The following is a 56,945-nucleotide window of genomic DNA, read 5'->3' as shown; positions in this document are numbered from 1 at the left end:
TCGGCTACGCCATCGGGCAATTCTCCATTGCAACCCGGCCACGGCCGGGGCGGAACGGGAGCCGCCAAGAATAAAAACCATCAGACCAGCAATCGGGGCATGCGCATGCAACTCAACGACAAAGTAATCATTATCACTGGCGGTTGCCAGGGTTTGGGCCGCTCCATGGCCGAGTATCTCGCCGGCAAAGGCGCGAAGCTCGCGCTGGTCGATCTCAATCAGGAAAAGCTCGACGACGCCGTCGCGGCGTGCAAAGCCAGGGGCGTCGAGGCGCGCAGCTATCTGTGCAACGTCGCCAATGAAGAACAGGTCGAGCACATGGTCGCCCAGGTTGCCGCTGATTTCGGCGCAATTCACGGGCTGATCAACAATGCCGGGATCCTGCGTGACGGCCTGCTGCTGAAGGTCAAGGACGGCGAAATGAGCAAAATGAGCCTGGCGCAGTGGCAGGCAGTGATCGATGTCAACCTGACCGGCGTGTTCCTCTGCACCCGTGAGGTGGCGGCGAAAATGGTCGAGCTGAAGAACAGCGGCGCGATCATCAACATCTCGTCGATCTCCCGCGCCGGCAATGTCGGCCAGACCAACTATTCCGCGGCCAAGGCCGGTGTTGCGGCAGCGACGGTGACCTGGGCCAGGGAACTGGCGCGCTACGGCATTCGCGTGGCCGGCATTGCACCGGGCTTCATCGAAACCGAAATGACCTTGGGCATGAAACCCGAAGCGCTGGAGAAAATGACCTCGGGCATCCCGCTCAAGCGCATGGGCAAACCAGAAGAGATCGCCCATTCGGCAGCGTATATCTTCGAAAACGACTACTACACCGGGCGGATTCTGGAGATGGATGGCGGCTTGCGTATCTGATTGCACACCCAAAACCAGATGTAGGAGTGAGCCTGCTCGCGATAGCGGTAATCAATTCACCACCGCTGGTGAATGTTAAACCGCGATCGCGAGCAGGCTCACTCCTACAAGGGATCTCAGCGTTGCTGATAGATCAATCGTCGCTGATGGTGATATTCGGCATCGCCGGCGTCGCCGCTTCCTGCAACACGATCCGCGCGCCGACGTGGCGGGCCAGTTCCTGGTAGACCATGGCGATCTGGCTGTCCGGCTCGGCGCTCACAGTGGGCTTGCCGCCATCGGCCTGTTCACGAATCAGCATCGACAGCGGCAGCGAGGCCAGCAATTCCACCCCGTACTGGGTGGCAAGCTTCTCGCCACCGCCCTCACCGAACAGATGCTCGGCATGCCCGCAGTTCGAGCAGATGTGCACGGCCATGTTTTCCACCACGCCCAACACCGGAATGTTGACCTTGCGGAACATTTCCACGCCTTTGCGCGCATCGAGCAGGGCCAGATCCTGTGGCGTGGTGACGATCACTGCGCCCGCCACCGGGACTTTCTGCGCCAGGGTCAGTTGAATGTCGCCGGTGCCTGGCGGCATGTCGATGACCAGATAATCCAGATCGCCCCACGCGGTTTGCGTGACCAGTTGCAGCAGCGCGCCGGAGACCATCGGCCCGCGCCAGACCATCGGTGTGTTGTCGTCGGTGAGAAATGCCATCGACATGACTTCGACACCGTGGGCCTTGAGCGGCACGAACCACTTCTGATCCTTGACCTCCGGGCGGGTGCGCTCGGGAATGCCGAACATGATGCCTTGGCTCGGGCCGTAGATATCGGCGTCGAGAATTCCCACTTTGGCGCCTTCGCGAGCCAGCGCGAGAGCGAGGTTGGCGGCCGTGGTCGACTTGCCCACGCCGCCCTTGCCCGAGGCCACGGCAACCACGTTCTTGACGTTGGCCAGCCCCGGAATCTGCGCCTGGGCCTTGTGCGCGGCGATCACGCTGTTGACCTCGACGCGGGCGATGACCACGCCCTCGATGTTTTCGATGGCCAGTTGCAGCAATTGCGCCCAACCACTCTTGAACAGACCGGCGGCGTAGCCGATTTCCAGCTGCACATTGACGCGGTCACCGATGATCTCGATGTTTTTCACGCAACCGGCGCTGACCGGGTCCTGGTTCAGGTAAGGGTCGGTGTATTGGCTGAGGACGGCTTCCACCGCTGCGCGAGTGACGGCGCTCATGGGCAACTCCGATAACAAGACTGGAAAAGATGGCGGCTATCCTACCCCTTCTATCCTCCGGACGGCATGCCCGGCAACGATTTGCAGGGGTGAAATATCTTGTCCGGCGCTTTATAGTGGCCGACCTCCGTTTCATCAAGTAGCGAAGCCCTACATGTCCGAGCCACGCAAGATCCTCGTCACCAGCGCCCTGCCCTACGCCAATGGTTCGATCCACCTTGGCCACATGCTGGAATACATCCAGACCGATATGTGGGTGCGCTTCCAGAAGCATCGCGGCAACCAATGCATCTATGTCTGCGCCGACGACGCCCACGGTTCGGCGATCATGCTGCGCGCAGAAAAGGAAGGCATCACTCCGGAACAACTGATCGCCAACGTGCAGGCTGAACACAGCGCCGACTTTGCCGACTTCCTCGTTGATTTCGACAATTTCCACTCCACTCACGCCGAAGAAAACCGTGAGCTGTCGAGCCAGATCTACCTCAAGCTGCGTGACGCCGGGCATATCGCCCAACGCTCGATCACCCAGTATTTCGACCCGGAAAAGAAAATGTTCCTGGCCGATCGCTTCATCAAGGGCACCTGCCCGAAATGCGGCACCGAAGACCAGTACGGCGACAACTGCGAAAAATGCGGCGCGACCTACGCCCCGACCGACCTGAAGGATCCGAAGTCGGCGATCTCCGGTGCTACCCCGGTGCTCAAGGATTCCCAGCACTTCTTCTTCAAGCTGCCGGACTTCCAGGACATGCTGCAGGCCTGGACCCGCAGCGGCACCCTGCAGGACGCCGTCGCCAACAAGCTTTCCGAATGGCTCGACGCCGGCCTGCAACAGTGGGACATCTCCCGCGATGCGCCGTACTTCGGCTTCGAGATTCCGGGCGAGCCGGGCAAGTATTTCTACGTGTGGCTGGATGCGCCGATCGGCTACATGGCCAGCTTCAAGAACCTCTGCAACCGCACGCCGGAGCTGGACTTCGACGCGTTCTGGGGCAAGGATTCCACCGCCGAGCTGTACCACTTCATCGGCAAGGACATCGTCAACTTCCACGCGCTGTTCTGGCCAGCGATGCTCGAAGGTGCGGGTTTCCGCAAGCCGACCGCGATCAACGTGCACGGCTACCTGACTGTCAACGGCCAGAAGATGTCCAAGTCACGCGGCACTTTCATCAAGGCCCGTACGTATCTGGACCACTTGTCGCCGGAATACCTGCGTTACTACTACGCGGCGAAACTGGGCCGTGGCGTCGATGACCTCGACCTGAACCTCGAAGACTTCGTGCAGAAGGTCAATTCCGATCTGGTCGGCAAAGTGGTCAACATCGCCAGCCGTTGCGCCGGGTTCATCCACAAGGGCAACGCCGGTCTGCTGGTCGACAACAACGCCGCACCGGAGCTGACCGAGGCCTTCCTCGCCGCCGCGCCGAGCATTGCCGACGCCTATGAAGCACGCGACTTTGCCCGCGCCATGCGCGAAACCATGGCCCTGGCCGACCGCGCCAACGCGTGGATCGCCGACAAGGCACCGTGGTCGCTGAACAAGCAGGAAGGCAAGCAGGATGAAGTCCAGGCGATCTGCGCCACCGGCATCAACCTGTTCCGCCAACTGGTGATCTTCCTCAAACCGGTGCTGCCACTGCTGGCCGCCGATGCCGAGGCGTTCCTCAATGTTGCGCCGCTGACCTGGAACGACCACACCACGCTACTGGCCAACCATCAGCTCAACGAATTCAAGCCGTTGATGACCCGCATCGACCCGGTAAAGGTGCAAGCCATGACCGACGCCTCGAAAGAAGACCTCAGCGCCAGCCAGACCGACACCGGCGCAGCCGCACCGGCCGGCAATGGCGAACTGGCCAAGGACCCGCTGTCGCCGGAAATCGATTTCGATGCGTTCGCCGCCATCGACCTGCGCGTGGCGCTGATCGTCAAGGCTGAGCACGTTGAAGGCGCCGACAAGCTGCTGCGCCTGACCCTCGATATCGGTGACGAGCAACGCAACGTGTTCTCCGGCATCAAGAGCGCTTACCCGGATCCGTCGAAACTCGACGGTCGCCTGACGATGATGATTGCCAACCTCAAGCCCCGGAAAATGAAGTTCGGCATCTCCGAAGGCATGGTGATGGCGGCCGGGCCTGGCGGTGAAGAGATCTACCTGCTGAGCCCGGACAGCGGTGCCAAGCCAGGGCAACGTATCAAGTAAGAAGCTGCGGTAAATCGATCCCACCGGCGTGCCCCGCATGCCGGTGGGATTTTTCATAGGCGGCTGGATAAGGCCTAACCTTGAGAGACACCCGCCCGTTTCGCTGGCAGAACCATGACCGAATTCGTCCTAACGCTGATCAGTGCCGCGCTGCTCAACAACTTCGTGTTGCATTGGCCGCTGGGCGTCGATCCGCTGTTGGCGGGCAGCCGGCGCCAGGTGCATGCGTTGGGACTGGCGACCTTGTGTCTGATGGTTGTCGTCGGCGTGCTCGGCTACGCGATCTGGCACTGGCTGCTGGCGCCGCTGCAACTGCAAGCCCTGCGCCTGTTCGTGTTTCTGCCGTTGAGCGTTTTGCTGATCGCGCCGTTGTTGAAATGCCTGGCGCGCGGGTTGCCGAACCTGCCCTTCGACGGGTTGTGGCCGCTGTTGCTGTGCAATGCGGGCGTACTTGGCCTGACATTGATCAATGCGCTAAACGACCAAGGTCTGCTTTACACAATGGCGCTGAGCCTGGGTGCCGGGTTGGGGTTCTGGTTGGTACTGAGCCTGTTCAGCGACTTGCGTGAACGCACGGCGGGTAACGATATCCCTCTGCCCTTTCGCGGCTTGCCGATTGATCTGCTCGGCGCCGGATTGATAGCAGTGATTTTTCTCGGATTCACTGGACTGATCAAAACATGAGTCTGATCCAACGCATCGATGCCCTCCTGCCGCAGACCCAGTGCGGCAAGTGCGGCCATCCCGGATGCAAGCCCTATGCGCAAGGCATCGCCGCCGGCGAGCCGATAAACAAGTGTCCGCCCGGTGGCGAGGAAACCATCGCCGCGCTGGCTGAACTGTTGAAACTACCGGTGCTGGAACTGGACATCAGCCGCGGTTCGGCACCGGCCCAGGTGGCGTTCATTCGCGAGGCCGAGTGCATCGGCTGCACCAAATGCATTCAAGCTTGCCCGGTCGACGCGATTGTCGGCGCGGCGAAACTGATGCACACCGTCCTGATCGACGAATGCACCGGTTGCGACCTCTGCGTGGCGCCATGCCCGGTGGACTGCATTGAAATGCACCCGCTGCCACCCGAGACCTTACCGGTGGTGGGCGGACTGGCGCTGAGCCTCGACGAGCAACGCGCACGCGCGGCCAAACGTGATCACGCACGGCAACGTTTCGAGCGGCGCAAAGAGCGCCTGCACCGCGAAGAGCAGGAGAAACAGGCTGAGCGTGAAGCGCGGGCGAAAAGGCCGGCGCAAGCGCAAGTGAGCACCACCGACCCGGTGCAGGCGGCACTCGAACGGGTGCGCACGCAAAAAGCGGCGAACGCGGACGCGGCCGTGAAGAAAGCCAAAGTCGATGTCGCGATGAGCCGCGCGCAACTGCACAAATCGCTGAAAGCCTTCGGCCATCCACCGACTTTCGAGCAGCAGGCGCAACTGATCGTCCTGCAACGCCAGTTCGAAGCGGCCGAAGCGGCGCTGGCGCAACTGGAAAAAACCGCCGCACCCACAGCTCCAGCACCGCCGCCCGCCGAAGACGCCGACTTGAAGCGCGCCAAGATCCAGCTGGCGATGTGTCGCGCAGAATACGGCAAGCTCGAACGTAACGCCGATACTCCCTCCGAGATTCTTGAAGAGGCCCGCGCGCGACTGCAAGCCGCCGAGCGTCAGGTAAGCGAACATGCCGCCCTTTGAGGCAGCGGACGATCGCCTGCAACAGGCGATGAAAACCTTGCTGCTGGCCGCGATGCCAGGATTGCTGACGCTGTTGTGGTTTTACGGTTGGGGCGTGTTGATCAACCTGATGCTGGCGGTCGTCACTGCGCTGATTGTCGAAGCGGGCGTTGCGCAACTGCGTCGGCGGCCTCTGCAGCCAGCGCTGCGCGACGGCAGCGCGCTGGTCAGTGCGACCTTGCTGGCGGTGGCGCTGCCCGCCTATTGCCCCTGGTGGCTGACGGTGACGGCAACCGCCGGGGGCCTGCTGTTTGGCAAGCACGTGTACGGCGGCACGGGGGAAAATCCGTTCAATCCGGCGATGCTCGGTTTTGCGTTGGTGATGATCATGTTCCCGCGCGCGATGACGCAGTGGCCGGCGCACGCTCTGGATATTGCAGCAGCCCTGCAGCAGATATTCGGCTCAGGTCAGGCGCCAGACGCTTGGGCACAGGCGACCGCGCTGGACACTCTGCGCGTCAACGCCAGCCTGACCATCGACGAACTGTTCGTCAGCCATCCGGCATTCGGGCATTTTGGTGGACGCGCTGCCGAGTGGGTGAATCTGGCCTTTTTGGCCGGTGGCGTGTTTTTGCTGCAACGTCGAGTGTTCAGCTGGCACGCTCCGCTGGGCATGCTCGCCAGTCTGTTGGTGATCAGCCTGCTGTGCTGGAACGGCTCGGGGTCGGATTCGCATGGCTCGCCGCTGTTTCATCTACTCAGCGGCGCGACCATGCTCGGCGCGTTCTTCATTGTCACTGAACCTGTATCCGGCGCGAAAACCGCACGGACACGCCTGCTTTTTGGCGTTGGGGTCGGGTTGCTGACATACGTGATTCGCACGTGGGGCGGCTACCCGGACGGGCTGACGTTTGCGGTGTTGCTGATGAATCTCTGCGTGCCGGCACTGGAGCGATTCGCCGCGAATCGCCAGATCAAGGTGAACCCATGAAGCGCCGGGCCAGCACCGTGATGGTGCTGCTGGTGGCCATCAGCGGGATCACCGCGACTTACCTTGTACAGCGTGGGAGCGCGCCACAAATCGCCGCCGCGCAGCACTTGCTCGACAGCCGTAAATGGCTCGACATGCTGGCGCCGGAGAGCTACGACAACCAGCCGCTGCAACAACCACTGAGCTTGACCGACACTCGACTGGACCACAGCCAATTGAGCGCAGGCTATCGCGCGACCCTGAACGGCAAGCCCGTCGCAATACTGTTGCGCAGTCAGACTCAGGGCTATGTGGGCGCCATCGAATTGTTGATCGCCATCGAACCGAATGGCAGGTTGCTCGCGGTGAAAACGTTAGAACAGCACGAAACACCAGCGCTTGGCGGGCACCTGGCGAACCGACCGAATGCCTGGCTGCAGGCGTTTACCGGAAAGTCGAGCGATGCGCCGACGGCAGCAGGTTGGGCACTGAAGAAGGATGACGGACAATTCGATCAGATCGCCGGAGCCACCATCACTTCTCGCGCAGTCATCAATGCGGTGCATGACGCCCTGCGTTATTTTGATGACCATCGCGCCGCACTGCTGGGGAGCGGAACATGAAGCCGTCGCCGGGTCTGGCCCATTGCATGATGCTGCCGTTGCTGCTGGGCAGCAGTGGTTCACTGGTCAGCGCAATCGGCACGTTATTGATATTCAGCGTTGTCGTGGGCCTGTACGGTCTGTTCATGCCCGCGTTACGCCCGCGATTGACGGAAACAGGCCGATTACTGGTCAGCGTCTTGCTCGCCGCCACGCTCAGCAGTTGCACTGATGTGTTGGCGCAACGCTGGTTTCTGCCCTGGCAGCAAGCCTTCGGCTTGTATGCCAGCTTGATCGCCTTGCAATGCGTGGTGCTGGAATACAATGGCTTCTGGCGCCAGACACTGACTGAGCGCGGCAAACTCTGCGCTCTGTTCGGCGCATTGCTGTTGCTGCTGGGGACGTTGCGCGAGGTCGCAGGGAGCGGCAGCCTTGGCCGTGGCCCTTTCGACAGCTGGCAAGGCATCGTCCTGTTCAGCGACGCACTGCCACTGATCAGTCTGATCCCCGGCGCTTTTATTGTGTTGGCGCTGCTGCTGGCTGCGCGTCAGGCGCTGGTTCGCCCGAAATTGAATTCAAAGGAAATGCATCGCCCATGAATGCCGCAAAACGTCTGGAGATTTTCCGCCGTCTGCACGAAGACAATCCGGAGCCGAAAACCGAACTGGCGTATTCATCGCCATTCGAGCTGTTGATCGCGGTAATTCTATCGGCGCAGTCGACGGATGTGGGCGTCAACAAGGCCACGGCCAAGCTGTTTCCCGTAGCGAATACACCGGCCGCGATCCATGCCTTGGGCGTTGAAGGGTTGTCCGGATACATCAAGACCATCGGCCTCTACAACAGCAAGGCGAAAAACGTCATCGAAACCTGTCGTCTGCTGGTCGAACGCCACGGCGGCGAAGTGCCGCAAACCCGTGAAGAACTCGAAGCCCTGCCCGGCGTGGGCCGCAAAACCGCCAACGTGGTGCTCAATACCGCTTTTCGGCAACTGACCATGGCCGTCGACACGCATATCTTTCGGGTCAGCAACCGCACCGGCATCGCACCGGGCAAAAACGTGGTTGAAGTGGAAAAGAAACTGATGAAATTTGTACCAAAGGAATTCCTGCTCGATTCCCACCACTGGCTGATTCTGCACGGGCGTTATGTGTGTCTGGCGCGCAAGCCACGCTGCGGCAGTTGTCGGATAGAAGACCTGTGCGAGTACAAAGCGAAAACTTCGGACGATTGAGCGCTTATTGCCATTATTGATACGTCGATTGAAAAAATCTTTTTTACCCGCCATCCGAATGTCGATATAAGGAGCGCCAAAGGCAATCTTGGCCGGGAGTTAACCTTATGAGTACCGACAAAGAGCAATTGGACGTAGAAGACGATTTTGTCGCCGTTGAGCCCGACGAGGTAGAGCCCGTCGTCGAAGTTGCAAAGACCAACCTGAGCAAGCGCCGCACCATCGATAACCTGCTTGAGGAGCGCCGACTGCAAAGGCAATTGGCTGATTACGATTTTGATCTTTGATACCTGAAAGCCTCCCGAACCGGAGGCTTTTCACTTTCTGCAACTCGCTGAAATCCGCCCCTGCCCATGACCCGTCAGCTTTCGGGATATTCAGACCAGGCCGTTTCGCTGCGCCAGCTCGATCAGGTCTACCAGCGAACGCGCATTGAGTTTCAATAACAAGCGCGTTTTGTAGGTACTTACGGTCTTGTTGCTCAAGAACATGCCGTCGGCAATTTCCTTGTTGGTCTTGCCTCGCGCCAACTGCTGCAACACCATCATTTCCCGACCGGACAGACGATCTACCATGTCCGCTTCGCTGGCATTGCCCAGACTGGTGCGCACGGTATGCAAGGCCTGATTGGGAAAATAGCTGTAGCCAGACAACACGGCCTTGATTGCACTGAGCAATTCGGTGAGGTCCTGCTGTTTGCACACATAGCCAGCGGCCCCCGATTGCATGCAACGCATTGAAAAGTGCCCGGGCGCCTGCGAAGTCAACACCAATACTTTTATGGGCATAGCGGTCGAGCTCAGGCGCGCGATAACTTCCAGACCGTCAAGTTTCGGAATACCAATATCCAGAATGACAATATCCGGCATTTGTTCTCGAGCAAGTTGTAACGCATCCACACCGTTGTCCGTCTCTGCGATGACTTCGTAGCCATGACGCTCCATCAGCATACGCACCGCAAGACGAATGACAGGATGATCATCCACGATCAGCACTTTATTCATGGGCAAGTCCAGTTTCGCTGTTCGAATTTTTAGAGCACGCACAATATCCCACTCACTTGCTCCATGGCATGCCAGGGTTGACATGCACTTGCATCGAGAGACATGCCCTACAGCGATCGCGGATTATTCCTACAAAAAAACGATAACTTCCTAATCACCCATCACTTTTACTGTTTGGCCTACGAAGAAGTTTCACCTTTAATTTTGTTTCAGGGTACGTCGTACAGAACTGACAGCAGGACTCATCGCGATCTGTTTCTGCGCTCAAACGACGATTCAAGCCGCAGAATCCGCCCCCTGAAACATATGCTTTAACGATTGGACATATGCAGAACCCAGTGTTTCTCCGGCATACAAAACCCTCAAGAATATAAACACTTGAAACAAGATATTTGTACCCAACACAATATTTTTTCTATAAACATGAGCTCTTGGAACCCAACTAAAAATTCAACCAACACATAAAGAGTACACACATGATAAAACTCAAAAACAAGATCGCAAACCCAATGACGGTAATCGCCATATTTGCAGCCATCTCGGAAACATCCGCGGCGGTTTCCCTGCCATTTCTGGACAACGAAGACAGGGAGATATACGTGTGGTTCCTGATAAGCTTTCCTTTTTATTTACTGTTTCTTTTCTTTATCACTTTGAACTTCAATTACCGCTCCCTCTATTCACCTTCAGACTTTGATAAAGACAAGAGTTTTCTTAAAGTGATAGATAACAATGAACGCGACAACAAGCGCAGCGCATCATCCACGGAGCCCTGCGTTCAAGGTACATTCGGGCTATCCAGTTGTATCGTCTCAAGCGAGTCTGGCAGTGTAGAGCGCAAAGATTCGTGCAAAGTCCACAATGCGGCCGACCCGCCGACGGACAGCAATGCAAAATCCAGTCAGATCGTTCAGCACAACATACAACTGCCGGCGTTTGTCAGTCATTTGCATCTGATCGATGCACGGAATGTCGATGCAGCGAAGGAACTGGCGACGATTCTGAATAACATCCGCAACCTCGATCGCAAGACATCACGAGTGATCGTATTTCTTTCCAGTCACGTATCGGATGTCTTGCTTACCCAACATGCGCTGCTGCAAGCCAGGCAGATCAAGAAAGGCTCCGGCAAAACGCTCTGTATCGTCTACAACCTCTGCTCACACGCGGTGACGCGTCTGGGAAGAGTTTGAAAACGAACCACTGCCACGCACCGGTGCCTGGAAAAATGCTCAGTCGGAGCCATCACCCATTGATGCAAAAAGGGCGACCCTGTCTCGAAGACAAGGCCGCCCTTTTTGTTGTGCGTCCGCCTGTGATGCCTAGAACAGCTTGCGGCCCTTGTTGGCAGCAATGCGCATGCGCAGTGCGTTGAGCTTGATGAAGCCCGCCGCGTCGGCCTGGTTGTAAGCGCCACCGTCTTCTTCAAAGGTCGCGATGTTGGAATCGAACAGCGAATCGTCGGACTTGCGGCCAGTGACGATCACGTTGCCTTTGTACAACTTCAGGCGCACAACGCCGTTCACGTTGACCTGCGAAGCGTCGATCATCTGTTGCAGCATCAGACGCTCAGGGCTCCACCAGTAGCCGGTGTAGATCAGGCTGGCGTATTTCGGCATCAGCTCGTCTTTCAAGTGAGCAACTTCGCGGTCCAGCGTGATCGATTCGATGGCGCGGTGCGCGCGCAGCATGATGGTGCCGCCCGGGGTTTCGTAGCAGCCACGGGACTTCATGCCGACATAGCGGTTTTCGACGATGTCGAGACGGCCGATACCGTGAGCACCACCGATCTTGTTCAGCGTCGCCAGCACGGTGGCCGGAGTCATTTCAACGCCGTCCAGCGCAACGATGTCGCCGTTACGGTAGGTCAGTTCCAGGTATTGCGCTTTGTCAGGAGCGTTCTCCGGGGAGACCGTCCATTTCCACATGTCTTCTTCGTGCTCGGTCCAGGTATCTTCCAGCACACCGCCTTCGTAGGAAATGTGCAGCAGGTTGGCGTCCATCGAGTACGGGGATTTTTTCTTGCCGTGACGCTCGATCGGGATCGCGTGCTTCTCGGCGTAGTCCATCAGCTTCTCGCGCGACAGCAAGTCCCACTCGCGCCAAGGGGCGATCACTTTTACGCCTGGCTTGAGCGCGTAGGCACCCAGTTCGAAACGTACCTGGTCGTTGCCCTTGCCGGTCGCGCCGTGGGAAATGGCGTCGGCACCGGTTTCGTTGGCAATTTCAATCAGACGCTTGGCGATCAGCGGACGTGCGATGGAAGTACCCAGCAGGTACTCGCCTTCGTAAACGGTGTTGGCGCGGAACATCGGGAAGACGAAATCGCGCACGAACTCTTCGCGCAGGTCGTCGATGTAGATTTCTTTGACGCCCATGGCCTGGGCCTTGGCGCGGGCCGGCTCGACCTCTTCGCCTTGACCGAGATCGGCGGTGAAGGTCACCACTTCACAGTTGTAAGTATCCTGCAGCCACTTGAGGATCACCGAAGTGTCCAGGCCGCCGGAATACGCCAGAACGACCTTGTTTACGTCCGCCATGCCATCACTCCACGGGGTTCTACGGAAAGCCGGGGAGTCTACCGCTCCAACGCGATAATTTACAGAGGCGCGACAGCTTAAGACGACAAAGCGACAGAATCTGTCGAGAGCGCGACGATGACCGGCGAGTCAGGAAGTCGTTGCAGCCGTGGCTGGCGTACTCGCTTGCGGCGCCGGCGCCGGGGCTGTCGTCGGTGCGACGCGCGCCAGTTTCACGTTGACGCGACGGTTCTTCGCACGGTTGGCTTTGTTGGTGTTCGGCACGATCGGATACTGCTCGCCGTGAAAACGCACAGTGATCTGCGACTCCTGAATGCCATTGGCCTTGAAGAAGTCGACCACCGCCAGCGCTCGGCGGCGCGACAGCTCACGATTGGTCAGGCGATTGCCGCTGTTGTCCGAGTGGCCGTCGAGTTCGATGTGGTTCACCGTCGGATCAGCCTTCATGTATTCGAGCATCACTTGCAGTTTGGCTTTGGCAGCCGGGTCGAGATCAACACCCTCGCCGGGAAAGCCGATCTGTGATTGCTTGATCTGGTCGAAATTCTGCGGCAGCAGCTTCGCCACACAGGTCTGATAATCGTTGAATGCCTTGCTGAACTTGACCGGCAGCAGGCGCACTTCCGACACCCGACCATCACCCGATGCGCGGCGCACGACCGGGCTGCGACCATCCAGCAGCCCGCTGATCAGCCCGCCAGCCTGCGACTGCGAACTGTTGAACAGGACATTGCCGCTGCCCAGCCGAACGCTGCCCAGATTGATGTCGCCACGCCCCGGCTGCCAGGGTGCAGCGGCCGCCAGCAAGGTCGCCGAACCGCCGCCGAGCATGGCGTTGTAGGCGTTGAGGCGGAAGATCGCCTGCTCGCCGGCCTTGCGCACAAACTCGCCCGAACCGAAATCGGTGATCGGTTGGGTCAGACGGCACTCGAACTTGTCGCCGGCGACCGTCCACTCAATGTTCTCCAGACGGGTCTGGTAGGTGAGCGCCATCGCAGGGAGGCTGGCAAACACACTGAGCAAGGCTAGATAACGCTGGCGCACGGGAGGCTCCATTGGCTTGTGAAACACAAACACCGATTCACACAATGTTTACGGCATACCTTCGGGATATCGGACGCTTGCTGCAAAACTTGATAGCGAGTGCCTGCAAGAGTCTTTTCCGGTAGCATTCGCCTCAGTTTGACCCGCCTGGAAGCCCCCCATGTCCGACCGCCTGACCCTGCTGCGTCCCGACGACTGGCATATTCATCTTCGCGATGGTGCCGTGTTGACCAATACCGTTGCCGATGTGGCTCGCACCTTCGGGCGCGCGATCATCATGCCGAACCTGGTGCCACCGGTGCGCAACGCCGCTGAAGCCGACGGCTATCGCCAGCGGATCCTCGCTGCCCGCCCGGCCGGCAGTCGCTTTGAGCCGCTGATGGTGCTGTACCTCACCGACCGCACCCAACCGGAAGAAATTCGTCAGGCCAAGGCCAGCGGTTTTGTGTACGCCGCCAAGCTGTACCCGGCCGGTGCGACCACCAACTCCGATTCCGGCGTGACCAGCATCGACAAGATTTTCCCGGCGCTGGAAGCCATGGCCGACTTCGGCATGCCGCTGCTGATCCACGGTGAAGTCACCCGTGGCGACGTCGATGTGTTCGACCGCGAGAAGATTTTCATCGATGAGCACATGCGCCGGGTCGTTGAGCGGTTCCCGACGCTGAAAGTGGTGTTCGAACACATCACCACCGGCGACGCCGTGCAGTTCGTCAACGAGGCCTCGGCCAACGTCGGCGCGACCATCACTGCGCATCACCTGCTGTACAACCGCAACCACATGCTGGTGGGCGGGATTCGCCCCCACTTTTATTGCCTGCCGATCCTCAAGCGCAATACGCATCAGGAAGCCTTGCTCGATGCCGCCACCAGCGGCAGCGCGAAGTTTTTCCTCGGCACCGACTCGGCACCGCACGCCCAGCACGCCAAGGAAGCCGCCTGCGGCTGCGCCGGCTGCTACACCGCGTACGCCGCCATCGAGATGTACGCCGAAGCGTTCGAACAACGTAACGCGCTGGACAAGCTTGAAGCCTTCGCCAGCCTCAACGGCCCGCGCTTCTATGGCCTGCCGACGAACACCGATCGCATCACCCTGGTTCGTCAAGAATGGACCGCCCCGACCAGCCTGCCTTTCGGCGAGCTGACCGTTATCCCGCTGCGCGCCGGTGAAAAACTGCGCTGGCGCCTGCTGGAGGAACACGCGTGAGTGAAGAGCATTTCGACGACGAACTGGACGGTCAAAATGGCGGCGGCGGTTCCCGTCATCCGATGGCAGCACGATTTCGCGGCTACCTGCCGGTAGTCGTCGACGTAGAAACCGGTGGCTTCAACGCGGCCACCGATGCCTTGCTGGAGATTGCCGCGACCACCATCGCCATGGATGAAAAGGGGTTTGTGTACCCGGATCACACCTACTTCTTCCGCGTCGAGCCGTTCGAAGGCGCGAACGTCGAAGCAGCGGCGCTGGAGTTCACCGGGATCAAACTCGATCACCCGCTGCGCATGGCCGTCAGCGAAGAAACCGCGCTGACCGACATCTTCCGCGGCATCCGCAAGGCGCTGAAGGCCAACGGCTGCAAGCGGGCAATTCTGGTCGGGCATAACAGCAGCTTCGATCTGGGCTTCCTCAACGCCGCGGTTGCGCGCCTGGACATGAAGCGCAACCCGTTTCACCCGTTCTCCAGCTTCGACACCGCGACGCTGGCCGGTCTTGCCTACGGTCAAACCGTGCTGGCCAAAGCCTGTCAGGCCGCCGGCATCGATTTTGATGGCCGCGAGGCGCACTCGGCACGTTACGACACCGAGAAAACCGCTGAGCTGTTCTGCGGCATCGTCAACCGCTGGAAGCAGATGGGCGGCTGGGAAGATTTCGACGATTGATCCTCATCGAATAAAACCCGAGCACAAAAAAACCGGCCACTTGGGCCGGTTTTTTTATACCTCGACGTTGCGCCTTACAGGGCAGCAGCGTTCTCGGTCAGGTAAGCCGCAACGCCTTCTGGCGAAGCGTTCATGCCTTTGTCGCCTTTCTTCCAGTTGGCAGGGCAGACTTCGCCGTGCTCTTCGTGGAATTGCAGTGCGTCGACCAGACGGATCAGCTCTTCCATGTTACGGCCCAGCGGCAGGTCGTTGATGATCTGCGAGCGGACAACGCCCTTGTCGTCGATCAGGAACGCGCCTCGGAACGCCACGCCGCCTTCGGACTCAACGTCGTAGGCCTTGGCGATGTCGTGCTTCATGTCGGCTGCCATGGTGTATTTCACCTGGCCGATGCCGCCATTGTTGACCGGGGTGTTGCGCCAGGCGTTGTGGGTGAAGTGCGAGTCGATCGACACAGCGATCACTTCCACGTTACGTGCCTTGAAATCGGCCATGCGATTGTCCAGAGCGATCAGCTCGGACGGGCAGACGAAGGTGAAGTCCAGTGGGTAGAAGAACACCAGGCCGTATTTGCCTTTGATGGCCGAGGACAGGGTGAAGCTGTCAACGATCTCGCCATTGCCGAGTACGGCCGGGACGGTGAAGTCAGGGGCTTGTTTGCCTACGAGTACGCTCATTGATATCTCCTGGTGTAAAGACTTGAAGTTCAGGGTCCGGGCCAGCCTGCCACCCTCAGGCGACAGCCCTGTGACACGAACCCTCTTCGCAAGGGACGACCATCATACACTGCGTTTTTGGCCTGTCCTCAACGGATTTTCCACGTCGGCTGTCCGTTGAGCATTTATAAGGACAGGCAAGCAACGCTCAAACACCGTTCGTCAGTCATGAGCCAAATAACGCCAAAAGCTGCCGCAAAGCACTTTGACAATCATTCTCGTTAACATTAAGATCCATCGCAATTGAGTCACAACCAGCGACGGTTCTTACTTATGTATGTTTGCCTCTGCACTGGCGTCACCGACGGACAGATCCGCGAAGCGATCTATGAAGGTTGCTGCAGCTACAAGGAAGTTCGCCAGGCGACCGGCGTCGCCAGCCAGTGCGGCAAATGTGCGTGCCTGGCCAAGGAAGTGGTTCGCGAAACCCTGACCAAGCTGCAAACCGCTCAGGCCTCGATTCCTTATCCTGCAGAATTTACTGCCGCCTGATCAGCCCAATTTCAAGGAACCGGACTTATGTCCGGTTTTTTTATGCCTGAAAATCAATCGCTTAGCGTCAAGACGCGGAACACAAACATTCTTATTCCGATTAATTTTCATATATTATTCAATAACTTAGGTTTGACACTTATAAGTGTGAAGCTCAAACTCCGCCTTATATACCGCGATTACAGGGCAGGACTCCGATCATGAAAGGCGACATTACCGTCATCCAGCATCTCAACAAGATCCTCGCCAATGAGCTGGTCGCGATCAATCAGTACTTTCTGCATGCGCGCATGTACGAAGATTGGGGTCTGAACAAGCTCGGCAAGCACGAATACAAAGAATCCATCGATGAGATGAAACACGCGGACAAGCTGATCAAGCGCATCCTGTTCCTCGAAGGCCTGCCGAACGTACAGGACCTGGGCAAGCTGCACATCGGCGAGCACACCCGCGAAATGCTCGAGTGCGATCTGCGTATCGAGAAGACCGGCCACGCCGACCTGAAGGCTGCCATCGCCCATTGCGAAACCGTTGCCGACTTTGGCAGCCGTGAACTGCTCGAAGACATTCTCGAGTCCGAAGAAGAACACATCGACTGGCTGGAAACCCAGCTGGGCCTGATCGACAAGATCGGTCTGGAAAACTATCTGCAGTCGCAGATGGGCGAAGAGTAAGTCAGCGCCCGCTGAACGCCAGACACGAAAAAGCCCCGCCCTCTGTTGAGGTGCGGGGCTTTTTATTGCCTGTCGCGTTGGAGGAGTGAGCCTGCTCGCGATGGCGCTGGATCAGTCAATATTTTAATCAACTGACAGAACGCTATCGCGAGCAGGCTCACTCCTGCAGAAAAGCGCTTAGGCTTCGGACTTGTTCGCCGCAGCGGCTTCGACAGCCGACTTGATGGTGGTCTGCAGCGAACCGTCAGCGGCCATCTCGGTCATGATGTCGCTGCCGCCGATCAGCTCACCGCCGACCCACAGTTGCGGGAAAGTCGGCCAGTTGGCGTACTTCGGCAGGTTGGCGCGGATTTCCGGGTTCTGCAGGATGTCCACGTACGCAAACTTTTCGCCACAGGCCATGACAGCCTGCGCAGCTTTTGCGGAGAAGCCGCACTGCGGGGCATTCGGCGAGCCTTTCATGTAAAGCAGAATGGTGTTGTTGGCAATCTGCTCTTTAATCGTTTCGATGATATCCATGGAGCACCTCGGCTGAACTTTCCGACTCATGGGTCGGCACGGTGGCGCATTGTAACGGAATCCCGAGCGCGCTGCTCGGTCTCCCCGACAGACACATGCTCAAGCCGCCACCACCGTCACCGGCACACCATTGAGCGCGGCGTTCCCCGACAACTCGTCGAGCTGGCATTCATCGGTCAGGTCGTTGGCACTCGAGCCCGGCTGACCGCTGGCAATTGCCATTTGCACGCCCGGTCGCGCATGGCCCCAACCGTGCGGCAGGCTGACCACCCCTTGCATCATGTCGTCGCTGCCGAGCACCTCCACTTCGATCTGCCCGACCCGCGAACTGACGCGTACTCGCTGGCCGTCACTGAGGCCTCGACTGGCGAGATCGGCCGGATGCATCAACAACTGATGACGCGGCTTGCCTTTCACCAGACGATGGTAGTTGTGCATCCACGAATTGTTACTGCGCACATGGCGGCGGCCGATCATCAGCAGTTGATCGATGGCGGGCGCCTGCAATGCGGCGAAGCGTTGAAGATCGGCGAGTATTTCCGCCGGTGCGGCCTGTATGCGCTGATCAGGGGTTTTCAGGCGTGCAGCCAGATTCGGCTTCAGCGCGCCCAGGTCAATCCCGTGCGGATGATCGAACAGTGTTGCCAACGACAGTTTGTGTTCGGACGCGTCGCCATAAAGGCCCATGCGCAGGCCCATGTCGATCATCTTCGACGGCGGCATGGTCGGTTTCAGTTCTTTGCCGGTCTGCGCCGCAAACGCCTTGGCGAGGCCGACGAAGATTTCCCAGTCATGCAGCGCACCTTCAGGTTTGGCGAGGATTGCGCGATTGAAGCGACTGACATTGCGCACCGCAAACAGATTGAACGTGGTGTCGTAGTGATCGTTTTCCAGTGCCGAGGTCGATGGCAGGATCAGGTCGGCGTAGCGCGTGGTTTCGTTGATGTACAGGTCGATGCTGAGCATGAACTCCAGCCCGTCCAGCGCCTGCTCCAGTTGCCGCCCGTTCGGTGTCGACAGCACCGGATTGCCGGCCACGGTGATCAATGCGCGGATCTGTCCTTCGCCTTCGGTGAGCATTTCTTCGGCCAGCGCTGAAACCGGCAACTCGCCACCGTACTCGGGACGGCCCGAAACGCGACTCTGCCATTTGTTGAAATGCCCGCCCGAGGTCGAGGCCACCAGGTCAACAGCAGGTTCGGTGCACAACGCACCGCCGGCCCGGTCAAGGTTGCCGGTGACCAGATTGATCAACTGCACGAGCCAATGACACAGCGTGCCGAACGCCTGGGTCGAAACGCCCATGCGTCCGTAGCACACCGCACTTGGCGCAGCGGCGAAATCGCGCGCCAGTTGGCGGATCTGCTCGGCCGGAACGGCACACAACGGGCTCATCGCCTGCGCTGTGAACGTTGCCACCGCGGCGCGCACCTCGTCGAGACCATCGACCGGCAGATGGCTGTCGCGAGTCAAACCCTCGCTGAACAGGGTATTCAGCACGCCAAACAACAGCGCAGCATCGCCGCCCGGACGCACGAACAGATGCTGATCCGCCATCGCCGCCGTTTCGCTGCGACGCGGATCGACCACCACCACTTTGCCGCCGCGCGCCTGAATCGCTTTGAGACGCTTCTCGACATCCGGGACGGTCATGATGCTGCCATTGGAAGCCAGCGGATTACCGCCGAGGATCAACATGAAATCGGTATGATCGATGTCCGGAATCGGCAGTAGCAAGCCGTGGCCGTACATCAGGTAACTGCTGAGGTGATGGGGCAACTGGTCAACCGACGTCGCCGAGTAGCGATTACGGGTTTTCAGCAAGCCGAGAAAGTAGTTGCTGTGGGTCATCAGCCCATAATTATGTACGCTCGGGTTGCCCTGATAGACCGCCACGGCGTTTTGCCCATGACGCTCCTGAATCGCCGCCAGCTTCGATGCCACCAACGCAAACGCTTCATCCCAGCCGATCGGCAGCCACTCGCTACCCACCCGCTGCATCGGTTGGCGCAAGCGATCCGGGTCGTTCTGGATATCTTGCAGCGCCACCGCTTTAGGACAGATGTGGCCGCGACTGAAGGTATCGAGGGCATCGCCCTTGATCGAAGTGATTGCGACATGGCCATCGGTTTCAGTGGTCTCGATGGTCAGGCCACAGATGGCCTCACACAGGTGGCAGGCACGGTGATGGAGAGTCTTGGTCATGGCCAGTCTCTGTCTTGTTCGGGGCGGGCGATTGCGCCCGCGGGAACAAAACTATGGCCCCGCCAACACCATGGCGCCAGCGACGTTCGTCTTGTGAATCGGGGCTTATCAGGCGAGCCGATACCGCTGCAGCCGTCAGTTCGACGGCAACTGGGGTGGCGGCGCCAGCTGAATTTCCTGAATGGTTTCGATCTGCTCGTGAGCGACGTGCACGCCGGTCAGTTCGCCAATCAGGCGCCAATGCTCGTCGAGCCCGGCGCTGATAGTGGCCATGCGGTCAATCATATGCCGACCGGCCGTCTTCACCACTTCGTCTTCACTGCGCAGCAGTTCAAACGACATCGAGGTGACCGACGCGGTAAGGTGGGTCAAGGAGCGAGCCGTGTGGCCCAGCAGTTCCATTAACAGTTGTTCTTTCGATTCCATGCGGAGGCTTCCTGCGTCGCTCGAATGTTATTTATAACCCAGCACTTTGCTTTAGCAAATGTTTCAGCCCGGACATCCGACCAAGAGAATCCGCCGCGACCCCGCCTCAAACCGACCAAAGCCACGCCGTGTGCGGCGCGGCGCATTGCCAAGCGCGGCGGGGCCAGTGTACAAAGAGGCTCGCTGCCACCCTGAAGCCGGCTTCAAATGCGCGATTGCAATTGGCGGCGCGCCCTTCGATTCCCTTGTAAACCGTAGCCTATTGGCGTAACGCGACATTTAATGTCAATATCGCGCCTTCCCCTATTCCGTCGCCCCGTGCGGCTTACGCCGCAGGTCTCGCCCGTTGTTCCGTTAAACAAGGCTTTGAGCATCTGCGGTTGGTAGCAAAAAGGTAGTCAATGATGAGCGCAAGGCACTTTCTCTCCCTGATGGATTGCACGCCCGAAGAGCTGGTCAGCGTGATCCGTCGAGGCGTTGAGCTCAAGGACCTGCGTAAGCGCGGCGTACTGTTCGAGCCTCTGAAAAACCGCGTGCTGGGCATGATTTTCGAAAAGTCCTCGACCCGCACCCGCATCTCTTTCGAGGCCGGGATGATCCAGCTCGGTGGTCAGGCGATCTTCCTCTCGCCGCGTGACACCCAACTGGGCCGTGGCGAGCCGATCGGCGACTGTGCCATCGTCATGTCGAGCATGCTCGATGCGGTGATGATCCGCACCTTCGCCCACAGCACCCTGACCGAATTCGCCGCCAACTCGCGCGTGCCGGTGATCAACGGCCTGTCCGACGATCTGCACCCGTGCCAGTTGCTGGCGGACATGCAAACCTTCCTCGAACATCGCGGCTCGATTCAGGGCAAGACCGTGGCGTGGATCGGCGATGGCAACAACATGTGCAACAGCTATATAGAAGCGGCGATCCAGTTCGACTTCCAGTTGCGTGTTGCCTGCCCGCAAGGCTATGAGCCGAACCCCGAGTTCGTCGCCCGTGCCGGTGACCGTGTCACTATCGTCCGTGATCCGCAGGATGCCGTGCGTGGCGCGCATCTGGTGAGCACCGATGTCTGGACTTCGATGGGTCAGGAAGAGGAAACTGCCAAGCGCCTCAAGCTGTTCGCGCCGTTTCAGGTCAACCGTGCCCTGCTCGACCTCGCCGCCGAGGACGTGCTGTTCATGCATTGCCTGCCGGCGCACCGCGGCGAAGAAATCAGTCTCGACCTGCTTGATGATCCGCGCTCCGTCGCCTGGGATCAGGCAGAAAACCGTCTCCACGCACAGAAGGCCCTGCTCGAGTTCCTCGTCGAACCGGCATATCACCACGCATGAGTCATGAATTACTGCTGAACCTGCGCAACCTCGCTTGCGGCTATCAAGATCAACGTGTGGTGCAGAATCTCAATCTGCACCTCAACGCCGGTGACATCGGTTGCCTGCTCGGCTCGTCCGGCTGCGGCAAGACCACCACGCTGCGCGCCATCGCCGGTTTCGAGCCGGTGCATGAAGGCGAAATCACCCTCGGTGGCGAAACCCTGTCCAGCGCCGGGTTCACCCTGGCACCGGAGAAGCGCCGGATCGGCATGGTGTTCCAGGATTACGCGCTGTTTCCGCACCTGAGCGTGGCCGACAACATCGCCTTCGGCATTCGCAAGCACCCGAACAAGGAGCGCGTCACCGAAGAGCTGCTGGAACTGGTCAACCTGAAGAACCTCGGCAAGCGTTTCCCGCACGAATTGTCCGGCGGTCAGCAACAGCGTGTCGCCCTCGCCCGCGCCCTGGCGCCAGAGCCGCAATTGCTGCTGCTCGATGAGCCGTTTTCCAACCTTGATGGCGAACTGCGGCGCAAGCTCAGCCATGAGGTGCGCGATATTCTCAAGGCACGTGGCACCAGCGCGATTCTGGTGACCCACGATCAGGAAGAAGCCTTCGCCGTCAGCGATCACGTCGGCGTGTTCAAGGAGGGTCGGCTGGAACAATGGGACACGCCGTACAACCTCTACCACGAGCCGGCGACGCCTTATGTGGCCAGTTTCATCGGTCAGGGTTATTTCATTCGCGGGCAGCTCGCCAGCCCGGAGTCGGTGCAGACCGAACTCGGTGAACTGCGCGGCAACCGTGCTTATACCTGGCCAATTGGCGGAGCGGTGGATGTGCTGCTGCGTCCGGACGACATTGTCTATGCGCCGGACAGCGCATTGAAGGCGCGGATTGTCGGCAAGACGTTCCTCGGTGCTTCGACGCTGTATCGCTTGCAGTTACCGACCGGTGCGCAGCTGGAATCGATTTTCCCCAGCCATGCGGATCATCAGGTCGGTGCGGATGTGGGGATTCGGGTAGTGGCCGAGCATCTGGTGCTGTTCCAGGCATCCGGCAGCACGGCGGCGCAGATTCCGGCAGTAGAAAACGGCGTGCGCCGGCATAGCACAGCCCTCTGATCTGATTCGCTCCCTGTAGGAGTTAGCCTGCTCGCGATAGCGGTATGTCAGCAAAAATGCGTTGGCTGATAGACCGCTATCGCGAGCAGGCTCACTCCTACATAGACCGGGGTTAGTTGAGAAACAGGGTGCCGCTTGCCACCAACGTCGCATTGCCGCCGATCTTCACCCGCTCACCTTCCAGTCGACAAAACAACTCCCCGCCTCGCGCCGAGCGCTGGCAGGCGGTCAGGCTCGATTTTCCCAGTCGTTTCGACCAATACGGAATCAGGCTGCAGTGGGTCGATCCGGTGACCGGATCTTCATTGATGCCAATCGCAGGGGCGAAATAACGTGAGACGAAATCATGCTGGTTGCCGCGAGCGGTAACGATCGCGCCCAGCCACGGCAGCTTCGCCAGCGCCGCCATGTCCGGCGTGCAATCAAGCACCGCCTGCTCCGACTCCAGTACCACAAACAGTTCGTTGGAGCCGAGCACATCAACCGCTTCGACACCCAAGGCGCGCTGCACATCCAGTGTCACGCCGATCTCTGTCGGCACAATCGTCGGGAAGTCCAGCCACAACCGATCATCTTCACGACTGACACTCAGCGGCCCGGATTTGCAGATGAAGTCGATACGCTCAGCGGTTTCACCGTAGATCTCGAACAACACATAAGCGCTGGCCAGTGTCGCGTGCCCGCACAGTGGCACTTCGGTGGTCGGGGTGAACCAGCGGATATGCCAGGCCTGGCCTTCGCGCACCAGGAACGCGGTTTCCGCCAGATTGTGCTCGGCGGCGATCTTCTGCATCAACTCGTCAGCGAGCCACGCATCGAGCCGATAAACCATGGCCGGATTGCCACTGAACGGCCGGTCACTGAACGCGTCGACCTGATGAAACGCAAGCTGCATAACCTTCTCCTTAAGTCAGTCGGCACAGCATGCTACTGCGCGGCGGGCGGTGCCAGTGACAGAACCCGCGATATTCTTTCATACAGTGCCGAGGCAGTTCAGGGTCGGCCGATGTCAGCGAATTTCGCCTGAGTGTGTTCGGCAAGCACTGCCGGCGCCAACTCGACTTCCAGTCCTCGGCGCCCGGCGCTGACATAAATGGTGGCGAAGCCTTGCGCCGAGTTATCGATGAACGTGCGCAGGCGCTTCTTCTGTCCCAGCGGACTGATGCCGCCCAACAGATAACCGGTGGAGCGCTGCGCCGCTGCCGGGTCAGCCATTTCGACTTTCTTCACCCCCGACGCATGCGCCAAGCCTTTGAGATCAAGGCTTCCGACGACCGGCACTACCGCCACCAGCAATTCGCCTTTTTCGCTCGCCGCCAGCAGCGTCTTGAACACCTGCGCCGGCTCAAGCGCCAGCTTCTCTGCAGCTTCGAGCCCGTACGAAGCGGCTTTGGGGTCATGTTCGTAACTGTGCACGCGATGTTCGGCACGAACTTTTTTTAACAAGTCCAACGCAGGGGTCATGGCAGCTCCGGGCTCGGCAGTGACGGGAAAAACCTGCGCCGGATTCTAGGCGATCACGGTGCAAAAGGCTCTAGTGCACGCCACGATTCCCGGGACCTGCAGCGATTCCAGGCCAACCAGACGGCACCTTCGACGAGGGATCATTCACGCTACGAATAGTTTTATTGTGACTGACAGTTCACTTTCGACCTTTGACAGGTTTGTTTCTTGTCTATATTTTTTCGAAACTGAATAATGTAAGAATTATCGATATTGCAGTACCCGGGGACGGAATGGGGATTCCTGACCGGCGGATATCGCGCCTTGCCCTGTTGGCAACGCGCCAGACAACAACAAAAACCGAGGTATTCAATGACCACTGCTTTACCGCAACCATCGCTTTGGGGCCAATGCCTGGCCGAATTTCTCGGCACCGCCCTGCTGATATTTTTTGGCACCGGTTGTGTTGCCGCGCTCAAAGTCGCGGGCGCCAGCTTCGGCCTGTGGGAAATCAGCATCATCTGGGGCGTCGGCGTGAGCATGGCGATCTACCTGACGGCCGGGGTTTCCGGCGCGCATTTGAACCCCGCCGTAAGCATCGCTCTGGCGGTTTTCGCCGATTTCGAAAAGCGCAAACTGCCGTTCTACATTCTTTCGCAGATCGCCGGCGCCTTCTGTGGCGCGCTGCTGGTCTACACGCTGTACAGCAATCTGTTCTTCGATTTCGAACAAACTCACCAAATGGTTCGTGGCTCGGCAGCCAGCCTCGAACTGGCCTCGGTGTTCTCGACGTTCCCAAATCCGGCGCTGTCGACCGCTCAGGCGTTTCTGGTCGAGATGATCATCACCGCGATCCTGATGGGCGTGATCATGGCCCTGACCGACGACAACAACGGCCTGCCGCGCGGCCCGATGGCGCCGCTGCTGATCGGCTTGCTGATCGCCGTGATCGGCAGCTCGATGGGCCCGCTGACCGGTTTTGCGATGAACCCGGCGCGAGATTTCGGTCCCAAACTGATGACTTTCTTCACTGGCTGGGGTGAAATTTCCTTCACTGGCGGCCGTGACATTCCGTATTTCCTGATTCCGATTTTTGCACCGATTGTCGGTGCCTGCCTCGGCGCTGCCGGGTACCGCGGGCTCATCGCCCGCCACCTGACCGGCGCCACACCTGCTACAAAGGATGCAGAACCGGCCATTGACGGCAAACCCAGAACGTCCTGAAACAGTCGGCGCCGGCTCCTGCCCCCCCGAGCCTGCGCCACGGCCCACTCTCCCTTATTTCGTCCAAGGCAATCGACATGACCGACATTCAGAACAAGAACTACATCATTGCCCTCGATCAGGGTACGACCAGTTCGCGCGCGATCATTTTCGACCGCGATGCGAACGTGGTTTGCACCGCGCAGCGCGAGTTCGTCCAGCACTACCCGCAGGCCGGTTGGGTCGAGCATGATCCGATGGAAATCTTCGCCACCCAGAGTGCGGTGATGGTCGAAGCGCTGGCCCAGGCGGGCCTGCATCACGATCAGGTGGCCGCCATCGGCATCACCAACCAGCGTGAAACCACTGTTGTGTGGGACAAGACCACCGGCCGCCCGGTGTACAACGCCATTGTCTGGCAGTGCCGCCGCAGTACCGAAATCTGTCAGCAACTCAAGCGTGATGGTCATGAAGACTACATCCGCGACACCACCGGTCTGGTCACCGACCCGTACTTCTCCGGCACCAAGCTGAAGTGGATTCTCGACAACGTCGAAGGCAGCCGCGAGCGTGCGCGCAACGGCGAGCTGCTGTTCGGTACCGTCGATAGCTGGCTGATCTGGAAGTTCACCGGTGGCAAGGTGCACGTCACCGACTACACCAACGCCTCACGCACCATGCTCTTCAACATCCATTCGCTGGAATGGGATTCGAAGATGCTGGAAATTCTCGACATCCCGCGCGAAATGCTCCCGGAAGTCAAAGCCTCTTCGGAAATCTACGGTCGCACCAAGAGCGGTATCGCCATCGGCGGCATCGCCGGCGACCAACAAGCGGCACTGTTCGGTCAGATGTGCGTCGAGCCGGGTCAGGCGAAAAACACCTACGGCACCGGCTGCTTCCTGCTGATGAACACCGGCGACAAAGCGGTGAAATCGCAGCACGGCATGCTCACCACCATCGCTTGCGGCCCACGCGGTGAAGTGGCCTACGCACTGGAAGGCGCGGTGTTCAACGGCGGTTCGACCGTGCAGTGGCTGCGTGACGAACTGAAAATCGTCAACGACGCCCACGACACCGAGTACTTCGCCAACAAGGTCAAGGACAGCAATGGCGTCTATCTGGTACCGGCCTTCACCGGTCTCGGCGCGCCATACTGGGACCCGTATGCCCGCGGCGCACTGTTCGGCCTGACCCGCGGCGTGCGTGTGGATCACATTATCCGCGCCGCGCTGGAATCGATCGCCTACCAGACCCGCGATGTGCTCGACGCCATGCAGCAGGACTCCGGCGAACGCCTCAAGGCGTTGCGTGTGGACGGCGGCGCAGTGGCGAACAACTTCCTCATGCAGTTCCAGGCCGACATCCTCGGCACCCAGGTCGAGCGCCCGCAAATGCGCGAAACCACCGCCCTCGGCGCGGCGTATCTGGCGGGTCTGGCGTGCGGTTTCTGGGGCAGCCTGGACGAATTGCGCGGCAAAGCGGTGATCGAGCGCGAGTTCGAACCGAGCCTGGACGAAGCCGCGAAAGAGAAACTGTACAAAGGCTGGAAAAAAGCCGTCAGCCGCACCCGTGACTGGGCGCGCGAGGACGCTGAATAAGCCAAGGTTCAGTTACAGACAGGCATCAAACTGGTAGGGAGCGGATTCCTGCGGCATCATGAGCAAATTTTGCTTGGCAGCCCAAAGGAAGCCCCATGAATCTGCCTCCCCGTCAGCAGCAAATCCTCGAGCTGGTCCGCGAACGCGGCTATGTGAGCATCGAGGAAATGGCCACGCTGTTCGTTGTTACCCCGCAAACCATTCGCCGCGATATCAATCAGCTCGCGGAAGCCAATCTGTTGCGTCGCTATCATGGCGGCGCGGCTTATGATTCCAGCGTCGAAAACACCGCCTATGCGATGCGCGCCGATCAGATGCGCGATGAAAAACAACGCATCGGCGAAGCCATCGCCGCGCAGATCCCCGATCACGCCTCGTTGTTCATCAACATCGGCACCACCACCGAATCGATTGCCCGCGCCCTGCTCAATCACAGCCATTTGAAAATCATCACCAACAACCTCAACGTCGCGTCGATGCTCAGCGCCAAGGATGATTTCGACGTGCTGTTGACCGGCGGCAATGTGCGGCGCGACGGGGGTGTGGTCGGTCAGGCAAGCGTGGATTTCATCAATCAGTTCAAGGTCGATTTCGCCTTGGTCGGGATCAGCGGCATCGACGAGGATGGCAGCCTGCTCGACTTCGATTATCAGGAAGTCCGTGTATCGCAGGCGATCATTGCCAATGCGCGCCAGGTGATTCTGGCGGCAGACTCGAGCAAGTTCGGGCGCAATGCGATGATCCGGCTGGGGCCGATCAGCCTGATCGACTGTCTGGTGACCGATCAGCAACCGGTGCCGGCATTGGCGCAGCTGCTGAGTCAGCACAAGATTCGCCTGGAAGTCGTTTAACCTCTCGTTTCCACGCTCTGCGTGGGAACGATCTGCATCACCTCTTCTGCGCCTTCTCGCGCATCTCATGTTCGATAATTTTCCTTTCCCCGCCCTTCGATGAGTTTTTTCAATCGAAGGCGACTGGCTGTGCGCGTCTTTATGGGCTACCATTTTCGCAAATGAACATTTATGTTCGATTTCAAATATAGAAAATCAAAAAAGCCCGAGGCCAGCCAATGTCCACCTCTACCTTGCGAACGCCCCCTGTCTCCGAGATCTACGATATCGCCGTCATTGGTGGCGGGATCAATGGCGTCGGGATCGCTGCGGATGCCGCCGGTCGCGGGCTCTCGGTGTTCCTTTGCGAAAAAGATGACTTGGCCAGCCACACCTCGTCGGCCAGCAGCAAGCTGATCCATGGTGGCTTGCGCTATCTCGAACACTACGAATTCCGTCTGGTGCGTGAAGCATTGGCCGAGCGCGAAGTACTGCTGGCCAAGGCGCCGCACATCGTCAAACCGATGCGCTTCGTGTTGCCGCACCGCCCGCACCTGCGCCCGGCGTGGATGATCCGTGCTGGCCTGTTCCTGTATGACAACCTCGGCAAGCGCGAAAAACTGCCAGGCTCGAAAAGCCTGAAGTTCGGCGCCGACAGCGCGCTGAAAAGCGAGATCAAGAAAGGCTTCGAGTATTCCGATTGCTGGGTCGACGACGCCCGCCTCGTAGTGCTTAACGCTATGGCCGCCCGAGAAAAAGGTGCCCACGTGCACACCCAGACCCGTTGCGTCAGCGCGCGCCGGGCCAAAGGCTTGTGGCATCTGCACCTGGAACGCGCTGACGGCAGCCTGTTTTCGATCACGGCCAAAGCTCTGGTCAACGCAGCAGGCCCGTGGGTCGCCAAGTTCATCCGCGACGATCTGAAGATGGAGTCGCCGTACGGCATCCGTCTGATTCAGGGCAGCCACATCATCGTGCCGAAGCTGTACGAAGGCGAGCATGCGCACATTCTGCAAAACGAAGATCAGCGCATCGTCTTCACCATTCCGTACCTGAACCACTTCACGCTGATCGGCACCACCGACCGCGAATACACCGGCGACCCGACGAAAGTGGCGATCACCGAAGTCGAAACCGACTATCTGCTGAAAGTGGTCAACGAACACTTCAAGAAGCAGCTCAGCCGCGACGACATCCAGCACAGCTACTCGGGCGTACGTCCGTTGTGCAACGACGAATCGGATAACCCATCGGCCGTGACCCGCGACTACACGCTGGCGCTGTCCGGCAACGCGCAGGAAGCACCGTTGCTGTCGGTGTTCGGCGGCAAGCTGACCACCTACCGCAAACTCGCCGAGTCGGCGATGGCGCAACTGATGCCGTTCTTTACCCAGATGCGCCCTAGCTGGACCGCCACGGCGACCCTGCCCGGCGGCGAAGACATGACCACCCCGCAGGCACTCAGCGCACTGATCCGTGACAAGTTCGACTTCGTCCCGACGGAAATCGCCCGTCGCTGGTCGGTGACCTACGGCAGCCGCACCTGGCGCATGCTCGAAGGCGTAGAAAGCCTGGCCGACATGGGCGAACACATCGGCGGCGGTCTCTACACCCGCGAAGTCGATTATCTGTGCAGCGAAGAGTGGGCGACCACGGCGCACGACATTCTGTGGCGGCGCACCAAGCTCGGGTTGTTCACTACGGCGGACGAGCAGCAGAAGCTGGCGACGTATCTGGGCAAGGTTGAGCAGAACCGCAAGATCGAAGCGGCGTGATGTGAGCAACGCTTGAACGAAAGCCCCTGAATTGAGAGATTCAGGGGCTTTTTTGTTTTGTGGGCTCTGCAAAATTTGATTGGGTCAGTTAGATCCTCTTCCCCCTCACCCCAGCCCTCTCCCCCAGGGGATAGAGGGGGAAGGGAGCCGATCTTCATGAGGTTCAAATTCTGAGTTCGACTCGGTATGCCAGATTAGTGCATCTCGCCCAGTCGCCAGGATCAGTCCCCTCTCCCTCCGGGAGAGGGCTAGGGTGAGGGGCTTTCAGGTCGGCATCACCGAGACAGGTGAAGCAACAGAAAATCAATGAACGCCCGTGACTTGTGCGGCAGGTGCGCTGTGTTGGGAAACACTACATTGATCGACTGTGATGGCAGCGAATAGCCAGGCAGCAGACGCACCAGACGCCCGGCGACAATATCGTCTTCGACCATCCATGCCGGCAGTATTGAAGCACCCAGCGATGACAAGGTCATCGAGCGGATCGCTGTAGAGGAATTCGACTCGAAGTGACTGGTACCGTTGACCTCCACGCTTCGCCCTTGCCCGTCGCGCAACGTCCACTGCGTCGGCGCCTGAAGATTGCTGTTGGCGATCCACGGCAGGTGATTCAGGTCTTGCGGCTCTGCTACTGGATGGCGGGCGAGAAACGCCTCGGTGGCCACCAGGACGATTTCGTAGTCCGCCAACTTGCGACACTTGAACGCCGAGTCCGCCAGATTACCCAGACGTACCACCAGATCGAGTTTTTCTGCGACCAGGTCATTCAACGAAGAATTAAAGTTGTAGCACAGGCGAATCTCCGGATAGTTCTCGGAAAACAACGGTATCAACGGCAGGATAAACTTCTCGCCATACTCGCTGGTTGAACTAATCCGCAACTTGCCCGACACCCGATTATTACCCTTCAATACATTGTCAAAGGCATTGTCGATATCCGCGACAATAGCCTTGAACTTTTCATAAAAGTCCTGCCCTATCTCCGTCAGGGCTATGTTGCGGGTATTACGTATCAGCAACGTCGCCGACAGGACTTCCTCAAGTGCCTTGACATGCAGGCTGGCCATGGCTTTACTGATGCCGAGGTAATTCGCGGCCTTGGTATAAGAACCAAAATCGACCACCGCGAGAAACGTCTGAACCCGATTAAGGTGAGAGTGCATGAAGCGATGGCTCACTGTTAAATCCTGCCAAACATTGTTTTAAGCATAGTCGTATCGACACTTCAAGTCCATCGCCCCTATCCTGCGCGGCAAAGAGGATGCGCAATGAACTATCGCTACAAGATCGCGCTGATCTTTCTGATCGGCTTCTTTATTGACTGTATAAACATATTTATGTCGGCGGTAGCCCTGCCAAGTATATCGGCAACTTTACACGTCAGTACTTCATCGGTGGCATGGGTCGCCAATGCTTATATTCTTGGTCTGACCCTGATTATTCCAGTCAGCACCTGGCTGGCCGGACGTTTTGGCAGCCGCGGGATTCTCACGGCGTCGATGCTGGTGTTCACAGGTTCGGTGTGGATGTGTGGGCTGTCTGACAGCTTCCACGAACTGGTTGCCTGGCGTTTCCTGCAAGGGATAGGCGGCGGGTTGTTGATTCCGGTCGGGCAGGCTTTGACCTTCAATTTGTTTCAGGGTGAAGAGCGGGCAAAAATCTCCACACTGGTGATGGCCGTCGCACTGATCGCCCCGGCCATCTCACCGACTGTTGGCGGCATTATTGTCGACAGCAGTTCCTGGCGCTGGGTGTTCTACAGCAACATTCCGTTCTCGCTGATCGCCGCCGGGCTGTCGTGGTTCTGGATCAAGGAAAGCAAACCGACCAGCCTGCCCCGCCCGGACATCAAAGGCCTGTTGCTGGTCAGCGCCGCACTCGCCAGCCTGCTGCTGGGCATGTCGTTGTACGGCGGCGATTACCCGTCGTTGGTCGCGCTGATCTGCGTCACGGCCGGCCTGATGTTCATCGCGCTGTACCTGCTGCACTACCGCCGCTGCCGCCATGCGATCATTGAATTGAGCCTGCTCAAAAGCAAAAAGCTCAGCAGCTCGATCCTCATCTATTACGCGATTCCCGGTGTGTTCACCGGGGTCAATCTGATGAGCATTTTCTTCCTGCAGGACACCCTGCATTTCAGCGCCCGCCTGACCGGCATGTTCATGATTGTCTATGCCATCGGCGCGTTCATCGCCATGACGATTTGCGGCCGTGTCTACAACCGCGTCGGGGCCAAGCGTCTGTTCACCTTAGGGATGATGCTGCACAGCGCCGGTATCGCTACGCTGATACTGGTCAACGACCCGACGGACCTGTGGGTGATTTTCATCGCTTACAGCTTGATGGGCGTTGGCGGCGGCATCGGTGCCAGCACTGCACAAACCACCTCGCTGATGGACTTTGCCGGCGGTGATACGCACAAGGCCAGCGTGATCTGGAACATCAACCGGCAGATGTCGTTCAGCCTCGGTGCCGCGTTGTTTCTGATGATTTTCAACGTCCTGCTCAAGCAGTTCGAAATCACCGCTGCCTATCACGCCACCTTCGCGATGGCGGCACTGATCGGGCTGTTCCCGCTTTTTCAGATGAGCCAATTGAACCCTTCAAAGGAAAACCCATGACGCATGAGCTGACTGAACTGGCCAAACACAGTATTCACCACGTTCACGACCTGATACATCGTGTGTTCACCGATACCGACGGAACCGGCGAAGCGAGCATAGAGCCGTTGCTGCACGCGTTTGCAGATGACTTCAGCATGGTCGGGGTTTCGGCAATTCCTTTGAACCGCTGTGAAGTCGAGCAATTGTTCAGAGGTGCCGTGGGGGTACGTCCGGGACTTGAGATCGGCATCAGCGATTTGCACACTGTCTGGCAGGAGGATGAGACGCTGGCGCTGAGCTATGTGGAAACCCATCGGCTGCATGGCATTGAACATTCGCGGCTGTCGGTGGCGATCCTGCGCGCATCTTTACAAGGCGTGAAGTGGGTGTATTTGCATGAAACACCCCTTGCGGGATAAACGCTTGACGAGTCCGTACGCCATGTTCGGTTTTCCGAACGAGACTTTATAGTCAATTCGGTAAACCGGATCAGCCATTCACAAAAATACCATCACAAAAGTTTAATAATGTTACAAAACAATAACTTAGCCATCGTCGCCTGCTCTGGCACGACTCATGCTCTACACTCTCTCGACGAATGCCCGCTGAGCCAACACTTCAGGAGCCGTCAGGCATTCGAAGCACAAAAGGGCCGACAAACTGGCTCCATAAAAAAAACAATGTCGAGGAAAATTTGATGCGCATCGTTCCCCATATCCTGGGCGCAGCCATTGCTGCCGCTCTGATCAGCACGCCAGTTTTCGCCGCCGAACTCACCGGCACCCTGAAGAAAATCAACGATTCCGGTACCGTCACGCTCGCTCACCGCGACAGCTCCATCCCGTTTTCCTACATCGCGGATGCCTCCGGCAAACCAGTGGGCTACTCCCACGACATTCAGATGGCGATCGTTGAAGCCCTGAAAAAAGACCTGAACAAGCCAGACCTGCAAGTCAAGTACAACCTGGTAACCTCGCAAACCCGTATCCCGCTGATCCAGAACGGCACCGCGGATATCGAGTGTGGTTCCACCACCAACAACACCGAACGCGCCCAGCAGGTCGACTTCACCGTCAACATCTTCGAAATCGGCACCCGTCTGCTGGTCAAGAAAGACAAGGAAGGCAAGCCGTCCTATAACGACTTCGCCGATCTCAAAGGCAAAAACGTCGTGACCACCGCTGGCACCACGTCCGAGCGCATCATCAAAGCGATGAACGCCGACAAGCAGATGGGCATGAACATCATCTCCGCCAAAGACCACGGCGAATCCTTCAACATGCTCGAAAGCGGCCGCGCCGTTGCCTTCATGATGGACGACGCCCTGCTGGCCGGTGAAGAAGCCAAGGCCAAGAAGCCGACTGACTGGGTCATCACCGGCACGCCGCAGTCCTTCGAAGCCTATGCCTGCATGGTTCGCAAAGGCGATGCGCCGTTCAAGAAAGCCGTCGATGACGCCATTGTCGGCCTGTACAAGTCTGGCGAGATCAACAAGATCTACAGCAAGTGGTTCGAAAGCCCGATCCCGCCAAAAGGCCTGAACCTGAACTTCCCGATGAGCGACAAGGTGAAGGATCTGATCGCCAACCCGAGCGACAAGCCTGCGCCTGACGTGAAAATCTGATTCCTGACTAACCTTATCGTCTGAGGGAGCGACCCTCCCTCAGACGTCTGTTACTGCCTGCTGGCTTTGCTGTGGAACACTCGACCTGGCGGTTTTCGAGCCGATCGCGTGTGTCCGGCGTTCCTCGTCGGACGGGAAAGGAACTTCCCCAAGCGGGTGCTTGTACATCGATCGATTTCGAGGGGAGACCCTAATGAATTACAACTGGGACTGGGGCGTGTTCTTCAAGTCCACCGGCGTTGGCAGCGAGACTTATCTCGACTGGTACATCGCCGGTCTGGGCTGGACCATTGGCATCGCTGTCGTGGCGTGGATCATCGCCTTGCTGCTGGGCTCCATTCTGGGGGTCATGCGCACTGTGCCAAACCGCATCGTAGCGGGCATCGCGACCTGCTACGTGGAACTGTTTCGCAACGTGCCGCTGCTGGTTCAGCTGTTCATCTGGTACTTCCTGGTGCCCGACCTGCTGCCGCAGAACCTGCAGGACTGGTACAAGCAAGACCTCAACCCGACCACCTCGGCTTACCTGAGCGTTGTCGTGTGCCTGGGTCTGTTCACCGCTGCCCGTGTCTGCGAGCAGGTGCGCACCGGTATCCAGGCGCTGCCACGCGGCCAGGAAGCCGCCGCCCGCGCGATGGGCTTCAAGCTGCCGCAGATCTACTGGAACGTGCTGCTGCCGCAGGCTTACCGGATCATCATTCCGCCGCTCACCTCGGAATTCCTCAACGTCTTCAAGAACTCCTCCGTGGCGTCCCTGATCGGCTTGATGGAACTGCTGGCGCAAACCAAACAGACCGCCGAGTTTTCCGCCAACCTGTTTGAAGCCTTCACCCTGGCCACGCTGATCTACTTCACCCTGAACATGAGCCTGATGTTGCTGATGCGCATGGTCGAGAAGAAAGTCGCAGTGCCCGGCCTGATCTCCGTGGGGGGTAAATAATGGACTTCGATTTCAGCGGCATCATCCCCGCGATCCCGGGCCTGTGGAACGGCATGGTCATGACCTTGCAGTTGATGGTCATGGGCGTGATCGGCGGCATCGTGCTCGGAACGATCCTGGCGCTGATGCGCCTGTCGTCGAGCAGACTGCTGTCGAATATTGCCGGCGCATACGTCAATTATTTCCGCTCGATCCCGCTGCTGCTGGTGATCACCTGGTTCTACCTGGCGGTGCCGTTCGTGCTGCGCTGGATCACCGGCGAAGACACGCCGATCGGTGCATTCACCTCGTGCGTCGTGGCGTTCATGATGTTCGAAGCGGCGTATTTCTGTGAAATCGTCCGGGCCGGTGTGCAGTCGATTCCCAAAGGTCAGATGGCTGCCGCGCAAGCGATGGGCATGACCTACGGCCAGACCATGCGCCTGATCATCCTGCCCCAGGCGTTCCGCAAGATGACGCCGTTGCTGCTGCAACAGAGCATCATCCTGTTCCAGGACACCTCGCTGGTCTACACCGTGGGCCTGGTCGACTTCCTCAACTCCGCGCGCTCGAACGGCGACATCATCGGCCGTTCCAACGAGTTCCTGATCTTCGCCGGTGTCGTCTACTTCATCATCAGCTTTTCCGCCTCGCTGCTGGTCAAGCGTCTGCAAAAAAGGTTCGCCGTATGATCTCTATCAAGAACATCAACAAGTGGTATGGGGACTTCCAGGTGCTGACTGATTGCAGCACCGAGGTCAAGAAAGGCGAAGTGATCGTGGTCTGCGGCCCGTCGGGCTCGGGCAAATCGACGCTGATCAAGTGCGTCAACGCGCTGGAGCCGTTCCAGAAAGGCGACATCGTCGTCGACGGCACCTCGATTGCCGACCCGAAGACCAACCTGCCGAAACTGCGTTCGCGCGTGGGCATGGTGTTCCAGCATTTCGAATTGTTCCCGCACCTGACCATCACCGAAAACCTGACCATCGCCCAGATCAAGGTGTTGGGCCGGAGCAAGGAAGAGGCGACCAAAAAAGGTCTGCAACTGCTTGAGCGCGTCGGTCTGTCGGCGCATGCCCACAAGCATCCAGGGCAATTGTCCGGCGGTCAGCAACAGCGTGTGGCAATCGCCCGCGCGCTGGCGATGGACCCGATCGTCATGCTGTTCGACGAACCGACCTCGGCGCTCGACCCGGAAATGGTCAACGAAGTGCTCGACGTGATGGTGCAACTGGCCCACGAAGGCATGACCATGATGTGCGTGACCCACGAAATGGGCTTCGCCCGTAAAGTGGCCGACCGCGTGATCTTCATGGACGCCGGCAAGATCATCGAAGACTGCCCGAAAGAGGAGTTCTTCGGCGACATCAGCGCCCGCTCCGAACGCGCGCAGCACTTCCTCGAGAAAATCCTGCAGCATTGAGTAAACACCGCTATCCCTGTGGGAGCGGGCTCGCCCGCGATGGGGTCGTGTCAGTCGCTACTGCTGTGACTGACAGACCGCTATCGCTGGCAAGCCAGCTCCCACAGGGACGGTGACAGCTTTCAGTAAGTGTGGTGGTTGACCCAAGGCAACTGTGATGAAATGCGACCCCAATCTTTATCGCGCAGCGCCGCCATCACTTGCCGTGAAGCCCCGTCTGATTCGTCATTTGTTCCTGCCGCCGCTGGTCATCGCCTTGATGATCGGTCTGGGTTTCATCGGCTTCTGGACGAGTGAGCATTTCGGCATCCGCAGCCTCGGCGAAAATGGCCAGCGTCAGCTGGAACTGCATGCCCGCGCAGTCGAAAGCGAGATCAGCAAATACACCTACCTGCCCAGCCTGCTGGAACTCGAAACCAGTGTTTCTCAGCTGCTGGCCGACCCGACCCCGGAAACCCGGCGCACGGTCAACGATTACCTTGAAGGCTTGAACCGGCGCAGCCGCAGTCGGGCCATCTACGTCATGGACACCACCGGCCGGGTCATGGCCACCAGCAACTGGCGCGATGTCGACAGCTACCTCGGCGAGGACCTGTCCTTTCGCGCCTACTTTCAGAAAGCCGTTCGCGGCGAGCCGGGGCGCTTCTACGGCATCGGCAGCACCAGCGGCGAGCCCGGGTATTACCTCGCCCACGGCCTCGAAGAGCACGGCAAGATCATCGGTGTCGCGGTGGTCAAGGTGCGCCTGGAAGCCATGGAAGAGCGCTGGCAGCGTGCGCGTCTGGAAGCGTTTGTCAGCGACGAGAACGGCATCATCATTCTCTCCAGCGATCCGGCACGGCGCCTCAAGTCGGTGATCCCGCTGAGCGACGAGGTCAAAGAGAAGCTGGCGCGCAGCCTGCAGTATTACTGGTTCCCGCTCAATGAACTGCAACCGCTGGCCCGCGAAACGCTGGACGAAGGCGTGGAAAAACTCACCTTCCCGGCCAACAGCGAAGTGCAGTCCGACGAAGACGACATCAGTTACCTGGCGCAGACCCGGCCCCTGAGCGACACGCCGTGGAATTTCACCCTGCTCACCCCGTTGCAGGACTTGCGCCGCGAAGCGATCAATCAAGGCATTCTGGTTGCCGTCGCGTTCGCCTTCCTCGCCTTCCTGCTGATCGCCTGGAACGAGCGGCGCAAAGTCATCGCCACCCGCCTCGCCGCCCGTGAAGCCCTGCAGGAAGCCAACAATCAACTCGAGCGTCGGATTACCGAACGCACCACTGACCTGCGCGCCAGCAACGAACGGTTGAAGAGCCAAATCCGCGAACGCCGTCAGGCCGAAGAGACTTTGCGCCGCGCCCAGGATGAACTGGTGCAGGCCGGCAAACTCGCCGCCATCGGCCAGATGTCGACCAGCATCGCTCACGAACTGAACCAGCCGCTGGCGGCGATGCGCACGCTATCCGGCAATACTGTGCGCTTCCTTGAGCGTGGGCAACTGGACGTCGCCAGCACCAACCTCAAGACCATCAATGACTTGATCGATCGCATGGGCCGCATCACCGCCAGCCTGCGCTCGTTCGCCCGGCGCGGCGACAACCACGGCCAGGCCAGCCTCGGCAAAGCCGTCGAGGCGGCGCTGCAATTGCTCGGCGCACGCCTGGAAAATTCAACGCTGCAGATTCATCGGCAATTCAGCGATGTGCAGTTGCACATTGACCAGACCCGTCTGGAGCAGATTCTGGTCAACCTGATCGGCAACGCCCTCGACGCCATGCACGCGCAAGCGCAACCCGAGTTGTGGCTGGAAGGCGAAGAATTCGACGGCAAGTATCGCCTGCGCGTGCGCGACAACGGCCACGGCATAGACGCCGAAGCGCGCAAGCATCTGTTCGAACCGTTTTTCACCACCAAGCCCGGCGCGCAAGGTCTGGGCCTGGGCCTGACGCTTTCCGCCAGCCTCGCGGCCGCCACCGGCGGGCATCTGGGTGTCGAACACCCGGCCAGCGGTGGCACCACTTTTGTCCTCAGTTTACCGTTGGTAAGCCCTACACCTGCCGAGCCCATATGAATAACGATCTCAGTGTGCTGATCGTCGAAGACGACCCCCATGTGCTGCTCGGCTGCCAACAGGCGCTGACCCTGGAAGACATCCCCTGCATCGGCGTCGGCAGTGCCGAAGAAGCGCTGGAGCAGGTCGGCGACAACTTTGCCGGCATCGTCATCAGCGACATTCGCCTGCCGGGCATCGATGGCCTGGAACTGCTGACCCGCCTCAAGGCCCGTGATCGCAGCCTGCCGGTGGTGCTGATCACCGGCCATGGCGACATTTCCATGGCGGTTGGCGCGATGCAAAAAGGCGCCTATGACTTCATGGAAAAACCCTTTTCGCCGGAGCGGTTGGTCGATGTCGCGCGGCGTGCGCTGGAACAACGCAGCCTCGCCCGCGAAGTGTCGTCGCTGCGCCGGCAACTGGCCGAACGCGATTCCCTTGAGGGACGGATCATCGGCCGTTCGCCCGCCATGCAGAACCTGCGCGAACTGATCGCCAACGTCGCCGACACCTCGGCCAACGTGCTGATCGAGGGCGAGACCGGCACCGGCAAGGAACTGGTCGCACGCTGCCTGCACGATTTCAGCCGCCGCCACAGCAAACAGTTCGTCGCGCTGAACTGCGGCGGCCTGCCGGAAAACCTCTTTGAAAGCGAGATCTTCGGCCACGAGGCCAACGCCTTTACCGGTGCGGGCAAGCGCCGCATCGGCAAGATCGAACACGCCGACGGCGGCACGCTGTTCCTCGACGAAGTGGAAAGCATGCCGCTGCCGTTGCAAATCAAGCTGCTGCGCGTGTTGCAGGAACGCACCCTCGAACGCCTCGGCTCAAACCAGAGCGTGGCGGTGGATTGCCGGGTCATTGCGGCGACCAAATCCGACCTCGACGCCTCGAGCAAGGCCGGCGAGTTTCGCAGCGACTTGTACTACCGCCTCAACGTCGTGACCCTGGAACTGCCGCCGCTGCGCGAACGCCGCGAAGACATCCTGCAACTGTTCGAACACTTCACCCAGCAATCGGCGCTGCGCTTCGACCGCGCCTTGCCGGAGCTGGACAACCAGACGCTGTCGAACCTGATGAGCCACGACTGGCCGGGCAACGTGCGCGAACTGCGCAACGTCGCCGAACGATTCGCCCTCGGCTTGCCGGCGTTCAAGAAATCCGGCGCCAGCAGCGGTCAGGGTCTGGCGTTTGCCGAAGCGGTGGAAGCGTTCGAACGCAACCTGCTCAGCGACGCCCTGCAACGCAGCGGCGGCAACCTGACCCAGGCGAGCCTGGAGCTGGGCATGGCCAAGACCACGCTGTTCGACAAAGTGAAGAAATACGGGCTGAGCCACTGATGGACCTGATTCTCAAAGCCGCGATCGGCGCCGCTGTGGTGCTAATCCTCGCGGCGCTGTCGAAAACCAAAAACTATTACATCGCTGGATTGGTGCCGCTGTTCCCGACCTTTGCGCTGATTGCGCATTACATCGTTGGCAAAGGGCGCTCGGTTGAGGATCTGAAAACCACCATCGTGTTCGGGATGTGGTCGATCATTCCTTACTTCGTTTATCTGGCGACGTTGTATGTGATGGTGGACCGGATGCGGCTGGAGGCTTCGCTGGCTGTGGCGGCGGTGGCGTGGTTGATGGCGGCGACGGTGCTGGTGAGCGTTTGGGTGCGGCTGCACAGCTAAGATCAAAAGCCCCTCTCCCCAACCCTCTCCCAAAGGGAGAGGGGGCCGACCGCAGGGTTCTTGAGGGTTTCGTCGAGCTGAAAAACCGAGTCGATTGTGGATTCGGTAAAGCATTTCCAGGTCGATGCAACTTTCGAATATCCCCCAATCAGTCCCCTCTCCCTCCGGGAGAGGGCTAGGGTGAGGGGCTCTTGATCTTCGCCACCTAAAGCACATCCCCACCCGCCACCGGCTCAACCCGCGCCCAATGCGACGTATCCTCACGATGGGCCTGCAAATAAGGCAGCACCGCCGCCAGCAACGGCTCCTTGAACGCCTCCTGAAACCGATGCGCCAGCCCCGGAATCAACTTCAACTGACTGCCCTGAATGTGCGCCGCCAGATGCACGCCATGCATCACCGGCAGCAGCGGATCCGCCGTGCCATGCACCACCAGCGTCGGCACGCGCAACTGGTTGAGCAGGGCCACCCGGCTCGGTTCGGCGAGGATCGCCATGATCTGGCGTTTCACACCCTCGGGGTTGAACGCTCGGTCATAGGAGGCCGCAGCCTGTTGCAGCAGGGCCTGACGATCATCGGTAACGTTGGGGCTGCCCAGCGCCGCGAGCAGATCCGCTTGTTGCTCCAGCGCCGCCTGACGATTGGGTGCGCCGCGGCGCGACAGCAACTGCACCAGCGCCGCACTCGGCGCCGGCAACCCTTCGGCGCCGGAAGTGCTCATGATCAAGGTCAGGCTCTCGACGCGCTGCGGCGCCATCGCCGCCATGTGCTGGGCGATCATCCCGCCCATGCTCGCGCCGAGCACATGGAATTGCTCGACCTTCAACGCGGTCATCAAACCCAGCGCGTCGTCGGCCATGTCGGTCAGGCTGTACGGCGCCGAAACCGGCAAACCGAGTTTGTAGCGCAGCACTTCAAAGGTCAGGTTGGCTTCAATCGGCGCCTGACGCCAGGTCGACAGACCGACATCGCGATTGTCATAGCGAATCACCCGAAAGCCTTGCTGACACAATGCGAGAACCACCTCATCCGGCCAGTGGATCAACTGCCCGCCCAGGCCCATCACCAGCAACAGCGCCGGGTCCGAGGCACGGCCAATGCTCTGATAGGCGATGCTCACCTGCGCCAGATCGGCCCGCTCGGTCGGCACATTGACATCGCAACGCCCTGCCGCCGCCGCTGAAGCGCCGAATAAAAGCGCGGCCAACATGGCCGCGACAAAAAGAAAATGCTTACCCATGAAAAACACCGAAACGCACAACCCCAGTAAGCCGCGAGTCTGATGATGTTTGTTCAAGCGCGCTGCCACAGTTCGATGACAGTTTGATGAAGAGTGCCGAGTGGTCGCTGGCGTGCCTTGGGCCGATTTACCGGACGGGTCAGTCGACAGCTTTCTCTGCATGAGACAAACTCAATGCGTTCCCCGCTGATCACAAATTTTCTTCATGGAGATTCTCGGTGCTTGAAATCCGTCACCTGAAAACCCTGCATGCCCTGCGCGATGCCGACAGCCTCGTCGATGCTGCCGATCGCCTGCACCTGACACAGTCGGCGTTATCGCATCAGTTCAAGGAACTCGAAGAGCGCCTGGGCATGGCGCTGTTTGTGCGCAAGACCAAACCGGTGCGTTTCACCAGCGCCGGTTTGCGCCTGCTGCAACTGGCCGATGCGACCTTGCCGCTGCTGCGCGCAGCCGAGCGCGACATCGGCCGTCTGGCCGGTGGCACTGCCGGGCGCCTGCACATGGCGATCGAATGCCACAGTTGCTTTCAGTGGTTGATGCCAACCATCGACCAGTTCCGTGACGCCTGGCCTGAGGTTGAACTCGACCTCGCTTCGGGCTTCTCCTTCGCGCCGCTGCCGGCACTGGCCCGTGGCGATCTGGATCTGGTGGTGACGTCGGACCCGCTGGACATTGCCGGCATCACCTACGTGCCGCTGTTCACCTACGAAGCCATGCTCGCGGTGGCCAATCAGCATGCGCTGGCGAGCAAGCCGTACATCGTCCCGGAAGACTTGCTCAGCGAAACCCTGATCACCTATCCGGTGGAGCGTGACCGCCTCGATATCTTCACGCGTTTTCTCGAACCGGCCGATATCGAACCGGCGCAGGTGCGCACCTCGGAGCTGACGGTGATGATGATGCAACTCGTCGCCAGCGGTCGTGGTGTCTGCGGCATGCCGCACTGGGCTCTGCATGAATACAGCTCGCGCGGGTATGTGAAGGGCAAGCGGCTTGGCGAGAAAGGCCTGTTTGCGACGCTGTATGCGGCGATTCGCACCGACATGCTTGATGCGCCGTACATGCGCGACTTTTTGCTGACCGCTAAAGACACTTCGTTTTCGACGCTTGATGGGGTCAGTGCGGTTCGGTGACCCGGTGTGACTTCTGGTCGGAGCCCGTTAGCCACGGGCTTGAAGGAAAAATGCGACCCGGATTACAGCAGTTTAACCCGCTACCGAGTCAACCCGCATCTGATGCTCTCCATCATCCGGCGGTCATTGATCTGAACCGATGTCCAAATAACGACAAATCGGCACTTCGCCGTTCGTCGGAAGTGATGTTCACCCTGTCAAGTCTGACAGTAGGCAGGACCCGCTCCGCAGCGCCCAATAGGGACAAGCCAATATCTTGAATATTGAGCGCCCGAACCTGCTGCGGAGCCATCGGATATGAACGATCTTTCGACCAATACCAATAACGCCACGCAAACGCTGATCTTTTCTACCGATGCCAATCAGGCACGAGTGTTGACGGACTATCCTCCGCTCATTCCCGGATACAAGTCTTTGCCCGAGTATGTCTCGGGGGTCAACCGCAACATGGTCAACAGTGACCGGCGCGGCTTGCTGGGCTACATACTTCCGTACCTGGGCATGGAGAGTTCCGATCAATACAGAGTGTATCTGGGTTCACGCCCCACCCTGGTTGCCGGGCCGTTTCCGATAGGCAATTACCTCAATCAACTGGTGCCGTTCCATATCCCGTTAGCGCATCTTGAGCAGATGTACGCCACGCCCGTGCCGATTCCTGGCGCGCTTGAACTGGTCTACAGCATTCAGCGCATCAGTGAGAACGAGCGAACCTTCCCACCCTTGTCTCTTCTCTACAAACCCTTCGGACCGGGGGAGCTCGATACCCGCCACGACCTGCCGAACAACCAGGGCCTGGCTCTGCCTGTTCCTACCGAAACGGAGATTGACAAGACTGTCCTTGAAAACGGTATGTTCGTTACTGTGCCCCAATACCTCTACCAAGCCATTGGTGACAAGGTTTATCTGGCGATAGGGCCACTAGTACTGACCCATAAAGTAAAGGTTTTGGGTGATGTGCTGTTCGCACTTGAGCCCGATTTTCTGAAGGATTTGCCTCATATCGACAGGGTGGCGATCAGTTACGAAATCGTAGACCTGGTGGAAAACAGTAGCGGCTGGTCATCTGCCGTGTCCCTTCCGTTGAAACCGACGACGGTATTGCTGCCGGCGCCGGTGATCAATGAGTCGGATGGAGACAATCTGGACCATGGCTCACTGGAGGAGGGGGAACCAGCCAATGTGTTGCTCACCGGTCAGTTCAAACCGGGTGACATTGTCAGCCTCACGGTAGTCCTGTTCACTGCTGTTGGGGATCGCCTGGAACGGATCATCAAAAAAGAGGTAACCACCACTGTGCGATCACTGAAGATCCCACTGGAGAATGAATTCATTCAGAACGGTATTCGTGGATCCATGGCGCTCAACTACACCAAGCTGAGCGGCAGCGTGACGCAAGATTCAAAGTTCACCAAAGTCACCATCAGCGGCACAGCCCTGCCCGCACCCGCGCCAACGATCGAAGAACAGAAAGGCAGCGAACTGCCTGCCGATACCCCGACGGCCCATGTGCACATCCCCACCTACTGGCCGCTGCTCGAGGGGGCAACCGTGTGCCTGTACTGGGAAGTCATAGGGTCAAATGGTGTCGAGCATGCCTATGCCTTCCGTCAGATCATCAATGACATAGCGCAGCCTGTCATCTTCAGGGTAACCAGCGAATTCATCGACCGGTTCGAGAGCAGTCCGCTGACTGTGCTCTACAAAATCGAAAATCCCGGTACCACCGTTGTACAGTCCGCGTCACTGGTGATCAGCATCGGGGCCGCCGCTCAGCTCCCGGCGCCGGTTCTGGTGCAAGCACTGCCCGGTAATCGCGTGCAGCCACTGGACACGCGTAACGTCGCAACTGTGCGGGTCACCGATCCGGCCATGAGTTCGCGCAAAACCTATACCCTCTCCGTTAGAGGACGCGCGGGTTTCGGCAGTCCGGTGATCCCTTCGCAGCCCGGCAACAATAGTGGCGAGCTGCTTTTCAATCTGCCGTTGACGGCGATCCCGGCCAATATGGGCAACCATTTCAAATTGAGTTGTGTGAAAACCGAAACCGACAAACCTGACCAGCCTTCAGGTGTCAGCCGCTACGAAGTCTTGCCGGTCACCAGCCCGGAAACCAACTTGCCTCGCATGAGAATCGAGGAGGCCACCGACCAGGTACTTGATCTCAACGCATTTAGCGGCGACGCGCACTGGTCCTTGTCACCGTATCTGTTTCAGGCCATTGGCACGCGTATGCGCGTAGCCCTCAGTGGCAACGACTCAGAGCATGTGATCATGCTCTTCGACGCCGCGGTCAATGCCACCCATGAGCGGGAAGGCTTGAAGGGTACGATCAACAGGGAGGAATTGAAAAAATATAAAGACGGAACGCAAGTGTTCGGCTTGTCAGTCGCCAACTACAGTGATCAGGGCGGCGTGGATACTTTTTTTCCAATGCATGAGTTGACGATCAAAACGCAAATGCTGGCCAGACCGGCTATCACACAATTAATAGATAATCAGGGCGCCATTACCGGATCTGTCCGCAATGGCGGGACGTGTGACGACACTACACCTACCCTGGTAGGCACGGCCACGCCTGAGAGTCTGGTTAAGGTATTTGATGGCGCAACAAATGTCGGGACAACTCACGCTGACGTCCACGGTATATGGCGACTGGATGTTAATGCCGGTTTGGGTAGCCATTCTTTTACTGTCACTACAGAAGCAGGTCAGCTCGTTTCAGATCCCTGGAAGCTGACGGTGCAAGCCGACTTGAACTTCTTCACAAGTCTTACTGACGGCAGCTTCAACGGGTGGAATCTAGGACCCGCAGCAAGTTCAAGTCGGTGGATCGGCTCCTACCCTAATCTTCTCTTCTATATCGACACCCCGCATCACATCGATAACTCGGGAGTCATCCTCTATCGGAATTTTTCGCTGGTTGTCGGCGTTCAATATGAATTTTCATGCCATATCTTCAATTCCGCGACAAAGAATCCTGATCACCCTGATTTTGATCCAAAAATAAGCCTCCATGTCGACAATATGCTCAGCACCCCCATAATCAATGTTCCGCAACACTCCGGATGGAGGCTGTTTCGAGGTACCTTCACGGCGACTTTACCTTCGGCAACCTTCTATATCCAAAATTTCGAGACACATTCAATCGGCAACGACTTTTATACACAGGCCATTAGCGTAAAACAGATATCAAATTAAATTTGACGACAAGGAGGACGCGACGCTGTATGCAGCGGCTCGCGCCGAAAATGTGCGACTTTCCGTTGACCGCCAGGACGCGTCGCCACGTCACAAGGGATCAATGTGAAGTCAGATTTCACGCCACATATGGATCTTGTCGAAATACTCTTCGCCCACCCGTACAGCCAGCGGTTCGAGGCCGAACTGGATAAAGCCGCAGCGCTGGTAGAGGTTGAAGGCCGCATCGTTGCCGGCGGTCACCGTGAGTTGCAGGAGCTTCAGCGCGAGGTGTTTTTGCGCCTCGCCAACCGCCGCTTGCACCAGTGCGAAACCGAGGCCGTGCTGGCGAAAGTCGGTCGACACGTACATGCCGAACAGTGTCGCTTTGTGTCGGGCTTTTTCCCGCGGTTCGAAGGCGAGGCCGACGATCCCGGCCAGCGCACCGCCTTCGAACGCGCCCAATACCACGTCGAGCTTGCTGGTCAGGCGCCCTTCCCACCAGCTCAACGGCATCACCGCGCGCTCGCGCACGCTTGAGGTGAACGCCTGCGGATGGCGGTCGTAGGCTTCGAGCATCAATTCGCGATAGGCCAGTGCATGGCTGGCGTCCAGCCGTTCGATCCACATGTTCAGGCCGTCTTGCGCTGTTCGAGCATCAGGCGCACCGCCAAAGCGGCGAGCACGAAACCCATCACATAACGCTGCAGCGACAGCCACATCGGATTGCGCACAAACCACGCCGCAATGCCCGCCGCAAACAACGCGATCAGCAGATTGACGCTGAAACTGACGCTGATCTGGGTCAGGCCCAGAACGATGCTTTGCGCGAATACCGAGCCGTGTTCAGGACTGATGAACTGCGGAAACACCGAGAGATAGAACACTGCAATTTTCGGGTTCAGCGCACTGGTGAGAAAACCCATGGTGATCAGTTTGCGCGACGAGTCCGCCGGCAGTTGCTGCGCCTCGAACGGTGAACGTGCCCCCGGTTTGACCGCTTGCCAGGCCAGCCAGAGCAGGTACAGCGCACCCGCCCACTTCAACACTTCATAGGCCAACGGCACGGCCAGGAACACGGCGGTCAAACCCGCCGCCGCCGCGAACATATGCACGAAAAATCCACCGACCACGCCGAGCAACGACGTCACACCGGCCCGGCGACCCTGACAGATCGAACGCGAAATCAGATAAATCATGTTCGGCCCCGGCGTCAGCACCATCAACAACGCAGCGGCGGCAAAAATCAGCAGGTCTTCAAGCGGGATCATGGCAAAGTCCCTTGCGTGGATGATCAGGCGAGTGCGCTCAGTGAACGGCGATAAAACGGCAGGATGTGTTCGCGTGTCAATGGCGCCAGTTCAACGGCGGGATCCATGGCCGGATCGACCCAGATGACTTCCTCGATTTCCGCCGCCGGGCAGACGTCAACTGCGATGGTCAGCTGGAAAATCTGTGCATACACGACAAACCCCGGCTCGTTGGCTGCCGGTGCGGAAAATTCGCCGAGGAACGTCGCTTGCGCGGGATTGATGTGCAGCCCGAGTTCTTCTTCCAGCTCACGCGCGAGGGCATGCACCGGTTCTTCACCCGCTTCAATTTTGCCCCCCGGTTGCATGAACGCCGTAGTGCCGCGCTTGCGCACCAGCAAGGTCTGCCCTTGCGGGTTGAGCAGCAGCGCGGCAGCGATACGGAGGGTGCGGGGCGAAGTGTCAGAAGTCAGCGGCATGAGGCGGAAAATCCCTGGGGCAAAAACCCAAGGATCCCATGCCCGAGCGTCCGCCGTCATGCGCGTCAGCCCTGTGCCTCGAGCGCGGCCTCTGGCTCCTCGGGTTCTTTGACGAAGACCCGGTACTTGCCACCCTCCATGGCTTCGAAGGCAATCAGCTTCTCGATCAACGGGCCGCTCAGCACTTTGCCGGTGTTGAGCAGGAGCATGCCGTTATCGGCATTGAGGTTACGCGCCAGAATCATGCCGGCGGCCAGCTCGCGGGTGTTGAGTACCTTGACTTGCGGGTCGATCAGGGCGACATCGTTGAGCAATGTCATACAGACCTCGATGAACGCCTCAACCAACTCCGGATCGTACAGGCGGCCACTGTACTGACGCAGGTACAGCAGCGCTTCGTCGTTGTTCATCTGCCGTTCGAGAATCAAGCCGCGTTGCAGTTCGACGAAGTCCACCGCCAGTTTCAGCAACCGCGAGCCGAACGGAATCGCCTCACCCTTGAGCCGATCGGGAAAACCGCTGCCGTCCCAATGCTCCTGATGATGCAGGATCAGCCGGGCGGCGTCTTTCATCGGATCGAGGGTCATCAGCAGTGATTCGCTCTGCTTCGGATAGCCGCGATAGCGTTCGCGCTCTGCAGAATGCAGCAGGTCCGACGGCGTGACCATCATCGAATCCGGCCAGCTCAGTTTGCCGATGTTGTACAACGCTGCGGCCATGGTCAGATCGCGACTCGACGCTTCGTCGAGGCCATGGACCTTGCTGTAGCCGCGCACCAGCTCGATGATCTGCCGGTTGGTCTGTTTGGCGGGCGGCAAACGCAGGTTTGCCAGCAGTGAAAACACCTCGGTGCCGGTGACATAGCTGCGTTTGAGTTCTTCGTACGCCAGATCGAGCATGTCGGCAGTCTGCTGCAACTCGGCAGTGCGTGCCGCGACGTGTTTTTCCAGCGAAGTATTGAGCTGTTTGAGCTGAACATTCTGCGCCCGGGCCAGACGCTCCAGGCGCTGCCGCTCACGCTCCGAATGTTGATGCTCCAGCGCTTGGCGCAGGATCAGCAGCAACTCTTCATCGTTCCACGGTTTGCTGATGTAACGGTGGATCTGCCCGTCATTGATCGCCTTGATAATGGCGCTCGGGTCGGCATAACCGGTAAGCATGATGCGCAGAGCCCCCGGATGACGTTCGCGCACCTGCGCCAGCAACGTCGCGCCGTCCATGCCGGGCATGCGCGCATCGCTCATCACCAGGTCCACCGGTTGCTGCGCCAGCAGGTCCAGCGCCTGGGCACCGCTGGTGGCCAGCAGAACATCATAGGGCTGACCGCGTAACAAGCGGCGCAGACTGTTGAGAATGGATTCTTCGTCGTCGACCAGCAGCACCTTCGGTCGCTGACTCGGTGTGGGCGTGGTTGGCTCTTCCATGGCAAGGCCTCAAGCAAAACAGTGGACATGAACGATGCGCAGCACACCCCCCGGTGTCGCGGCGCCTGCTTCAAGGCTAGATGATTTTTTACACTTTCACGCAAAACTTCTGCCGGCGCTCGCAGGCAAAATGGCGAGGCGCCAACTACGCTCAATCGAGTAAACGACTGCGGTCGTCGAACAGGTCCAGGACGAGGGCAAGGATGTTCCCGATGACAACAGCGTGTGTATCGCGAGCAACCCCAACGTTCAGGGCCCGGATTCATCTGTCCGATGTCGGGGGGCACAGGAGATGAAGACACCCTTCGCACAAACCAATCGACGCGTTCTGATCATCGATGACACACCGGCGATTCACGATGACTTTCGCAAGATCCTCGCGCCACGCGCTCAGGACGAAGTCGAGTTGCAGCAGCTGGAGCAAACGCTGTTTGGCGATGCGCAAGCGCCGCATCTGACCTTCGAGCTCGATTCGGCCTATCAGGGTCAGGACGCCCTCACCCTGGTCGAGCGCGCGCTGCACGCAGGCAATCCGTATGCGCTGGCCTTCATCGACATGCGCATGCCGCCCGGCTGGGATGGCCTGGAAACCATCGAACAATTGTGGCGGGTCGATCCGAACCTGCAAATCGCCTTGTGCACGGCATTCAGCGATTACAGCTGGGAAGCGATGGCCGAGCGGCTGGAATTCGGCGATCAATTGCTGATCCTGAAAAAGCCCTTCGACAGCCTGGAAATCCGCCAGATGGCCAATGCCCTGACCTGGAAGTGGCAGCTCGCTCAGGATGCGGCGCTGAAGATGCTCAGCCTGGAGCGCACGATCGAGGCCCGGGTTCAGGAACTGCTCAAGGTTTCGCACCTGTTGCAATACGACTCGCTCACCGGGCTGCCCAACAGCACCCTGCTCGGCGATCGTTTGACCCAGGCACTGGCGAACTGCCGCCGGCATGACAAACAACTGGTGGTGATGTTTCTCGGTCTGGACCGCTTCAAGCGCATCAACAATGCGCTGGGACACCCGGCCGGCGACGAAATGCTCAAGCGCACCGGCCAGCAGCTGTGCGCGTGCGTACGCGACTCGGACTCGGTGTTTCGCTACGGCGCCGATGAGTTCGTGGTGCTTCTCGGCGACATCCATCATCCCCAGCAAATCCACGGCATCGCCGAGAAACTGCTCGCGGCCATTCGCCAACCGCAGACCATTGCCGGCCACGAGATCAGCGTGACCGCCAGCCTGGGCATGAGCCTTTATCCCGAGGACGGGCTGGAGGCCATCGAACTGATCAAGAAAGCCGAAACCGCAATGCACAACGTCAAGGAACACGGCCCCGGTTCCAGCGCCTTCTTCATCGAAGCCATGAACCAGCGTGCCCGTGAACAGCACAGCATCGAATCCGGTCTGCGCCGCGCCCTGCAGCAGCACGAATTCGTCCTCCACTATCAGCCGAAAATCGATCTGCGCAGTACTGCCGTGGTCGGCGCCGAAGCGCTGGTGCGCTGGCAGAAGCCCGGACAGGCGCTGATCTATCCGGGCGACTTCATTGCCGTGGCCGAAGACAGCGGACTGATCGTGCCACTGAGCCAGTGGGTGCTCGCTGAAGCCTGCCGCCAGGCGCGCGAATGGCAACGGGCCGGGCTGCCGCCGATCAGCCTGTCGGTGAATATTTCGCCAATTGATTTTCGTCAGCCTGACTTCGTTGCGAGCATCGAGCGAGTACTGGAGCAGTCCGGGCTGGCCGCGCAGATTCTCGAACTGGAAATAACCGAAGGAGTATTGATGCAGAACGTCGAGGCGACGATGACCGCGCTCAATCGTTTGAAAGCACTGGGCGTACGGCTGGCCATCGATGATTTTGGCACCGGCTATTCGAGCCTGAGTTACCTGCGCCGGTTTCCCATCGATGTGCTGAAGATCGATCAGTCATTCATTCGCGGCTTGAGCTGCGACAGCAACGATGCCGCCCTCGTCGATGCGATCATCAGCCTGGGCAGGAGTCTGGGTCTCAAGGTCATTGCCGAAGGCATCGAGACGGCCGAGCAACTGGCATTTCTCAAGGATCACCATTGCGAAGAAGGCCAGGGTTATTATTTCAGCCAGGCATTGCCGGCGGCGGCATTCGCCCAATGCCTCGCTCAGGGAAAAAGCGCCCCATGCAGTCACTGAGCCGCCTGTCGAAAGGCCTGTGGCGGTGCGTTTCGGCATTGCTGCTGTGCCTTTGCGCTGGCAGCGCTACGGCCGAACCGTTGAACGAGCCGCTCAAACCCTTGCCCACCGCGACACGCCAGAGCCCGGAGCGCGTGGCCCTCGGCCAGCAGCTGTTCCATGATCCCCGGCTATCGGTCAATAACACTCTGTCCTGCGCCAGTTGCCATCAACTGGACGAGAACGGTGCCGACAACCGCGCGCTGTCGTTGGGGTTCGACGGCCTGCCGGTGGCGGTCAATACACCCACGGTGTTCAACGCCAGCCTCAACTTTCGGCAGTTCTGGGACGGTCGCGTCGAGACGCTCGAAGAGCAGACTGATGTGGTCATCACCAGCCCGCATGAAATGGGCAGCGACTGGGTCACTGTTGTAAAACGCATCGGCGAGGACGCTGATTACCCGCGCAAGTTTGCCGCTATCTACCCGGACGGCGTCACCAAGACCAATATCCAGCGGGCGCTGGCGGCTTTCGAACGCACCTTGTTGACCCCCGGTTCACGCTTCGATCAGTACCTGCTGGGCGACACCGCCGCCATCAGCTACGAAGAGAAACAAGGCTATCAGCGCTTCAAGGAATACGGCTGCATTGCCTGTCATCAGGGGGTGAACATCGGTGGCAACATGTTCCAGAAGTTCGGTGTGTTCGGCGATTACATTGCCGATCGCGGCCAGGCAACCGAGGCCGATCAGGGGCGCTTCAACGTCACCGGCGACGAGGCTGATCGTTCGGTGTTCAAGGTACCCAGCCTGCGCAACGTCGCCCTGACCGCGCCGTACTTTCACGACGGCTCGGCGGCGACTCTCGAGCGGGCAGTGGACGTCATGTTTCAGTACCAATTGGGGCGCATGCCGAGCGCCGAAGACAAAAGCCTGATCGTGCTGTTTCTCAAGACCCTGAGCGGCCAGTGGGAGGGCAAGCCATGATGGACGTTTCGCGGCGCCGCAGCCTGCTGATGCTGACGCTGATCGCCTCGGTACTGGCCTCCGTTCTGCTGTTTCTGTACATCAAGTCCAGCGCCGACCAGACCCTGATGTATACCGAATCGCGGGATCTGATCCGGCAGATCAAACAACAGGATTCGCTGTGGGAAAACGAAATCCTCAAGGCCAGGGTGGCGATTTCTCACAACTACGACCCACTGGTCTCGCCGCTCAATGCCATCAACCAGCTCTGGGAACGCTTCGACGCTATCGAATCCGGTTTCGGACGCAACCACGGAGCGCAATGGAATCAGGCGCACAGTGATTTTCTGCAGGCCATCAAAGAGAAAACCCGCCTGGTCGAGCAGTTCAAATCGCACAACGCCCTGTTGCGCAACTCCCTGGCGTTCCTGCCGACCGCCGAGGACGATATCCAGCAGCAACTGGCCAACCTGCCCGAGTTCGACAAACTGCAGTTGCAGAACATTACCACCGACACCTACGACCTGCTGCTCAGTGCACTGGAATACGCCCAGGTCACCAGTGCCGAGCGCGCCGCTGAAATCGATCTGGGGCTGAACAAACTGGCGGTGAATGCGCAACGGTTGCCGCAGGAATTCCAGGCACCGATCAGGATACTCAGTAATCACATCGCGCTGATCGGGCGAGAACAGCCGGTGGTCAATCAGTTGCTCGAAAGCATCGAAGCCATCCCCGTGGCCGAACGCCTGGACACCATCACCACCCTGCTCGATCGCGACCAGCAGCGAGCCGAGAAAATCGATCGGCAATACCATTTCTACATGCTGCTGTTTTCCGTGCTGCTGGTGTTGTCGCTGGTGGTCCTGGCCATTCGCCTGATCGGCAGTTTTTCCGAAATCAACCGGGTCAATGCGGCGCTGCAAACCGCCAACGATGTGCTGGAGCAACGGGTCGAGGAACGCACCCGCGAACTGAAAAATGCGCAAAGCGAACTGCTCGACGCCGCACGTCAGGCCGGCATGGCCGAAATCGCCACCAACGTTTTGCACAACGTGGGCAACGTGCTCAACAGCGTCAACATTTCTGCCGACTTGATCGCGCGCAAGTTACGCAACAGCAAGACTCAGGGCCTGGGCAAAGCCATGCAACTGATCAACGAGCACCCCGACGATCTCGGCGTATTCCTGCAAGACGATGCCAAAGGCAAATTGCTCCCCGGCTACCTCAACCAGCTGGTCGGCGCCATCGCTCAGGAACAGCAGGAAATGACCGAAGAGTTGACGCAAATGAGCAAAAGCGTTGATCACATCAAAGACATCGTCGCCACCCAGCAATCCTACGCCGGCGCCAGCAGCATGACCGAGCCGCTGTTTATCGATGAGCTGCTCGAAGACGCCTTGCGCATGAACGCTGGCGCCCTGACCCGCCATCACGTCACGGTGGTCAGGGATTACGGCGACGTGCCGCAAGTGATGGGCGACAAACACCGGCTGCTGCTGATCCTGGTCAACCTCATCAGTAACGCCAAGTACGCCATGTCGGACCTGAGCAATCGTCCGCGCACCATGACTCTGGCAGTGAAGACCGTCGATGACAGCTTTTTGCAGATCAGCGTCAAGGACGACGGCGAGGGCATCGCCGCCGAGAACATGACGCGGATCTTTGCCCACGGCTTCACCACCCGCAAGGAAGGCCACGGCTTTGGCCTGCACAGCTGCGCTCTGGCCGCGATCGAGATGAATGGCCATCTCAGCGCGCATAGCGACGGGCCGGGCAAAGGCGCGCTGTTCACCTTGCAGATACCGCTGATCACTGTAACGGAGCACGCATGAGCGAACTGTCGAACCGCCGCATTCTGTTGATCGACGACATGCCGTCGATTCATGAAGACTTTCGCAAGATCCTCACTCCCGCGACGGCGCAGTCAGCAGAGCTGGACGAGATGGAAGCCGCGCTGTTCGGCGCGCAGACTCGTCCCCAGCGGCCGTTGCTGGAGCTGGACTCGGCCTACGGTGGTGAGGAAGGGCTGGGCAAACTGATCCAGGCGCTGCAAGAGCAGCGCCCGTACGCATTGGCCTTTGTCGACATGCGCATGCCTGACGGCTGGGACGGGGCGAAAACCATCGAACACCTCTGGCAGCACGATCCGCAGTTGCAGGTTGTGGTCTGCACCGCCTATTCGGATTACTCCTGGGACGAATTGCTTGACCGTCTGCAGGCGCACGACCGATTGCTGATTCTGAAAAAGCCGTTCGACAATATCGAAGTGCAGCAGATGGCCAATACCCTGCTGACCAAATGGCAGATGACCGAAAAGGCTTCATTGCAAATGCATCATCTGGAGCATCTGGTTGACCAGCGCACCGTGCAGTTCAAACAGGCCAGCGAAGCCCTGCAACGGGAAATCGACGAGCGTAAACAACTCGAAGGGCAACTGGTGCAGTCGGAAAAACTCGCTTCGCTGGGACAACTGGCGGCGGGTGTTGCCCACGAAATCAACAACCCGATCGGTTTCATTTCCTCCAACCTCGGCTCCCTCGACGGCTACTTCAAACAGTTGCTGTCGCTGCTCGACGCGTACCAGAGCTCTGCGCCAACCCCTGACAGCGAGACCGCCGCCAGACTGCAGCGCCTGCGTGAAGAGGCTGAGCTGGATTTTCTCCTTGAGGACATTCCACTGCTGATTCGCGAGTCCAAGGAAGGCATCGGCCGGGTCGGCCAGATCGTCAAAGACCTGAAAGACTTTTCCCGCGTCGATAACAATCAGCAATGGCAGTGGGCCAATCTGCAACAAGGTATCGAGTCGACCCTGAACATCGTCGCCAGCGAACTGAAGTACAAGGCCGACGTGATCAAGGAGTACCAGCCATTACCGGACATCGAATGCCTGCCGTCGCAGATCAATCAGGTGATCATGAACCTGGTGGTCAACGCGGCTCAGGCCATGGGGCCGGAGCGCGGCACCATCACCTTGCGCACCGGCCTGCAGCAAGACATGGCCTGGGTCGAGGTCGCCGACACCGGGTCGGGCATCGCGCCGGACACGCTGCAGAAAATCTTCGATCCGTTCTTCACCACCAAACCGGTCGGTCAGGGCACCGGGCTTGGCCTGTCATTGTCTTACGGCATTGTCAAAAAACATGGTGGAGACATTCAGGTTCGCAGCGAACTCGGCGTGGGCACGACGTTCCGTGTCGAGCTGCCCATGCGCCAGAACCGCCCGGCCGCTTGAGGCAGAGTCAGTTCGCTTCCTGAAAATCCAGCTCCGGCGGCTGGCGTCGGAAACCACCGGTAAGCACGGCCAGGTACACCACACCAATCGCCAGCCAGCTCAGGCCCAGGTAGACCGCGAGGTGATCGAGGCTGACCATCAGCCAGACATCGGCAACCAGTCCGATAAACGGAAAGAGCAAAAACAGCACGAGTTCGCGCAGTCCCTTTTTCTCGCCACCGATCCAGTAATGAAAGATCACCGACAGGTTGACCAGGCTGAACGCCAGAAACGCGCCGAAGTTGATGAACGAAGTCGAGGTGGTCACGTCGAGCTTCAGCGCCAGCAACGCCACCGCGGCGCACAGCAGAATGCTGTTGACTGGTGTACCGAAGCGCGCGTGCAACGTGCCGAAAAACGCTTTCGGCAGCACCCCGTCGCGACCCATGGCAAACAGCAGGCGCGAGCCGCTGGCTTGCGCCGCCAGCCCCGACGCGAACTGGCCGACGATCAGACCGATAAGGAAGATCGACACGAACAGGTCGCCACCAATATTGCGCGCAATTTCATAAGCCGCCGAGTCGACACTGTCGAACTGGAACGACGGATGCGCCCTCTGCACGAAGTATGAGACGCCGATAAAGATCAGCCCGCCAATCAAGGTAATCAGCATGATTGCCCGCGGAATGGTGCGACGCGGGTCGCGGGTTTCTTCGGTCAAAGTGCTCACCGCATCGAACCCGAGAAACGAATAACAGGCGATCGCCGCACCGCTCATGATCAACGGCATCTGCAGGTCGCCATTGAAGAACGGCTCGATCGACCACAACGGCGTGCTGGCATCGCCGCCGATGTAGTGCACGCACAGCGCGACGAACGCGATCAGCACCAGAAATTGCACCAGCATCAGCAAGGCGTTGATACCGTTGGCCAGTTTCAGGCCGACGATGTTGATCGCGCTGGTGATGCCGATAAACGCCAGCACCCACAGCCATTGCGGGATCGACGGGAACGCCGAGGCCAGATACGCCGCGCCGATCAACCAGATCGCCATCGGCAGAAACAGGTAATCGAGCAACACTGCCCAACCGGCAATGAAACCGAGCTTGGGGCTGATCGCCTTGCGCACATAACTGTAGGCGGAACCGGCGACCGGGAACGCGGCGGCCATACGGCCGTAACTCATCGCGGTGAAAAACATTGCCACCAGCGCGGCCAGATATGCCGCCGGAACCAGTCCTGCGGTGGTTTGGGCGAGGATGCCGAAGGTACCGAGGACAATGATCGGTGTCATATAGGCGATGCCGAACAGCACCACCGCCCCCAGTGAAAGGGTGCGTTGCAAACGAGCCATGGGCGACTTACTCCGAATTATTGGTTTTATGGCAGAGCCGGGTGCGGCGAAGTTTTTTTGGGGGTGTTTTTTTGTTGTGGTGTTTCGTGGGTTTGGTGTTGCTGATCCTTCCCACGCTCTGCGTGGAAACGCCTCAATGGACGCTCTGCGTCCGCTCTTGGGACGCAGAGCGTCCTGGGCTGCATTCCCACGCAGAGCGTGGGAACGATCAGGAGAGAACCCATGTTCAACTGGGTCTTGCAGGTCGACGTACCTCGAACAATCAACTCGGTCAGTCCCCTCTCCCCCCGGGCGGTCCGACGTTTCGGGAGGGTTAGGGTGAGGGCAGCGGTTATCGGCGTGGAATCAACAACTCGCGAACACCGTCGCTGCGCTCCACCACCTCCCCCGGCAACTTCAAACGCTGATCATCCAGATAGCGATAATCCCTGCGCGCCACCTGCAACTGCGCAAAATCCAGCTCAACACTGAACTGCCCTTCGTCACGTCCAGCCTCGAACAGCAGCGTCCCGAGCGGATCGACCAGCGCACTGCCGCCGGCGAAAACCAGTCCGTCATCCCCGGCCTCGACGCGATTGACCATCAGCGCAAACGCTTGATTCTCCTGAGCGCGGGCCATGATCGCGGTGCGGTGCGTCGGGCCGTACGGGTCCATGTTGCCGTTGGTCACGATCAACAGGTCGGCGCCCAGTTGCGCCAAGGCTCGGGCCGACTCCGGGAATT

53 protein-coding genes (1 of these 53 cut by a window edge) are annotated in these 56,945 nt (G+C 59.1%); 35 read left to right on the top strand and 18 right to left on the bottom strand.

Translation table 11 applies throughout. The features are described from left to right. Positions 1-105 precede the first annotated feature (105 nt). The gene (locus tag BLU24_RS07425) at positions 106-864 is read left to right on the top strand and encodes an SDR family oxidoreductase (protein WP_093106508.1); all 759 of its coding nucleotides are present in this window, start codon (positions 106-108) and stop codon (positions 862-864) included. A gap of 133 nt (positions 865-997) precedes the next feature. Here BLU24_RS07425 and apbC read toward each other — a convergent pair whose 3' ends face one another. Then, positions 998-2,092 carry an iron-sulfur cluster carrier protein ApbC gene (gene apbC, locus BLU24_RS07420; protein ID WP_093098799.1) on the bottom strand — a complete coding sequence of 365 codons (1,095 nt, stop codon included), beginning with the start codon at positions 2,090-2,092 and terminating at the stop codon, positions 998-1,000. A 154-nt stretch (positions 2,093-2,246) separates the two neighbouring features. On the opposite strand from apbC, the gene metG reads away from it, so the two are divergent. The 8 genes from metG to BLU24_RS07380 all read left to right on the top strand — a co-directional run bounded on the left by metG (position 2,247) and on the right by BLU24_RS07380 (position 9,058). Then, positions 2,247-4,298, top strand: coding sequence for a methionine--tRNA ligase (metG, locus tag BLU24_RS07415; RefSeq protein WP_090285834.1), 2,052 nt, complete (start codon positions 2,247-2,249; stop codon positions 4,296-4,298). A gap of 114 nt (positions 4,299-4,412) precedes the next feature. Continuing rightward, a complete protein-coding gene (locus BLU24_RS07410; RefSeq protein ID WP_093098796.1) occupies positions 4,413-4,982 on the top strand; it encodes an Rnf-Nqr domain containing protein in 570 nt (189 codons plus the stop codon). Next, complete coding sequence (rsxB, locus tag BLU24_RS07405; RefSeq protein WP_093098793.1) at positions 4,979-5,986, top strand: electron transport complex subunit RsxB; 1,008 nt, start codon at positions 4,979-4,981, stop codon at positions 5,984-5,986. Before BLU24_RS07410 ends, rsxB begins: the two co-directional genes overlap by 4 nt. Next, positions 5,973-6,956 carry an RnfABCDGE type electron transport complex subunit D gene (locus BLU24_RS07400; protein WP_093098790.1) on the top strand — a complete coding sequence of 328 codons (984 nt, stop codon included), beginning with the start codon at positions 5,973-5,975 and terminating at the stop codon, positions 6,954-6,956. Before rsxB ends, BLU24_RS07400 begins: the two co-directional genes overlap by 14 nt. After that, positions 6,953-7,558 carry an RnfABCDGE type electron transport complex subunit G gene (locus BLU24_RS07395; protein WP_093098787.1) on the top strand — a complete coding sequence of 202 codons (606 nt, stop codon included), beginning with the start codon at positions 6,953-6,955 and terminating at the stop codon, positions 7,556-7,558. The genes BLU24_RS07400 and BLU24_RS07395 overlap by 4 nt, the downstream gene beginning before the upstream one ends. Further along, positions 7,555-8,136, top strand: coding sequence for an Rnf-Nqr domain containing protein (locus BLU24_RS07390; RefSeq protein ID WP_093098784.1), 582 nt, complete (start codon positions 7,555-7,557; stop codon positions 8,134-8,136). Before BLU24_RS07395 ends, BLU24_RS07390 begins: the two co-directional genes overlap by 4 nt. Further along, entirely contained in the window at positions 8,133-8,771 is a 639-nt protein-coding gene (nth, locus tag BLU24_RS07385) for an endonuclease III (protein ID WP_093098781.1), read from the top strand. Before BLU24_RS07390 ends, nth begins: the two co-directional genes overlap by 4 nt. Before the next feature lie 107 nt (positions 8,772-8,878). Next, on the top strand, positions 8,879-9,058 hold the full coding sequence (locus BLU24_RS07380) for a PA3496 family putative envelope integrity protein (protein WP_090285849.1): 180 nt from the start codon (positions 8,879-8,881) through the stop codon (positions 9,056-9,058). A gap of 90 nt (positions 9,059-9,148) precedes the next feature. Here BLU24_RS07380 and BLU24_RS07375 read toward each other — a convergent pair whose 3' ends face one another. Then, a complete protein-coding gene (locus BLU24_RS07375; RefSeq protein WP_090285851.1) occupies positions 9,149-9,775 on the bottom strand; it encodes a response regulator transcription factor in 627 nt (208 codons plus the stop codon). 476 nt (positions 9,776-10,251) lie between these two features. On the opposite strand from BLU24_RS07375, the gene BLU24_RS07370 reads away from it, so the two are divergent. Then, complete coding sequence (locus BLU24_RS07370; RefSeq protein ID WP_090285854.1) at positions 10,252-10,968, top strand: hypothetical protein; 717 nt, start codon at positions 10,252-10,254, stop codon at positions 10,966-10,968. A gap of 129 nt (positions 10,969-11,097) precedes the next feature. Here the strand turns inward: BLU24_RS07370 and BLU24_RS07365 are convergent, their stop codons facing one another. Continuing rightward, entirely contained in the window at positions 11,098-12,315 is a 1,218-nt protein-coding gene (locus tag BLU24_RS07365) for an argininosuccinate synthase (RefSeq protein WP_007916658.1), read from the bottom strand. Between the two features lie 129 nt (positions 12,316-12,444). Next, a complete protein-coding gene (locus BLU24_RS07360; RefSeq protein WP_090285856.1) occupies positions 12,445-13,359 on the bottom strand; it encodes a flagellar protein MotY in 915 nt (304 codons plus the stop codon). Between the two features lie 160 nt (positions 13,360-13,519). On the opposite strand from BLU24_RS07360, the gene pyrC reads away from it, so the two are divergent. Beyond that, complete coding sequence (gene pyrC, locus BLU24_RS07355; RefSeq protein ID WP_093098778.1) at positions 13,520-14,566, top strand: dihydroorotase; 1,047 nt, start codon at positions 13,520-13,522, stop codon at positions 14,564-14,566. Next, positions 14,563-15,240, top strand: a complete 678-nt coding sequence (rnt, locus tag BLU24_RS07350) for a ribonuclease T (protein ID WP_090285860.1) — start codon at positions 14,563-14,565, stop codon at positions 15,238-15,240. Before pyrC ends, rnt begins: the two co-directional genes overlap by 4 nt. A gap of 74 nt (positions 15,241-15,314) precedes the next feature. Here the strand turns inward: rnt and BLU24_RS07345 are convergent, their stop codons facing one another. Beyond that, complete coding sequence (locus BLU24_RS07345; protein ID WP_003227723.1) at positions 15,315-15,917, bottom strand: peroxiredoxin; 603 nt, start codon at positions 15,915-15,917, stop codon at positions 15,315-15,317. 312 nt (positions 15,918-16,229) lie between these two features. On the opposite strand from BLU24_RS07345, the gene BLU24_RS07340 reads away from it, so the two are divergent. After that, positions 16,230-16,448, top strand: coding sequence for a bacterioferritin-associated ferredoxin (locus tag BLU24_RS07340; protein ID WP_090285863.1), 219 nt, complete (start codon positions 16,230-16,232; stop codon positions 16,446-16,448). 200 nt (positions 16,449-16,648) lie between these two features. After that, entirely contained in the window at positions 16,649-17,122 is a 474-nt protein-coding gene (gene bfr / locus BLU24_RS07335) for a bacterioferritin (protein WP_039758367.1), read from the top strand. 177 nt (positions 17,123-17,299) lie between these two features. Here the strand turns inward: bfr and grxD are convergent, their stop codons facing one another. The 3 genes from grxD to BLU24_RS07320 all read right to left on the bottom strand — a co-directional run bounded on the left by grxD (position 17,300) and on the right by BLU24_RS07320 (position 20,272). Beyond that, a complete protein-coding gene (gene grxD, locus BLU24_RS07330; protein ID WP_093098775.1) occupies positions 17,300-17,641 on the bottom strand; it encodes a Grx4 family monothiol glutaredoxin in 342 nt (113 codons plus the stop codon). Positions 17,642-17,740: 99 nt separating this feature from the next. Beyond that, entirely contained in the window at positions 17,741-19,846 is a 2,106-nt protein-coding gene (locus BLU24_RS07325) for a molybdopterin oxidoreductase family protein (RefSeq protein WP_093098772.1), read from the bottom strand. A gap of 135 nt (positions 19,847-19,981) precedes the next feature. Beyond that, positions 19,982-20,272, bottom strand: a complete 291-nt coding sequence (locus BLU24_RS07320) for a hypothetical protein (protein WP_090285872.1) — start codon at positions 20,270-20,272, stop codon at positions 19,982-19,984. 404 nt (positions 20,273-20,676) lie between these two features. Between BLU24_RS07320 and argF the strand changes: the two genes are divergently transcribed. Both argF and BLU24_RS07310 read left to right on the top strand, forming a co-directional pair. Next, positions 20,677-21,597, top strand: coding sequence for an ornithine carbamoyltransferase (gene argF / locus BLU24_RS07315; protein WP_093098769.1), 921 nt, complete (start codon positions 20,677-20,679; stop codon positions 21,595-21,597). Next, positions 21,594-22,703, top strand: coding sequence for an ABC transporter ATP-binding protein (locus BLU24_RS07310; RefSeq protein ID WP_093098766.1), 1,110 nt, complete (start codon positions 21,594-21,596; stop codon positions 22,701-22,703). The genes argF and BLU24_RS07310 overlap by 4 nt, the downstream gene beginning before the upstream one ends. Before the next feature lie 112 nt (positions 22,704-22,815). On the opposite strand, the gene BLU24_RS07305 is transcribed toward BLU24_RS07310, so the two are convergent. Together BLU24_RS07305 and ybaK are read right to left on the bottom strand one after the other, a co-directional pair. Further along, positions 22,816-23,598, bottom strand: coding sequence for a PhzF family phenazine biosynthesis protein (locus BLU24_RS07305; RefSeq protein ID WP_093098763.1), 783 nt, complete (start codon positions 23,596-23,598; stop codon positions 22,816-22,818). Positions 23,599-23,696: 98 nt separating this feature from the next. Further along, the gene (gene ybaK / locus BLU24_RS07300; protein WP_093098760.1) at positions 23,697-24,167 is read right to left on the bottom strand and encodes a Cys-tRNA(Pro) deacylase; all 471 of its coding nucleotides are present in this window, start codon (positions 24,165-24,167) and stop codon (positions 23,697-23,699) included. Positions 24,168-24,518: 351 nt separating this feature from the next. Here ybaK and BLU24_RS07295 point away from each other — a divergent pair, with 351 nt between their 5' ends. The 4 genes from BLU24_RS07295 to glpD all read left to right on the top strand — a co-directional run bounded on the left by BLU24_RS07295 (position 24,519) and on the right by glpD (position 29,555). Then, complete coding sequence (locus tag BLU24_RS07295) at positions 24,519-25,370, top strand: MIP/aquaporin family protein (protein ID WP_093098757.1); 852 nt, start codon at positions 24,519-24,521, stop codon at positions 25,368-25,370. A 77-nt stretch (positions 25,371-25,447) separates the two neighbouring features. Next, positions 25,448-26,950 carry a glycerol kinase GlpK gene (gene glpK / locus BLU24_RS07290; protein ID WP_090285887.1) on the top strand — a complete coding sequence of 501 codons (1,503 nt, stop codon included), beginning with the start codon at positions 25,448-25,450 and terminating at the stop codon, positions 26,948-26,950. Positions 26,951-27,045: 95 nt separating this feature from the next. Further along, positions 27,046-27,801, top strand: coding sequence for a DeoR/GlpR family transcriptional regulator (locus BLU24_RS07285; protein ID WP_007963957.1), 756 nt, complete (start codon positions 27,046-27,048; stop codon positions 27,799-27,801). Positions 27,802-28,019: 218 nt separating this feature from the next. Continuing rightward, positions 28,020-29,555, top strand: a complete 1,536-nt coding sequence (gene glpD, locus BLU24_RS07280; protein ID WP_093098754.1) for a glycerol-3-phosphate dehydrogenase — start codon at positions 28,020-28,022, stop codon at positions 29,553-29,555. Positions 29,556-29,830: 275 nt separating this feature from the next. Here the strand turns inward: glpD and BLU24_RS07275 are convergent, their stop codons facing one another. After that, positions 29,831-30,718, bottom strand: a complete 888-nt coding sequence (locus BLU24_RS07275) for a LysR family transcriptional regulator (protein ID WP_093106501.1) — start codon at positions 30,716-30,718, stop codon at positions 29,831-29,833. 105 nt (positions 30,719-30,823) lie between these two features. On the opposite strand from BLU24_RS07275, the gene BLU24_RS07270 reads away from it, so the two are divergent. The 9 genes from BLU24_RS07270 to BLU24_RS07230 all read left to right on the top strand — a co-directional run bounded on the left by BLU24_RS07270 (position 30,824) and on the right by BLU24_RS07230 (position 39,843). Continuing rightward, the gene (locus BLU24_RS07270; RefSeq protein ID WP_093098751.1) at positions 30,824-32,176 is read left to right on the top strand and encodes an MFS transporter; all 1,353 of its coding nucleotides are present in this window, start codon (positions 30,824-30,826) and stop codon (positions 32,174-32,176) included. Beyond that, positions 32,173-32,577 carry a DUF4440 domain-containing protein gene (locus BLU24_RS07265; protein ID WP_093098748.1) on the top strand — a complete coding sequence of 135 codons (405 nt, stop codon included), beginning with the start codon at positions 32,173-32,175 and terminating at the stop codon, positions 32,575-32,577. Before BLU24_RS07270 ends, BLU24_RS07265 begins: the two co-directional genes overlap by 4 nt. Positions 32,578-32,855: 278 nt before the next feature. After that, the gene (locus tag BLU24_RS07260; RefSeq protein ID WP_093098745.1) at positions 32,856-33,782 is read left to right on the top strand and encodes a glutamate/aspartate ABC transporter substrate-binding protein; all 927 of its coding nucleotides are present in this window, start codon (positions 32,856-32,858) and stop codon (positions 33,780-33,782) included. Between the two features lie 193 nt (positions 33,783-33,975). After that, positions 33,976-34,722: an amino acid ABC transporter permease gene (locus tag BLU24_RS07255; protein ID WP_090285893.1), complete on the top strand. Its 747-nt coding sequence runs from the start codon at positions 33,976-33,978 to the stop codon at positions 34,720-34,722. Then, entirely contained in the window at positions 34,722-35,393 is a 672-nt protein-coding gene (locus BLU24_RS07250) for an amino acid ABC transporter permease (protein ID WP_090285895.1), read from the top strand. The genes BLU24_RS07255 and BLU24_RS07250 overlap by 1 nt, the downstream gene beginning before the upstream one ends. Then, positions 35,390-36,124 (top strand): amino acid ABC transporter ATP-binding protein, encoded by a 735-nt coding sequence (locus BLU24_RS07245; protein ID WP_007916729.1) that lies wholly within the window; start codon positions 35,390-35,392, stop codon positions 36,122-36,124. Before BLU24_RS07250 ends, BLU24_RS07245 begins: the two co-directional genes overlap by 4 nt. Positions 36,125-36,281: 157 nt before the next feature. Then, on the top strand, positions 36,282-38,183 hold the full coding sequence (locus BLU24_RS07240) for a sensor histidine kinase (RefSeq protein ID WP_093098742.1): 1,902 nt from the start codon (positions 36,282-36,284) through the stop codon (positions 38,181-38,183). Positions 38,184-38,227: 44 nt separating this feature from the next. After that, a complete protein-coding gene (locus tag BLU24_RS07235; RefSeq protein ID WP_231988045.1) occupies positions 38,228-39,505 on the top strand; it encodes a sigma-54-dependent transcriptional regulator in 1,278 nt (425 codons plus the stop codon). Positions 39,506-39,513: 8 nt separating this feature from the next. Then, the gene (locus BLU24_RS07230) at positions 39,514-39,843 is read left to right on the top strand and encodes a GlpM family protein (protein ID WP_172833320.1); all 330 of its coding nucleotides are present in this window, start codon (positions 39,514-39,516) and stop codon (positions 39,841-39,843) included. 205 nt (positions 39,844-40,048) lie between these two features. On the opposite strand, the gene BLU24_RS07225 is transcribed toward BLU24_RS07230, so the two are convergent. Then, on the bottom strand, positions 40,049-41,083 hold the full coding sequence (locus BLU24_RS07225; RefSeq protein WP_093098736.1) for an alpha/beta fold hydrolase: 1,035 nt from the start codon (positions 41,081-41,083) through the stop codon (positions 40,049-40,051). A gap of 218 nt (positions 41,084-41,301) precedes the next feature. Here BLU24_RS07225 and metR point away from each other — a divergent pair, with 218 nt between their 5' ends. Together metR and BLU24_RS07215 are read left to right on the top strand one after the other, a co-directional pair. Further along, entirely contained in the window at positions 41,302-42,219 is a 918-nt protein-coding gene (gene metR / locus BLU24_RS07220; protein ID WP_090285902.1) for a transcriptional regulator MetR, read from the top strand. Between the two features lie 297 nt (positions 42,220-42,516). Beyond that, positions 42,517-45,417, top strand: coding sequence for a hypothetical protein (locus tag BLU24_RS07215; RefSeq protein WP_093098733.1), 2,901 nt, complete (start codon positions 42,517-42,519; stop codon positions 45,415-45,417). Positions 45,418-45,528: 111 nt separating this feature from the next. Here the strand turns inward: BLU24_RS07215 and BLU24_RS07210 are convergent, their stop codons facing one another. The 4 genes from BLU24_RS07210 to BLU24_RS07195 all read right to left on the bottom strand — a co-directional run bounded on the left by BLU24_RS07210 (position 45,529) and on the right by BLU24_RS07195 (position 48,549). Beyond that, positions 45,529-46,026 (bottom strand): GNAT family N-acetyltransferase, encoded by a 498-nt coding sequence (locus BLU24_RS07210; RefSeq protein WP_093098730.1) that lies wholly within the window; start codon positions 46,024-46,026, stop codon positions 45,529-45,531. Positions 46,027-46,028: 2 nt separating this feature from the next. After that, positions 46,029-46,667, bottom strand: coding sequence for a LysE family translocator (locus tag BLU24_RS07205; protein ID WP_093098727.1), 639 nt, complete (start codon positions 46,665-46,667; stop codon positions 46,029-46,031). A gap of 23 nt (positions 46,668-46,690) precedes the next feature. After that, positions 46,691-47,125, bottom strand: a complete 435-nt coding sequence (locus BLU24_RS07200; RefSeq protein ID WP_093098725.1) for an NUDIX hydrolase — start codon at positions 47,123-47,125, stop codon at positions 46,691-46,693. Positions 47,126-47,190: 65 nt separating this feature from the next. After that, positions 47,191-48,549, bottom strand: a complete 1,359-nt coding sequence (locus BLU24_RS07195; RefSeq protein WP_093098722.1) for an HD domain-containing phosphohydrolase — start codon at positions 48,547-48,549, stop codon at positions 47,191-47,193. A 292-nt stretch (positions 48,550-48,841) separates the two neighbouring features. Here BLU24_RS07195 and BLU24_RS07190 point away from each other — a divergent pair, with 292 nt between their 5' ends. The 4 genes from BLU24_RS07190 to BLU24_RS07175 are packed head-to-tail and all read left to right on the top strand — an operon-like array spanning position 48,842 to position 54,889. Further along, positions 48,842-50,713 (top strand): putative bifunctional diguanylate cyclase/phosphodiesterase, encoded by a 1,872-nt coding sequence (locus BLU24_RS07190; protein ID WP_093098719.1) that lies wholly within the window; start codon positions 48,842-48,844, stop codon positions 50,711-50,713. Continuing rightward, entirely contained in the window at positions 50,701-51,678 is a 978-nt protein-coding gene (locus tag BLU24_RS07185; RefSeq protein ID WP_093098716.1) for a cytochrome-c peroxidase, read from the top strand. The genes BLU24_RS07190 and BLU24_RS07185 overlap by 13 nt, the downstream gene beginning before the upstream one ends. Beyond that, the gene (locus tag BLU24_RS07180; protein ID WP_093098713.1) at positions 51,675-53,489 is read left to right on the top strand and encodes a DAHL domain-containing protein; all 1,815 of its coding nucleotides are present in this window, start codon (positions 51,675-51,677) and stop codon (positions 53,487-53,489) included. Before BLU24_RS07185 ends, BLU24_RS07180 begins: the two co-directional genes overlap by 4 nt. Continuing rightward, positions 53,486-54,889 carry an ATP-binding protein gene (locus BLU24_RS07175; RefSeq protein ID WP_093098710.1) on the top strand — a complete coding sequence of 468 codons (1,404 nt, stop codon included), beginning with the start codon at positions 53,486-53,488 and terminating at the stop codon, positions 54,887-54,889. Before BLU24_RS07180 ends, BLU24_RS07175 begins: the two co-directional genes overlap by 4 nt. 7 nt (positions 54,890-54,896) lie before the next feature. On the opposite strand, the gene BLU24_RS07170 is transcribed toward BLU24_RS07175, so the two are convergent. Both BLU24_RS07170 and BLU24_RS07160 read right to left on the bottom strand, forming a co-directional pair. Beyond that, a complete protein-coding gene (locus BLU24_RS07170; protein ID WP_093098707.1) occupies positions 54,897-56,222 on the bottom strand; it encodes an APC family permease in 1,326 nt (441 codons plus the stop codon). A 331-nt stretch (positions 56,223-56,553) separates the two neighbouring features. Further along, positions 56,554-56,945, bottom strand: partial view of a carbon-nitrogen hydrolase family protein gene (locus BLU24_RS07160; RefSeq protein WP_093098701.1) — the 3' end only. Its footprint extends 430 nt past the window's final position; 392 of the gene's 822 nt are visible here — the last part of the coding sequence; its start codon lies beyond the right edge, outside the window; its stop codon occupies positions 56,554-56,556.

The sequence above is a fragment of the Pseudomonas sp. Z003-0.4C(8344-21) genome, from assembly GCF_900104975.1.
Taxonomy (GTDB): Bacteria; Pseudomonadota; Gammaproteobacteria; order Pseudomonadales; family Pseudomonadaceae; genus Aquipseudomonas; species Aquipseudomonas granadensis.
The sequence above is the reverse complement of the archived record's forward strand: the minus strand, read 5'-3'. Positions and strand labels throughout refer to the sequence as shown.

Coding starts and splice junctions, on each gene's coding strand:
- BLU24_RS07270 (WP_093098751.1), top strand. CDS start 30,824: ATGAACTATCGCTACAAGATCGCGCTGATCTTTCTGATCGGCTTCTTT.
- BLU24_RS07285 (WP_007963957.1), top strand. CDS start 27,046: ATGAATCTGCCTCCCCGTCAGCAGCAAATCCTCGAGCTGGTCCGCGAA.
- BLU24_RS07250 (WP_090285895.1), top strand. CDS start 34,722: ATGGACTTCGATTTCAGCGGCATCATCCCCGCGATCCCGGGCCTGTGG.
- BLU24_RS07410 (WP_093098796.1), top strand. CDS start 4,413: ATGACCGAATTCGTCCTAACGCTGATCAGTGCCGCGCTGCTCAACAAC.
- BLU24_RS07190 (WP_093098719.1), top strand. CDS start 48,842: ATGAAGACACCCTTCGCACAAACCAATCGACGCGTTCTGATCATCGAT.
- BLU24_RS07205 (WP_093098727.1), bottom strand. CDS start 46,667: ATGATCCCGCTTGAAGACCTGCTGATTTTTGCCGCCGCTGCGTTGTTG.
- pyrC (WP_093098778.1), top strand. CDS start 13,520: ATGTCCGACCGCCTGACCCTGCTGCGTCCCGACGACTGGCATATTCAT.
- BLU24_RS07365 (WP_007916658.1), bottom strand. CDS start 12,315: ATGGCGGACGTAAACAAGGTCGTTCTGGCGTATTCCGGCGGCCTGGAC.
- BLU24_RS07180 (WP_093098713.1), top strand. CDS start 51,675: ATGATGGACGTTTCGCGGCGCCGCAGCCTGCTGATGCTGACGCTGATC.
- BLU24_RS07345 (WP_003227723.1), bottom strand. CDS start 15,917: ATGAGCGTACTCGTAGGCAAACAAGCCCCTGACTTCACCGTCCCGGCC.
- ybaK (WP_093098760.1), bottom strand. CDS start 24,167: ATGACCCCTGCGTTGGACTTGTTAAAAAAAGTTCGTGCCGAACATCGC.
- bfr (WP_039758367.1), top strand. CDS start 16,649: ATGAAAGGCGACATTACCGTCATCCAGCATCTCAACAAGATCCTCGCC.
- BLU24_RS07255 (WP_090285893.1), top strand. CDS start 33,976: ATGAATTACAACTGGGACTGGGGCGTGTTCTTCAAGTCCACCGGCGTT.
- BLU24_RS07225 (WP_093098736.1), bottom strand. CDS start 41,083: ATGGGTAAGCATTTTCTTTTTGTCGCGGCCATGTTGGCCGCGCTTTTA.
- BLU24_RS07185 (WP_093098716.1), top strand. CDS start 50,701: ATGCAGTCACTGAGCCGCCTGTCGAAAGGCCTGTGGCGGTGCGTTTCG.
- glpD (WP_093098754.1), top strand. CDS start 28,020: ATGTCCACCTCTACCTTGCGAACGCCCCCTGTCTCCGAGATCTACGAT.
- BLU24_RS07325 (WP_093098772.1), bottom strand. CDS start 19,846: ATGACCAAGACTCTCCATCACCGTGCCTGCCACCTGTGTGAGGCCATC.
- BLU24_RS07245 (WP_007916729.1), top strand. CDS start 35,390: ATGATCTCTATCAAGAACATCAACAAGTGGTATGGGGACTTCCAGGTG.
- BLU24_RS07310 (WP_093098766.1), top strand. CDS start 21,594: ATGAGTCATGAATTACTGCTGAACCTGCGCAACCTCGCTTGCGGCTAT.
- BLU24_RS07320 (WP_090285872.1), bottom strand. CDS start 20,272: ATGGAATCGAAAGAACAACTGTTAATGGAACTGCTGGGCCACACGGCT.
- BLU24_RS07425 (WP_093106508.1), top strand. CDS start 106: ATGCAACTCAACGACAAAGTAATCATTATCACTGGCGGTTGCCAGGGT.
- nth (WP_093098781.1), top strand. CDS start 8,133: ATGAATGCCGCAAAACGTCTGGAGATTTTCCGCCGTCTGCACGAAGAC.
- glpK (WP_090285887.1), top strand. CDS start 25,448: ATGACCGACATTCAGAACAAGAACTACATCATTGCCCTCGATCAGGGT.
- rsxB (WP_093098793.1), top strand. CDS start 4,979: ATGAGTCTGATCCAACGCATCGATGCCCTCCTGCCGCAGACCCAGTGC.
- BLU24_RS07390 (WP_093098784.1), top strand. CDS start 7,555: ATGAAGCCGTCGCCGGGTCTGGCCCATTGCATGATGCTGCCGTTGCTG.
- BLU24_RS07305 (WP_093098763.1), bottom strand. CDS start 23,598: ATGCAGCTTGCGTTTCATCAGGTCGACGCGTTCAGTGACCGGCCGTTC.
- BLU24_RS07380 (WP_090285849.1), top strand. CDS start 8,879: ATGAGTACCGACAAAGAGCAATTGGACGTAGAAGACGATTTTGTCGCC.
- BLU24_RS07210 (WP_093098730.1), bottom strand. CDS start 46,026: ATGTGGATCGAACGGCTGGACGCCAGCCATGCACTGGCCTATCGCGAA.
- BLU24_RS07200 (WP_093098725.1), bottom strand. CDS start 47,125: ATGCCGCTGACTTCTGACACTTCGCCCCGCACCCTCCGTATCGCTGCC.
- grxD (WP_093098775.1), bottom strand. CDS start 17,641: ATGGATATCATCGAAACGATTAAAGAGCAGATTGCCAACAACACCATT.
- BLU24_RS07400 (WP_093098790.1), top strand. CDS start 5,973: ATGCCGCCCTTTGAGGCAGCGGACGATCGCCTGCAACAGGCGATGAAA.
- BLU24_RS07215 (WP_093098733.1), top strand. CDS start 42,517: ATGAACGATCTTTCGACCAATACCAATAACGCCACGCAAACGCTGATC.
- BLU24_RS07295 (WP_093098757.1), top strand. CDS start 24,519: ATGACCACTGCTTTACCGCAACCATCGCTTTGGGGCCAATGCCTGGCC.
- BLU24_RS07265 (WP_093098748.1), top strand. CDS start 32,173: ATGACGCATGAGCTGACTGAACTGGCCAAACACAGTATTCACCACGTT.
- BLU24_RS07340 (WP_090285863.1), top strand. CDS start 16,230: ATGTATGTTTGCCTCTGCACTGGCGTCACCGACGGACAGATCCGCGAA.
- argF (WP_093098769.1), top strand. CDS start 20,677: ATGAGCGCAAGGCACTTTCTCTCCCTGATGGATTGCACGCCCGAAGAG.
- BLU24_RS07170 (WP_093098707.1), bottom strand. CDS start 56,222: ATGGCTCGTTTGCAACGCACCCTTTCACTGGGGGCGGTGGTGCTGTTC.
- BLU24_RS07195 (WP_093098722.1), bottom strand. CDS start 48,549: ATGGAAGAGCCAACCACGCCCACACCGAGTCAGCGACCGAAGGTGCTG.
- BLU24_RS07395 (WP_093098787.1), top strand. CDS start 6,953: ATGAAGCGCCGGGCCAGCACCGTGATGGTGCTGCTGGTGGCCATCAGC.
- apbC (WP_093098799.1), bottom strand. CDS start 2,092: ATGAGCGCCGTCACTCGCGCAGCGGTGGAAGCCGTCCTCAGCCAATAC.
- metG (WP_090285834.1), top strand. CDS start 2,247: ATGTCCGAGCCACGCAAGATCCTCGTCACCAGCGCCCTGCCCTACGCC.
- BLU24_RS07375 (WP_090285851.1), bottom strand. CDS start 9,775: ATGAATAAAGTGCTGATCGTGGATGATCATCCTGTCATTCGTCTTGCG.
- BLU24_RS07370 (WP_090285854.1), top strand. CDS start 10,252: ATGATAAAACTCAAAAACAAGATCGCAAACCCAATGACGGTAATCGCC.
- BLU24_RS07260 (WP_093098745.1), top strand. CDS start 32,856: ATGCGCATCGTTCCCCATATCCTGGGCGCAGCCATTGCTGCCGCTCTG.
- BLU24_RS07175 (WP_093098710.1), top strand. CDS start 53,486: ATGAGCGAACTGTCGAACCGCCGCATTCTGTTGATCGACGACATGCCG.
- BLU24_RS07275 (WP_093106501.1), bottom strand. CDS start 30,718: ATGCACTCTCACCTTAATCGGGTTCAGACGTTTCTCGCGGTGGTCGAT.
- BLU24_RS07240 (WP_093098742.1), top strand. CDS start 36,282: ATGAAATGCGACCCCAATCTTTATCGCGCAGCGCCGCCATCACTTGCC.